Here is a 54893-nt window from a genome sequence, read left to right on the forward strand (position 1 = left end):
ATCCGGCTGGTCGGAACGGTGTAGAACCTGGTCAGGATGTGCGGCAGGCCGGCCGTGCCGAGGACCAGCGCGAGACCCAGCGAGAGCAGGTCCATCTTGCTGTAGAACGTCTTGGCCGCGTCGCCCGCGGTCTCGACGCCGTAGCGCAGGCCGGGTTCCAGGAAGGCGCTGCCCTTGCCGGACCGGGCGGCCGCGTCACCGAGCAGAGCCGACAGGTTGAACTTGTAGTGCGCCAGGACCAGCAGCACCATGATCAGCGCGCCGCTCATCAGCATGAAGGCCTTGACGATCTGGACGTACGTGGTGCCCTTCATGCCGCCGACCGTCACGTAGACGATCATCAGAGCGCCGACCAGGATGATCGTGGCGATCTTCGCGGTGTTCGCGTCCATGCCGAGGAACGTGGCGCCCGGCTTGATGCCGAGCAGCAGCGAGACCAGCGCACCCGCGCCGACCATCTGAGCGATCAGGTAGAAGATCGACACGACGATGGTGGAGACGCTGGCCGCGGTACGGACCGGGCGCTGGCGCATCCGGAACGCCAGCACGTCGGCCATCGTGAACCGGCCGGAGTTGCGCAGGAACTCGGCGACCAGCAGCAGCGCCACCAGCCAGGCGACCAGGAAGCCGATCGAGTAGAGGAAGCCGTCGTAGCCGTAGAGCGCGATCAGGCCGGCGATGCCGAGGAACGACGCCGCCGACATGTAGTCGCCGCCGATCGCCATGCCGTTCTGGAAACCGGAGAACTGGCGGCCGCCGGCGTAGAAGTCGGTGGCCGTCTTGGTCTGCCGGCTGGCCCAGATGGTGATCCCCAGGGTGATCACCACGAAGACCAGGAACAGGGTGATCGTCAGGGAGCGCGAGCCGCTGGCGTTGGCCTCGGCCGCGAACAGTTGTGGAGCCATCAGGCCTTACCCCCGTCAGTGGTGGTGGCCGCGGGTTCGGCGGTGCCGTTCTCCAGCGTGTTGTAGACGTCGTCGGCCAGCGGGTCCAGTTCCTTGGCCGCGTAGCGCGAGTAGAACCAGGCGATCAGGAACGTGGAGATGAACTGGAGCAATCCGAAGATCAGCGCGACATTGATGTTGCCGATCAGCTTGACGGCCATGAAGTCCCGCGCGTACGCGGAGAGCAGGACGTAGAGCGCGTACCAGACGATGAATGCGACCGTCGTGGGGAAGATGAAACGGCGCAGCCTGTGGCGCAGTTGGGCGAACTCCTCGGAGCGCTGGACTTCGAGGTATCTCTCGGCGGATGCCGGCACGGAATTTCACCACCTTCGTGGGGGCGGACCTTTCCGGCACCGTACGAAGGAGTGAGCCGTGTCACGGATAGCTGGTCGGGGTCTGCGCTGAGTGGCCGTCTGACTGCGCTGAGCGGCTATCAGGTCAGCTCGGAGTACCTTCCCCGGTAGTGGATCAGAGGTGCGGCACTTGATCCGGTATGGACCACTTCGATCACCCCGTCGAGTAACTGAGCCCACCCGCACGGGCGGTTCTCGTCCAGCCGGCACCCGGCCCAGGTGCCGGCCGTCGCGGGCACCGGCCCGTACTCGGTCTGCTCCCACTCCCCGCTCGCGAACAGCCCGCCCGGCGCCGGGAAGAGCCCGGCGAAACGATCGGCGAGCTGCCGGTCCGCGGGGCTCAACGGGATGACCGCGAACCGCCCGGCGCTCTGCACGGCGTCGAAGAAGTCGCTCTCCTCGTCGATCAGCCCGAGCACCCGCCCCGGCTCCCCGTCGGCGATCAACGTGGACGAGACGGTCAGGCCGGCGGGTCCGGGGGCGGTCCACAGGGTCACCGGCGACGCGAGACGCCCGCGCAGCCGGCGCACCGGCGACTTGCCGGGTTCCGGTACCGCGAACGGATCGGTGGAGTGGATACGGCCGCCCGGCTCATCGAAGCTCATCCGATCATTCTCCCGATTACAGATTGTGCACGACGCTATCGGCTTTAAGTGATCACCGCCTATTTTCAAGAGATGGCTCAGGTGGTGCTCCGTCCCGGTGACGTCGTCCACGTCGGCCCGGACGCGAGCGTGCAGTTCTCCGGCGACCGGGCATTGACCTTCCGAGTCATCCGGGTCGATCCACGGATCACCTACGACGGCTGGATCTGGCTGGACGGCTACGTGCTCGACGCCACCGGCACCGCGCTGCAGCGACGGCGCATCTTCGTCCGCCAGGAAGGGCTGCGCCCGGCCCAGGTCAACCGGGCCCCGGCGACCCGCAACGAGGGCCTGCGCCGGATCCGTTAGCGGGGCGTCACCGCGGCCAGCACCTCGGGCATCCGGCGGTCCAGCATGCTTGCGGCCAGGTGCGCGCCGAGCAGATAGGCCGCCCCGCCGTAGACCAGGCCCACCGGCAGGCCCAGCCACGGCCACCGCCAGGCGAGCAGCACCACCGGCAGCGCCCCGAACATCGCGCCGGCCAGTGCCGCCAGCCCGGGCAGCGCCTTGCCGATGCCGCCGCCGGAGGAGAGCGCGAACGGCCCGGTGGTGTCCGGCAACGCATAGGCGGCCCGCACCGAGATCGGCAGCACCAGCGCCAGGCCCACCCCGTAGGTCGCCAGCATCGTGCCGAACTGGGCCACGATCGCCTCCGGCCGCCCGGCCACCAGACCGGTCACGATCGCCACGAGCACCAGCAACGGCACCGTGAACAGGGCGTGCGCGGCCGCTCGCGAGTGCACCTCCAGGCGCCCCGGAACCCCGGTGGCCAGGTTGGTGGCGTAGGCGCTCCCCTCGTACCCGAACTGGTTTGCCAATCCGATCGGCGCGATGGCGCCGACCATGAACGCGAAACCCGTCGCCCCCACGCCGCCGCCCGCGAAAGCCGTCGAGAGCGGCAGGAACACCCCGGCCATCGCCAAGGTGACAAGTGCCGCCCGCCGCCGCGTCTCCCGCCACCAGTACCGCACCTCGCGCGCGGTCAGCGCGCCGAACCGGTTCCGCGGCGACCAGCGGAACAGCAGCTGAGTGACCGGGGCGCGGGTGTCCGCCGATCCGGTGCGGCCCGGCCCGGCGCCCGAGGCACCGGCCATCGCCTGCTCCAGCGTGCGGCCCCACCAGAGGAGCAGGCCGGTCACGGTCGCCAGCACGATCAAAAGCTTGATGGGTACGGCCCACGCCCGCCCGGCCGCGACATCCAGGCCCATCGAGTACGGCGCACCGAGCGGAGTCCACCCGGCCACCTCGGCGATCGCCTGGACCGAGGCCCAGTCCGCCTTGTCGAGCAGCCCGAGCAGCGTCAGCTCCAGCGGCCCGATCGACGCGGCCACCACGGCCAGCAGGATGGTGGCCAGGTCACGGGCCCGGCGGGAGCGCAGCGCGGTGGCGAACGCGCTGATCACCGCCCGGCTCAGCACCACGCAGAGGGCCAGTCCGGAGAGCGCGCCGAGCAGCCCGGCGAACGCTGCCGCGGGCCCGCCGAGCCGCGCGGCGGTATGCACCGTGCCGAGAGTGGCGGCGAAGGTGGCCAGCGCGGGGAGCCCGGCCAGAGCGGCCACCGCCAGTCCGGCGATCAGGGTCGGCCGGCGCAGCGGCAGCAGGGCGAACTGTGCCGGATCGAGAGTGTTGTCCACACCGAAGAAGAGCAACGGCAGAAAGAGCCAGCCGAGTACGAGTACCACGCCACCGAACGGAAACAGGACCTCGGCGATCTCGGGCCGGCCCAGCAGCCCCGGAACCGCGAACGTCGAGTAGCCGACGACCACAAAACCGCAGGCGGCGAGTGCTCCTAGTACGAACATCACGACCCGGGCCGGCCGGCCGCGCAGACTGTTGCCGGTGATCCGTGACTTGAGCCGGACGAACGACCAGATCGTTCTCGTCAGAGCCACGTTCCCTAGAGCCACGCGAGTTCCGACCCGGTGGCCACCCGGCCGCCGACGACCTGCACGAACACGTCCTGAAGCGAACGGTCGCCACGCACCTCGGCCAGCGTCCCGATCATCCGCAGCGCACCGTCCGACATGATCGCCACGTGTGAGCAGAGCTGTTCCACCACCTCCAGCACGTGGCTGGAGAAGACGACAGTGCCGCCGCCGGACACGTACCGCTGGAGAATGTCCCTGATCAGCGCCGCCGACACCGGGTCGACCGCCTCGAACGGCTCGTCCAGCACCAGCAGTCTCGGCGCGTGCAGCAGTGCGCAGGCCAGGCCGATCTTCTTCTTCATGCCGGCTGAGTAGTCGACCACCAGAGTGCGGTTGCCGGTGCCCAGTTCCAGCACTTCGAGCAGGTCACCGGCCCGCTGGTCGACGATGTCGGCGGGCATCCCGCGGAGCAGGCCGTGATAGGCGAGCAGTTCCGGGCCGGTCAGCCGATCGAACATGCGCACCCCGTCGGGCAGCACTCCGACCAGGGCTTTCGCTGCGGCGGGGGAGTGCCAGACGTCGTACCCCAGCAGATGGGCCTGGCCCTCGTCAGGCCGCAACAGGCCCACCGCCATGGAGAGGGTCGTGGTCTTGCCGGCCCCGTTGGGGCCCAGCAGCCCGAAGAACGAACCGGCCGGGACCTCCAGGCTCACCCCGGAGACCGCCAGCCGCGTGTCGAACCGCTTGACGAGCCCGCGCAGCGACATCGCCGGCGTGTCCTCGGGCTGTCGCTGTACCGGCACGCTCATGTCATCGACCGTAACCGGCCGGTGGGCGGTCCGAGAACAGCCGGACCGCCCGAACCTGGTCAGCCCACCCGCTCGATCACGGCCCGTCGGATCAGGAACTTCCCGGGCTCGCGGACCTCTTCGAAGGCCGCGTTGTTGAGCAGCACACAGCTTCCCGAGGTGGTCGCCACGGTGACCGTGATGCTCTTGTTGTTGTCGAGGTTCGTGACCTTCAGCCTGGTGCCGAGCGGGAAGGTGCCGCTGGACGCCGCCGCGGTGCCGCCCTCGCCGGAGAGGGTCACGGTCGAGCCCTTGCAGACCACGTCACCGGTGGCCGCGTTACCGCCGCCGTTGTCAGCGGGCGGAGGAGTCGTCGCGGCCGGGGGCTTTGTCGCGGCCGGAGGCGTGGTCGGCTGAGCCTTCGTCGGCTGGGCCACCGGGACCTCGGCGGCGGCGCCACCGCAGCCACCAGCCCTCTTCTGGAGGTTGATCTGGTCGATCACGGCCTGCCGGTTCGCGATGATCGCTTCGGTCTGGGCGTTCGGGTTGGCCCGCTGCTCGGCGATGAACTTCAGGTTGTTCTGGATCGCCTGGTCCTGGCCCGCACAGAAGGGGTTGCTGGTGGAGGCGCTGCTGAGCCCGGTGCCCACCGCCAGGCCGCCGCCGACGACCGCAGCCGCGACGAGGCCGATCACGATCTTCTTGTTACGTCCGCTGATGCCGCTGCCCGGCCGCCGGTAGGTGCGTCTCATGCCCTGGTTTACGAGGCCGGGTTCACCATCGGACGGGAAGTGAACCTTAAACATCCTTAAAAGCTCAACTCCGCAGCGACTCCGGGGCGTGCAACCGCAGCATCGTGGCACCCACGTTCGGTGGCACGCGCTTGCCGGTCGACAGGGAGACACCCACCATGACCAGGAAAGCGAGCGGTACGGTCCACGCCGCCGGCTGCCCCACGAACTCGGCGATCCCGACGTGCAGCGTCGGCCCCAGGACGGTCAGCAGCACCGAACCCACCGCCGCACCGCCACCGACGATCAACCCGGCGATCGCCCCGGCCGCGGTCAACCGCCGCCACCAGATGCCGAGCACCAGCAGCGGGCAGAAACTCGACGCCGCCACCGCGAACGCCAGCCCCACCACCCGCGAAACGTCCATGTCGGACACGAACAGCGCCAGCCCGGTCGGCATCACCGCGGCCAGCAGCGTCGCTATCCGGAAGTCCCGGATCGAGCCGCTGCGCCCGGGCTTCAGTACATCCGTGAAGATCACCCCGGCGACGCTGGTGAGCAGCCCCGACGAGGTGGACAGGAAGGCGGCCAGGGCGCCCGCGGTGACCAGGGCGCCCAGTAGCCGGCCGAGATGTCCGCCGCCGAGTGCCGCCTCGGGCAGCAGCAGCACGACCGCGTCGGTGTTCCCGGTCATCAACAGTTGCGGGGTGTAGATCCGGCCGAGTACCCCGTACAACGTCGGTAGCAGGTAGAACAGGCCGACCATCGCGAGCACCACGAGTGTCGTGCGCCGGGCCGAGGCGCCGTCCGGGTTCGTGTAGAACCGCACGAGCACATGCGGAAGCCCCATGGTCCCCAGGAACGTGGCGAGGATCAGCGAATAGGTGGTGAAGAGTCCTTCAGTACCGGGAAGCAGCCACGCGTCGCCGAACTCGGCGTCCACAGTGCTCACCGTCGGCACGGCGTCCCCGGCCGCGTACCGCAGCGTCTCTCCGGTCTTGACCTGGACTTTCCCGTCGAGAACCGCGTCCTGCTCGATCGTCACCGTGGTCGCCGTGTGGAAGACCGCGCCCTGTGGCGGCGTCACCGCCGGGCGGCCGTCGGACTGCCACTGCAGGATCAGGAAGATCATCGGCACGGCCAGCGCGGTCAGTTTCAGCCAGTACTGGAACGCCTGCACGAACGTGATCGCGCGCATCCCGCCGAAAGCCACGTTCGCGGTCACCACCACCCCGACGACCAGAGCACCCCAGGCGTACGAACCCCCGGTGAGCGTGGCGAACGTCAGCCCCGCCCCCTGCAACTGTGGCAGCAGGTAGAGACAACCGATGAACAGCACGAACGCGGTCGCCAACCGGCGCAGTACGGTCGACTGCAGCCGTACCTGGCAGAAGTCGGGCAGGGTGAACGCCCCGGACCGGCGCAGCGGCGCGGCCACGAACAGCAGCAGGGCCAGATAGCCGGCGGCGAACCCGACCGGGTACCAGAGGACGTCCACGCCGTAGCGGAGCACCAGTCCCGCCACACCCAGGAACGAGGCGGCGGAGAGATATTCACCGCTGATCGCGGCGGCGTTCCAGGACGGGCTGACCGACCGGGAGGCGACCAGGAAGTCCGAGGTGGTGCGGGCGAAGCGGAGACCGTAAGCGCCGATCGCCACGGTCAACAGCAACACCAGGACCAGGCCCGGAGCCAGGTATGGGTTCACTGCTCCGGCCTGCGGATCAGCGCCGCGAAGTCCTGCTCGTTGCGCTCGGCCCAGTGCACGTAGGCCGCACCCACCCCGACCAGGAACGGAAACGACAGCAGCCCGAGCAGCAGCCACGGCAGGTGGATCCCGAAGACCTTGAACCCACCGACGGCCGGCGCCGCGACGAAGAGCAGCGGCAACGTCCCGAGCCCGGCGACCACCACCAGCGACAGCCGCAGCGCGAGTGCCAACTGGGCCCGCATCAGGCCTTTGACCAGGGCTTCCCCGATCGGAGTCTGCTCAGCCAGATCGACCCGGCTCCGGTCGGTGCCGCCCCGCCGCCCGGCGGCGTCGGCCAGCACGACCCGGGTGCGCGGGCGTAGGGGCGGATCGACAGCCATGTCCGGCAGTCTGTCCGTCCCGCAGCGAATGTCAATACCGGTCCGACAGCGGAAGTCGTACCTGGATGTGGCAACCGTGCCGGCCGTCCGGCTCGACCACCGCGATGGTGCCCCGGTGCAGCTGCACCACCCAGCGGGCGATCGCCAGGCCCAGCCCGGTCCCGCCGCCGGTGGCGCGCTCGCCGCGGGTGAAGCGTTCGAAGACCCGGTCCCGTTCCGCGGCCGGGATGCCGTCACCCTGATCCACCACGGCGATCACCACCGACGTGTCCTGGCGTTCGGCGCGAACCGTCACGACACCGCCGCGCGGGCTGTGCCGGGCCGCGTTGTCCAGCAGGTTCGCGAAGACCTGATGCAGGCGCTCCCGGTCGCCGGGCAACACCAGGCGAGGAGCCGACACCTCGAAGGTCACGTCGTAGCCGTCGGCGTTCACCCGGGCCTCCCGGACCACCTCGCCGAGGAATTCCGGTACGTCGATCAGCTCCCGCTCCAACGGCACAACCCCGGCGTCCAACCGGGACAGGTCGAGCAGATCGGTGACCAGCCGGCTGAGCCGTTCAGTCTGCGCCAGGGCGGTCTTCATCGTGTCCGGTTCGGCGGTGGCCACCCCGTCGACGATGTTCTCCAGCATCGCCCGGAGCGCGGTGATCGGCGTGCGCAGCTCGTGCGAGACGTTCGCGATCAACTCCCGTCGTTGCCGGTCCGCGGCCGCCAGATCCGCCGCCATCTGATTGAAAGCGGACGCCAGCTCGCCCACCTCGTCCTGCGAACGGGTCCGGACCCGCCGGCTGTAGTCGCCGCGGGCCATCTCCCGGGCCGCGACCGTCATCTCCCGCAGCGGAACCGTCGCCCCGTGCGCCATCACCTGCAGCGTGACCAGGCCGAGGGCGGCGGCGATCGCGATCCACAGCAGGTCGACCCGGTAGAAGTCGATGCTCCACAGGAACACCAGCAGACCCGTCCCACCGGCGAACCCCAGCGCCAGCGACAACTTCGCCTTGATCGACCGGACCGGATCGAGCGGCCGCGGCAGATAGGCGAAGAGCCGGCGGATCATCGATCGACTTCCAGGGCATAACCGACCCCGTGGACCGTACGAATGAGATCGGCCCCGAGTTTGCGCCGCAGCGCCTTGACGTGACTGTCCACGGTCCGGGTCCCGGAGGCGTCCGCCCAGCCCCACACGTCGGCCAGCAGCCGCTCCCGGGGCAGAACCGTGCGCGGCCGGCCCGCCAGATGCACCAGCAGGTCGAACTCGGTAGGCGTGAGATGCACCTCGGTACCCCCGCGCAGCACTCGCCGCTCCGCCTGGTTGATCTCCAGGTCGCCGACGTGCAGCGCCTCCGGTTTCGCGGCGGCGGTCTGGGACGCCCGCCGCAGCAGGGCATGCACCCGAGCGGTCAGTTCCCGCATCGAGAACGGTTTCGCCATGTAGTCGTCGGCTCCCACCGCCAGCCCCACCAGCAGGTCAGTCTCGTCCCCACGGGCGGTCAGCATCAGCACCGGAACCGGCCGCTCCGCCTGAATCCGCCGGCACACCTCGAGCCCGTCGAACCCCGGCAACATCACATCGAGCACCACGACATCCGGCGGATCCTGCCGGGCAGCGGCCACCGCGCCGGGCCCGTCCCCGACCACCTGAACCCGGAACCCCTCACCCCGAAGCCGAGCCGCCACCGCCTCCGCGATGACCCGCTCATCCTCGACGACAAGAACCCGCCGCTCAACGGTCCCCACACCCACCATCCCCACTCCGGCCGGTGTGCCCCCGTGCCTCACCGCTCAGCGACCAGCAGCCTATTGGCCACTTGCGCCGCCTTGGCGATGGAGTTGTGAACAACCTGTGCAGGAGTCAGGGCGCGAGCTGCCCGATCGTCATGCCGACATCGCCGAGAATGCCCCGGAGACGGAGGGTAGAGGCGGCATCAGGCCGCGACAGTGATGGAAAGCTCCCGAGGGACGCCGAACTCCTGCACGAGTCCCGGTCAGTGCCACCCGAAGATCCTCCAGCGCGGCCTCCTCGGTCTCGCCCTCGCCGTGGGCACCCAGGCCAGGACGAAGTTGTGCATGGGCGCACCACACACCGTCTTCGTCACGCTCCACTACGACCGGCACCGTTACCGTTTGAGAATCGGCCACGAGCTCACCGTAGCGCGTTCGTTGATCGACTGTTAGTGCTGGTCAAACGCATAGTCGGCAGGTCGCCAGATGTCGATGGTCAAGCGGTTGTCAGTCGGTGGTGGGGTTGAGGATTCGCTGGGGGCCGGTGCCGCCGGCGGCCAGGCGGTCGCCCGGGTTGGCCAGTTTGCAACGTTGCAGGGACAGGCAACCGCAGCCGATGCAGCCGCTCAGTTCGTCGCGGAGGCGTTCCAGGACGGCGATTCGTTCCTGGAGACGGAAGCGCCAGCTCGCCGACAGGCGGGACCAGTCGGCTCGGGTGGGGGTGCGGTTCTCCGGGAGGGACGCCAGCGCGTCGCGGATCTCGTCCAACGACACCCCGACCTGCTGGGAGATCTTGATGAACGAGACTCGGCGGAGCTCGGCCCGGTCATACCGCCGCTGGTTGCCGCTCGTCCTGGAAGCGTGGATCAGTCCTTCGCGTTCGTAGAAGCGCAGCGCGGACTGTGCTACGCCGCTGCGGGCGGAGAGTTCGCCGATGGTGAGCGTCTCCACGGCACTCCTTGAGTTGAAGTGAACTTTAAGTTGCAGTCTAGGGGCATGACTGCTGTGACGACACCCCGACACTCGGTGCGGGAGCTGCTCAGCCGGGTGACCGGCGACGCGAAGCACGCACCGAGTGCGCACTCCACACTGGACGTCATCTGGGTTCTCTACGATCGGGTGTTACGCATCACACCGGAGACCGCCGACGAGCCGGACCGGGATCGTTTCCTGCTCTCCAAAGGGCACGGGCCGGCCGCCTACTACGCGGTGCTCGCCGCCAAGGGCTTCATCCCGGTGGCGTGGCTCGACGACGTGGGCGGCTGGGACAGTCCGCTCGGGCACCATCCGGACCGGGTGCTGATCCCGGGTGTCGAGGTCGGCACCGGCTCGCTGGGGCACGGGCTGGGCCTGGCCGTCGGCACGGCGCTCGGGCTGCGCGCCCAGGGCCTGGACAGCCGGACGTTCGTGCTGCTCGGTGACGCGGAACTGGACGAGGGCTCGAATCATGAGGCCATCGCGTACGCCGCCGCCATCGGCCTGCCGATCACCGCGATCGTCATCGACAACCGGTCGGCCACCCACGGCTGGCCCGGTGGCATCCCGGCCCGGTTCCCGAACTGGGACGTGTCCGTGGTGAACGGGCGCGACCACGACGAGATCGAGACGGCACTCCGGCCCGCTCCGGCCGACCGGCCGCGTCTGGTGGTGGCGGAGGTATGAGAGACGCATTCGTCGACACCACGACCGCACTGCTGGCCGAGGACCCGCGTACTGCGCTGGTGCTCGCGGACATCTCGGCGAGCGCGTTCGAGGACGCGTTCCAGCGGCATCCGGACCGGGTGTTCAACGTCGGGATCCGGGAGCAGCTGATGGCCGGAGTGGCCGGCGGGCTGGCGCTGACCGGTCTGCGGCCGTTCCTGCACTCGTACACGCCGTTCCTGATCGACCGGGCGTACGAGCAGATCAAGCTCGATTTCGGGCACCAAGACACCGGAGCGGTGCTGGTCAGCATCGGGGCGTCCTTCGACGCCGCCGAGGAGGGGTACACCCACCAGTCCCCGGGTGACGTGGCCCTGCTCGACACTCTGGACGGCTGGACCGTGCACGTGCCCGGCCACCGCGACGAGGTGCCGTCGCTGCTGCGGGACGCGGCCCGCAACGACGAGCGGGTCTACGTCCGGCTCTCCACGCAGGAGAACGTTCGGTCTCATCCGACGTCGAGTGTGCTGCGGCGCGGCGGCCCGCTGGTGGTGGCGGTCGGGCCGATGCTGGACCCGGTGCTGGAGGCGACCCGGGACATGGACGTGACGGTGTTCTACACCAACACACCACGGCCGTTGGACACCGAGGCTCTGCGGGAGCTGGTGACCGAGGAGATCATCCTGGTGGAGCCGTACGCAGCGGGAACGTCGGCGCATCTGGTCGGTGCGGCGCTGAGCGACCTGCCGCACCGCGCCCTGTATCTGGGTGCCGGCCGGGCCGAGGTCCGGCGCTACGGGAACTGGCGTGATCACGCCCGCGTGCAGGGCTTGGACGCGGGCGGACTGAACCGGTCGATCGCTGACTTCCTCGGGACGAGCTAAGCGTAGGCGGGTACGAAGCTCTCGCGGACGAGGGCTTCGGCCCGCCACACGGTCGCCGGGTCGCCGAGCCGCATCCGGAACCGTTCGCGGACCCCGTCCATCGCGGTGATCGACAGTTCGAGGACTGATTTGGACAGGTCGATCCCCCAGGTCACGTCGCTGAGGTTCCGCAGGTTCGCGTTGAGGTGCAGGCGGAGCCGGTGCAGCGGCCGGCTCTCCCGGGTGACGACCAGGCGGCGCCGGGTCAGCAGCAGGAACCAGTCGCCGGACAGTGGGGCTCCGGGGCGTCCACAGCGGGCCACCAGAACCGCGGAGTCGTCGGGGTCCACACAGCTGCGGAAGATCGGCAGGTGCCGGTTCGCGGCGGGAGTGGCTCCGGCGGCTTCAGCCGCGGGGTGGAACGTACTTGAGAACACGTCCATGCAGTGTTAACGGAAGATGAATGACCGAAGAGGCGGCCCGGCCCACTGAATATCGAATTACAGCAGCGCCGGGCAGGTCATCGGAATCATTCTGGGATACTCGCCGGATGCAGTGGCGTGTCAGACCCGTCCTCCCGTTCGCCAAGCTGATCGTCGCGCTCACCATGCCGGCGCTGGCCCTGATCTTCGCCGAGGGCGAGTGGTCCCGCTGGGCCCTGGCACTGCTCGCGATGGCCGCCATCGTGGTCTGGGCGGCCCGCGACGTCCTGGTTCCGGTCCGCCTGGCGGCGGATCCGGCCGGCATCACGGTGGTCACCGGATTCGCCCGGCGCAAGCAGGTCCCCTGGTCACAAATCGAGCGGGTACGGGTGGAGAGCACCGCCCGCCGAGGCCTCCGCAGTGACTTCCTGGAGATCGACGCCGGTGACGCCCTCTACCTCTTCACCACCAACGACCTGAGCGCCGACCCGGAGTCGGTGGCGTCCTCGCTGGCCGGCCTGCGCGCGGTCAGTTGAGGATGCTGCTGGTCCGGAGCACCGCCGCCACCACGATCAGCACCAGGATCACCGAACAGCCGATCAACTGTTTGACGGCCCGGTTGGGGCGTGTCGCGTAAGCCAGAGCGGCAGCGGTGGCAGCACCCACGGCCAACCCGCCGAGGTGCCCGGCGATCGAGATGTTCGGGATGGTGAACGTGAAGATCAGGTTGATGATCAGCACCGACGTCATCGAGCTGGAGTCCCGCATCAACTTCCGGTTGATCACGATGACCGCGACGATCAGGCCGAAGGTGGCCGTGGACGCGCCGGCCGACGGCTGGTTCGGGAACTGGAAGACGTAGGCCGTCACGTTGCCGCCGATGCCGGCGAGCATGTAGAGCGCGGCGAACCGCAGCGGGCCGAGCTGGCTCTCCAGATAGCGGCCGAGCTGGGCCACCAGCATCATGTTGAGCAGCAGATGCAGGATGCCGTAGTGCAGGAACATCGCGGTGACCAGGCGGTACCACTCGCCGGTGGCGATGCCGTGCAACTCGCCATTGGGGTAGAGCGCGATGCCCAGCACCTCACCGAAGTCGGTGACCGGGGTGCCGCTGCCGAGCAGGCCCCAGCTCCCGCCGCCGAAGATCGCGCTCGGGCCGCCGAGCACCGCTGACCCGACCATCACCAGCGAGTTGACCACGATGATCGCGGTCGTCACGTAGCCGAGCTGGCCGGCGCGGCTCCCCCCGAAGGCGGTGCGCGCCGACCGCTGACCGCGGCGTCCCTCTTTGACACATTCCGGGCACTGGTGCCCGATCGTTGCGTCGTTCATGCAATCGGTGCAGATCGGACGCTCGCATCGACTGCAACTGAGCAGGGTCTCCCGGGACGGATGCCGATAACACACCGGTGTCGTCGAGGGAGCCTCACTCATGGCACCAAAGGTACCCGAGAGGTCAGGAGCGTTCGATCTCCACGCGCTGGATCACGACATCCTCACGGGGGCGGTCGCCCGGGCCGGTCGGCGTGTTCGCGATCGAGTCGACGACCTTGGCGGACTGCTCGTCCGCGACCTGGCCGAAGATCGAGTGGCGACGGTTCAGGTGCGGCGTCGGGCCGACCGTGATGAAGAACTGCGAACCGTTGGTGCCCGGACCGGCGTTCGCCATGGCGAGCAGGTACGGCCGGTCGAAGAAGAGCTCCGGGTGGAACTCGTCGGCGAACGTGAAGCCCGGGCCGCCGCGGCCGGTGCCGGTCGGGTCGCCGGCCTGGACCATGAAGCCCGGGATGACCCGGTGCGAGATGGTGCCGTCGTAGTACGGGCCGCTGCCCGGCTTACCGGTGCGGGGGTCGGTGTACGGCTTCGTGCCCTCGGCCAGCTCCACGAAGTTGCGGACCGTCGCCGGAGCGTGATCCGGGAAGAGCTGCACCCGGATGGCGCCGTGATTGGTGTGAAGGGTGGCGTAAAGATTCTCGGCCACGGGTACTCCCGTCATCGTGATGGGCTGTTCTCGTGCAATTCGGATCCTCCCCCATGTCATGGATCCGGCCGCGCGGGGGTACCCGAGAAGGCAACATGACGTGGGAGAAGACCACAGGAGGTGGGCACCGGTGTTCGAAACGATTCGCCGCCGTAACCGTAAGGCGCGCATGCGCAACGAGCTCGGCCAGAGCGTGGATCACTTCAAGCGTGCGGCCACGATCGCGGCAGCCGAGACCAGCTCGACCGTCGCGCCCCGGATCAACGCGGCCCGGGACCGGGTCCAGCCGGCCGCCACCGCGGCCCGGGCCACCGCTTCGCAGAGCTGGGACAGCGCGCTCGCCGCGCTGACCACCGCTTCGGAGAGCGTCCGGCAGGCCGGCAAGACCACCAAGAAGGTGACTCGCAAGCAGCTCAAGGTCCAGGAGAAGCAGGCCCGCAAGCTGCAGCGGAAGGCGGAGAAGGTCACCGGCCGGAAGAAGAGCCGGGCCGGAAGGCTGGCCGGGTACGCGCTGCTCGGCACCGCGGTCGGCATCGGTGCCGCCTACGTCGCCCGCCGTCGCCGTGAGGCGCAGTGGGAGGAGTACGAGCCCACCACGCGGACCGGGACCGACGACGCCTCCTTCGACCCGATCGAGCCGACCGTCTACACCACGGCCAACGGCACCGCGACCGACCAGAACAAGCCTGACCCCCGGTAACTTCTACTGCCGGGCTGCCCGGACCGGGTCCAACGCGGGCCCGACCGGCAGATACGCGATCAGCTGAGCCGGGATCCGGGTGGGTTTCACACTCGCGTAACCGAGCCGGCTCAGCAGATCGCGGTCGGCCAGTGCGTATTGCACGCCAGTGTCGGTTATCACACTGACCGTGCCACTGCCGGCCGCTGCGTCCGGGGACGCGGCAGCCTCCACCACGGCACCCGCCCCGCGGGTGACCGCGATCAGATCGACCCGGGAGGTCCCGGCCGGTGCCACACCGGCCGGGATCTTCACGTTCACCCGGACGGTGTCGCCCGGTGCCGTCACACACGCTGTCGCCGGTGCCTCGGCCAGTGCCGGAACCGTGGTGGGCAGGCCCTCCGCGGCGGCGTTCAGCCCGGACTTCGAAGCGGGCAGGTCGAGGAACCGGGAACCGACCTGGAGCGGGGTGCCGCCGGCCTCGGTGGACAGCAGCTTGGCCTGCATCTCGGTCAGCGGGGCGATGCCGTCGGCCAGCACCACGGCGAGGTTCGTGCCGTCGTCGGTGAGCACCCGGCCGACCTTGCGCCCGTCGATCACCGAGGTCTGCCCACGGCCCGGGACGGTGGGTGCGGCCAGGTCGGGACCGGCCGGGATCGCGTCGACCCAGGACGCCGAGACCTGCCAGGGGCGGTACCCGAACCAGCCGAGGGCGCGCACGATCGGATCGACCTGGCCGTCCGGCAGCAGGAAACGCTGCGAACCGAGAATCAGATGGGTACGCCCGGCGGTGTCCCGGACCAGGAGCCCGCCGGTGGCCGCCGCGCCTCCGGACGCTGCCGTGCCGACCAGCAGGGTGCTGCGCGGGCGACCGGCGGACGTGTCCGTGCAGACCGACCACGCCCCGCTGAGCAGGCTCTTCGCCGCCGGCAGGGAGTCCGGCGCGCCGGGGATGCCGAGCGGTGCGCCCAGCGGGACCTTCGCCAGCTTCTCGGCGGCCACGGTCTTCAGTTCGGGCGGGTTGCCGGTCGCCAACAGCAGGCCGGACGTGTAGTTGAGGACCGGATGCAGCTTGCCGTCGGACTCCAGGTACACGTACCGGGCACCGGTCTTCTTCTCCACCAGCACCGCGCTCTTGTCGGTCGCCTCGGCCATGGTGTTGCCGGTGAACAGCCCGTAGGCCGCGAAACCACCGACTGCCAGGGCCGCGACCAGCAGACTGACCAGGGCGGTGGCACCGGCCCGGCGCAGCGGCGACCGTTGCGGGTCCGGGTCGTGAGAGACCAGTGCCGCGACTACACGCTGCACTGAGTACTGGTACGAGTGCAGCTCATCTTGACGTGACGGCACCCCGACACCCTAGAGGGCCGGTCCCGATTCGTGGGGGTCAGAGCCAGCCGTTGCGGCGGAAAGCACGGTAGAGCAGCACGGTGACGAATGACAGGAGCGCGATCAGGGCCGGGTAGCCGTACTTCCAATCGGTCTCCGGCATGTAGTCGAAGTTCATGCCGTAGACACCGGCGAACGCGGTCCAGACCGTGGCGATGGCCGCCCAGGACGCGATCTTGCGCATGTCGTTGTTCTGATCCACGGTCACCTGCGCGAGGCGGGCCTGCAGGATCGAGTTGAGCAGGTCGTCGTAGGAGGAGACCTGTTCGACCGTCCGGGTCAGGTGGTCCTGCACGTCCCGGAAGTACCGCCGGATCTCCTTCGGCACCACACCTTGGCTGGACGTGATCGCCGCGAGTGGCCGCTGCAGCGGGACGACCGCCCGGCGGAACTCCACCAGCTCCCGTTTGAGCTGATAGACCTGCTGTATCGGGGCGATCCGATCCCGCGAGAAGACGCCCTCCTCGATGATGTCCAGATCGTCCTCGACCTCGTCGGCGACCTCCAGGTAGTGGTCGACCACCCGGTCGGTCACCGCGTAGGCCACCGCCCACGGGCCCTGCTCCAGCAGCGCCGCCCGCTTCGTCTCCAGGTCGGCCCGGACCGGCGCCATCTCGGACGCGTCACCGTGCCGGACCGTGATGACGAAGTGCTCCCCGACGAAGATCATCATCTGGCCGGTCTCGACCACCTGGGAACTCTCGGTCAGCTCCTTGTGCGGCACGTACCGGGCGGTGCGCAGCACCAGGAAGTGCACCGAGCCGAACTGCTCCAGTTTGGGCCGCTGCTCGGCCTTGACCGCGTCCTCCACCGCCAGCTCGTGCAGGCCGTAGGTCTCCGCGATCCAGGCCATCTCCTCCGCCGACGGCTCGTGCAGGCCGAGCCAGACGAAGGCGCCGTCCCGGCTGCGGGCCTCGGCGAGCGCCTGATCCGGGGAGAAATCCCCCGGGGTGCGCTGTCCGCCCTGGTAGACGCCACAGTCCACCACCGACGACGGGGTGCCGGGGGCGTCCGCACCGGACGGCGCGTCACCGTTGTTGAGCAGGCCCCGCACCCGTGCCGCCCAGGCCACGCCGAGGGGCCGTCCCCGGGACCACGAACGTTCCGTCATGCCAACCTCCCCCGGGACGACAAACCAATCGAGGCTACGCCCTCACCCGTCGGGGGTTCAGTGACAAGGCCCACCCGGCGCGAGGCATCCCCGCGCCGGGTGGTGACGAAACCGGATCAGGCCCGGATCTCCTCGATGGCGTCGGCGATCCGGCGCACACCCTCGTCGATCTGGTCCACGGTGACCGCTGAGAACGCCAGGCGCAGCGAGTTCCGGCCGCCCTCCAGCAGGAAGTCGCTGCCCTTGACGACCGCGACACCCTTCTTCATGGCCGCCGGGAAGAGCTTGTCCACGTCCACGTCCTCGGGCAGGTCGACCCAGAGGAAGTAGCCACCGTCCGGCTCGGTGAAGGTGGCACCGGGGAGGTGCTTGCGGATCGACTCGGCCAGCACCTTGGCCCGTTCGCCCAGGGCGGCGCTGACCGTCCGGACCGACTTGTCGATGTCGCCGGAGACACAGAACTGGTGCACGATCGCCTCGGAGACCATGCCCGGGGAGATGTACAGGTTGGTGGCCTTCTTGGCGATCGCGTCGATCAGCGCGGCCGGGCCGACCAGGTAACCCACCCGGACGCCGGGGCAGACCGTCTTGGTGAAGCTGGAGGCGTGCACGACCAGGTTGTTGGTGTCCAGCGAGAGCATCGACGGCAGCGGCTCACCGCGGAAACGGATGTCGACGTACGGGTCGTCCTCGAAGATCAGGAACTCGTACTGCTCGGCCAGGGCCAGCAGCGCCTGCCGCTTCTCCGCGGAGAGCGTGAGGCCGGCCGGGTTCTGGTAGTTCGGGATGATGTGCGCCAGCTTCGGCCGCACCCCCGACTCGAGGAGCGTGCGCAGCTCGTCGATGTCGATGCCGTCCGGCTGCAGCGTGACCTGGTGCACCTTGGCGCCCAGGTTCTGCAGGTTGAGCAGGGTCCGGTCGTAGGTCGGCTTCTCCACGATCACGTCGTCGCCGGGCTGCACCAGGTGGCCGAAGAGGAACGCGTCCGCCTGGAGCGAGCCGTTGGTCACGATGACCTGGTCGGCGGAGACGCCGTGCTTGTCGGCGATCCACTTCCGCAGCGGGAGGTAACCGACGGAGGTGCCGTAGGCGGTCACTCCGGCCGGATCGGCGTCGAACGCGCGCGCGGCGGCGGCCTTCAAACCCTCGACGTCGACGATGTCCAGCGACGGAGCTCCACGGGCGAACGAGATCAGCTGCTCAGCGGTCATGGTCCCCAGCTTAGAAGCCGGGTCTATATCATTTTCGGTGCGCCCCTCGCGAGTCCTACGGATGGGACTGCTGCCGTTATCCTCGCTGGGCACCCCTCTAACGCGCTTGGAAGGAACCACCCCCATGATCGGATTGGTACTCGCCGCCGGGGCAGGGCGCCGACTGCGCCCATACACGGACACCCTGCCGAAGGCCCTGGTCCCGGTGGACGGTGAGACCACGATCATGGACATCTCGCTCCGGAACCTCGCGGCAGCCGGGCTGTCCGAGGTCACCATCGTCGTCGGCTACTGCGCCGGGGCGGTGGAGGAGCGCGTCGAAGGCTTCGAGCAGAAGTACGGCGTGAAGATCTCCCTGGTTCACAACGACAAGGCCGAGGAGTGGAACAACGCCTACTCCCTGTGGCTCGCCCGGGACCACTTCGCCCAGGGCGCGCTGATGGTGAACGGCGACACCGTGCACCCGGTCAGCGTCGAGCACACTCTGCTGGCCAAGCGTGGCCCGAGCATCCTCCTCGCCATCGACAGCGTGAAGAAGCTCGCTGACGAGGAGATGAAGACCGTCTTCAATGAAGATGGACAGCTGACCAAAATCACGAAGCTGATGGAGCCCTCCGAGGCCTTCGGCGAGTACATCGGCGCCAACATCATCGAGGCGTCCGCGGCCGGCAAACTGGCCGACGCGCTCAAGGCGACCTTCGAGAAGGACCCGAACCAGTTCTACGAGGACGGGTTCCAGCTCTACGCCGACCGGGGCAACGAGGTGCGGGCCGCGGAGATCGGCACGGTCTCCTGGGTCGAGGTCGACAACCACGAGGACCTGGCGAAGGCCCGGGACATCGCATGCCACTACTAGCCCGTAGCGTCCAGACCCCGCTGCACATCGAAGTGCGGCGGGGCGCGGTCGCCGACCTCGGCAAGATCCTCCAGGACGGGCGCATCTCGTCCGGCGGAGACGTCGCCGTGGTGGTCGGGCCCGGTCTCGGCGAGCAGATCGTCGACCTGCTGCGCCCCTCGCTGAACTCGGCCGAGGTCTTCGTCACCGGCGGCGGCACCCTGGACGCCGCTCTCGACCTGTCGGCCAAGCTGCGTCACGGTCACTACGACGCGGTGGTCGGCATCGGCGGGGGCAAGACCGTGGACACCGCAAAGTACGCGGCCAGCCGCTGGGGCCTGCCGATGGTCTCGGTCGCGACCAGCCTGGCCAACGACGGCATCGCCTCCCCGGTCGCCAGCCTCGTCAACGACGGGATCAAAGGCTCGTACGGCGTGCACATCCCGTTCGGTGTGATCGTCGACCTGGACTTCGTCGAGAGCGGCCCGGACCGGGTCAACCGGGCCGGCATCGGTGACGTGGTCAGCAACATCAGCGCCCTCGCCGACTGGGAACTGGCTCGTGAGATCCGCGGCGAATCCGTCGACGGTCTCGCCGCGTCGCTGTCCCGGATGGGTGCCGAGGCGATCCTGTCGATGCCCGGCGACATGTCCGACGATGCGTTCGTCACGACCCTCGCCGAGGCGCTGATCTCCAGTGGCCTGGCGATGGCGGTGGCCGGCACCAGCATCCCGTGCAGCGGCGGCTGCCACGAGATCATGCACGCCATCGACTCGCTCTTCCCGGAGACCGCGTCGCACGGCGAGCTGGCCGGGATGGGCGCGCTGTTCTGCACGTTCCTGCGCGGCGACGAGCGGCGGCTCAAGCAGATGTCCGACACCCTGGCACGGCACCAGCTGCCGCGGACCCCGTCCGACGTGGGCCTCGACGCCGAGCAGTTCGTCCAGGTCATCCACTTCGCGCCGCGAACCCGCCCGGATCGTTACACCATCATCGAGCACCTCGCCCTGACGCCGGAGCAGATTCGGCAGAAGCTGGCCGAATACAACGATGTCCTCGCGACCCTCTGACCACGGACGCGGCCCCGGCCACCCGGACGGCCAGCCGCTGACCAGCACCCGAATCGACGGCCCACCCGGGTCATCGTCGCCCGCACCTGGCTCCGGCGGCTCCGGCTCACCAGGCTCCGGGGCGCCCGGTTTCGGGTCACCGGCCGCCGGTTCGGCCACGCCCGGCGGTGCGGCCGGTTCCGGTTCGCCCGCGCCAGGCGGCCCGGCGTCCGGCAGACCCCACGGCGGCGGTACGCCCACCGCAGCCGACTACTACGCGGTCAACCGTGGTGGTGGCCTGTTCAGCGAGGCGATCAGCCAGCGCCTCGCCTCCCGGATCGCGGTCTTCGCCCACAAACACCGCCTCACCCCGACCGTGCTCAGCGTTTTCAACCTGGGCATCGGCGTCCTGACGTCGTTCATCGTCATCGCCGCCGCCGGCCCGGTCGCTGAAGGCTGGGTCTGGGGCCCGCTGATCGGCCTGATCGCTCTGGTCGGCTGGCAGGCGGCGTACGCCTTCGACTGCTCCGACGGCCAGCTGGCGCGGGTCACCGGCCAGTCCAGCCCGGCCGGCGGCCGTCTGGACGTGCTCTGTGACGTCGCGGTCCAGATATCGCTGGTGGCCGCCCTGGCCGCCACCGCCGCAGCTCAGGAGCCGGCTACCCCTGCCTGGTTGCTCGCGGCTTTCGCCGCCACCTGGATGGTCAACCTGGTCACGTCGGTGATGCAGTCCGGCGCCCAGGCGTCGAGCATGGTCACCAGCACGTCGCTGCCGGTCCGGGTGGTCAAGCTGGTCCGCGACTACGGAGCGGTGATCGCCCTGGCCGGCGTGGTCCTGCTGGTCGCCCCGCAGCTGGCGGTCTGGTTCGTCGGCCTCTTCACACTGGTCAATGGCGGCTTCCTGGCGGCGTCGATCGCGTTCACCGGCCGAGCGGCTCTGAACCCGTAAACCTCGCCTCACCCACGCGTGCCGAGTTGGGGTGCAGCCCGCACCCCAACTCACCACACGTCAGCGGTCCCCGCCGTGCGTGCCGACTTGGGGTTCGGATCGAACCCCAAGTCGGCACGCACCGCACTGGTCCTGGCCTTGCGGCGATTCCGCCTCGGCGCGCGGACCGCTTCCGCCCGGCGGTCGCGGGGGGACCTCGCTCTTCGCCTGCCTCGCGTCGTAGCTACGGGAGGTGTCTAAATGGCAGGATTTGTAGGCGTACCAGCGCGAATTGGTTTTATCGGTTGACGTGTTGGGACATTTCCGCATAAATGGAGATCAAGCGGGGGGTCAGGACGTCGGGGTGGAAGTGTTGCCGGTAGCGGGCTCGGGCCGCGGTGGCCGCCAGGGGGGCGCCGGCGCGGGCTGACGGGAGTGCTGCCGCCAAGGACTCCGGGTCGGGTGCTGAGAGCCAGCCGGCGGCTTCCGGGCCGGTGCCGATCATGTAGGGGATGCCGCCGACGGCGGTGCCCAGGACCGCGCGGCCGGAGGACATCGCCTCCAGGATCACCGTGGGGAGTACGTCCTCCCAGGTGGGGACCGCGATCACCACAGCTGAGGCGCGGCGGGCGGCGATCATGCCGGCCCGGTCCAGAGGGCCCAGATAGGTGACGTCGGAGCGTTCGGCGGCTGCCTGCTCGGCCAGCGGGCGCAGCTCGCCGTCACCGGCGATGCGCAGTGGGCCGAGGCTGCCGTCAGGGTGCCGGCGCCAGGCGTCGAGCAGCAGGCTCAGGCCCTTCTCGGGGGAGAGCCGGGCGCCGTAGAGGAATCCGTCACCGAGGGGTTCGGGGGCGCCGGGGTCGGGCAGACCGTTCGGCTTGATCACGATCCGGTCGGCGGGGATGCCGTAGTCGGTCAGGTGCGCGGCGATCTTGTCGGTGAGCGCGATGTACCGATCCACCGAACGCCACGTCGGCCGGTGCACGGCCAGGGTGGTCGCCATGATCGCGCTCTGCGCGGCGGAACCCCGGTAGCAGCGGTTGCGGATCGCCGGCCAGCCCAGCAGTTTGCCCTGGCAGTCGTGGCAGTTGTGGCCGTCCCGGAAGTAGAGCCCGGACGAACAGACCTGCCGGTAGTTGTGCACGGTCTGCACCACCGGGACACCGTGCGCGTGCGCGGTGCGAATGACCCAGGGCGAGAGCAGCGGGTACGGGTTGTGCAGGTGCAACGCGTCCGGCCGTTCCTCCTTCAGCAACGCCGACAGGTCCCGTTGCGCGTCGACTCCGTAGACCGGCGAGATCGGCAGCAGCACCTTGCGGGCCGCCGACATCTCCGCGATCGAGTCGGAACTGCGCTGAAACGGCACGACTTCGACGCCGGACTCCCGGAGCTGACCGATCTCGGTGTCGACGATGACGTTCTCGCCGGACGGGATCGCCTCGCGGTACCGGTTGTGCGCTACCACCACCTTCATGGCGCGAAACGCTACCGTGAACGGGTGCCCGAACTCCCTGAGGTCGAGGCGCTCGCCGCTTACCTGCGCGAGCGTGCGGTCGGCCACACCGTGGAACGTTTCGAAGTGTCCTCGTTCAGTGCCTTGAAGACCTACGATCCGCAGCCGTCCGTCCTGACCGGGCTGCTGCTGGGAAGCGCCGGCCGGCACGGCAAGTTCCTGGACATCGGCGTCGGAGACTTTCATCTGGTCGTGCACCTGGCTCGCGCCGGCTGGTTGCACTATCGGGACTCGTTCAAGTCGCCGGCCCCGCTCAAGCCGGGCAGCGGACCGATCGCGGTGCGGATGCGGCTCGACGACGGGTCCGGGTTCGACCTGACCGAGGCCGGTACGCAGAAGTCACTCGCCGCCTACCTGGTCCGGGACCCGTCCGAGGTGCCCGGGGTGGCCCGGCTCGGCCCGGACGCGCTGGCCGTCTCGCTCGACGAGTTCACCGAGCGGATCCGAAGCAAAAAAGGGCAGATCAAGGGCGTTCTGGTGGACCAGGAGGTGCTCGCCGGAATCGGCAACGCCTATTCCGATGAGATCCTGCACGCGGCCCGTCTCTCACCGTTCGCGCTGTCTGGGAAATTGACCGACGAGCAGATCGCTGTCCTGTACACGGCGATGCGGGAGATCGAGAACGATGCGGTGGGCCGGTCCGTCGGGCAGCGAGCAGCCGAACTCAAAGGGGAGAAACGCGCCGGAATGCGGGTGCACGCCCGCACGGGATTACCGTGCCCGGCCTGTGGCGACACGGTGCGTGAGGTCTCCTTCGCGGACAAGAGCCTGCAGTACTGTCCGACCTGCCAGACCGGAGGAAAGCCGCTCGCCGACCGCCGGTTGTCCAAGCTGGTCCGATGAATTGCTACTGAACGATAACGGTCCGTATACGTCAGGATCGTCTCCTTCTTTATGGCCGATCCATCGGTATAGTGGCCCGGTCCCTGGCATCCGTTGTGACGCGTACGGGTATCAGCGGGCCCACCGACGATCCCGAGGTCGTGGCGTTGCGTAATCTTTTTCCGGATGCGGGAGGACGTAGGCGGAGTGACTACTAGCCTGCATCGCCCAACTACCGACAGCAGCCGGAGCGGACCCGTGCGGTACGACAGCTTCGAGTGGCAGGAACAACCGCCACCGAGCAACGGGGTGCCCCGAAACGCCTGGGGCAGGCAGAGCCGTCGGAAATCGCGCTGGCATCGGCCGTACACGCTGGTGCTCGTGGTGTTCGACCTGATCTCGGTGCTCGGCGCCAGCTACATCGCCAGTTCGCTGGAGAAGTCGCGCGCCGGCCTCAACCGGTCCTGGGGTTTCCTCGAAGGCCCGGACCTGTTCTTCTTCTTCGCCTACATCGCACTGCCGCTCGGCTGGCTGATCCTGCTCTGGACCAGCGGCACCTACGACCGGCGCTATCTCGGTCTGGGCAGCGAGGAGTACAAACGGGTCATCCGGACCTCGGTCACGGTCGTCGCCGCCGTCTCCCTGCTCGCGTTCGCCACCAAGACCGACCTGTCCCGTGGCACGGTCGCGACGGTGTCGTTGTGTGCGGTGATCCTCATCCTGCTCGGCCGGGTCTTCGCCCGTCAGGTGCTGCACCTGGCCCGGCGGCACACCGGCCACGGCGCGCACCGGATGGTCCTGGTCGGCACGCTGCCGGAGGCCCTCGAGGTCTACACCGCGGTCACCCGCAGCCCGGCCGCCGGTCTCATCCCGGTCGCCATCCACCTCACCGACGGTTTCGCGGCCGCCCGGGGGATCGAGACGCCGGTTCCGGTCTACGCCGGGCGGGACGTGCTCTCCCTGGTCCGTGAGGTCGGCGCCGACACCATCGCGGTCTGCGGCTCGGCCAGCGCCGAACCCGGCGAACTGCGCCGCCTCGCCTGGCAGCTCGAAGGCACCGGCGTGGACCTGGTGGTCGCCCCGCAGCTCACCGACATTGCCGGCCCCCGTGTGCACATCCGCCCGATCGAGGGCCTGCCACTTCTGCACGTCGAGGAGCCGACCCTCTCCGGCCCCGGCTGGCTGATCAAGAACCTGATGGACCGGGCCGCGGCCGCGTTCGGCCTGCTGCTGATCAGCCCGATCCTGGCGGTCATCGCGCTCGGTATCCGGCTCTCCGACCCCGGGCCGGTCTTCTTCCGGCAGACCCGGGTGGGCCACGACGGGCGTACTTTCAAAGTCTGGAAGTTCCGGACGATGTACCAGGACGCCGAAGAGCGCAAGGCCACGCTTGAGGAACTCAACGAGTCCGACGGCATGCTCTTCAAGATGAAGCACGACCCGCGGATCTTCGCCTTCGGGCAGAAACTGCGGGCCACCTCCCTCGATGAGCTGCCCCAGCTGATCAACGTGCTCAAGGGCGAGATGTCGCTGGTCGGTCCCCGCCCGCTGCCCGCGGACGACGGCGACTACCTCGGTGACGTCCGCCGGCGGCTCCTGGTGCGGCCCGGCATCACCGGACTGTGGCAGGTCAGCGGACGATCCGACCTGTCCTGGGACGAGGCGGTCCGGCTGGATCTCTACTACGTGGACAACTGGTCCCTGACGTACGACCTGAGCATCCTGTGGCGCACCATCTTCGTGGTCTTGAAGCGCAAGGGTGCCTACTGAAGTATCTGTCCCGTGACCGGGCAGATCGGAAGTGTGCTGGCGGTGCTGGCCGTGTTGGCTGCCCTCGCCGCCGCGGTGGTGGCCGTGCTGCGCCTGCGGGCCCGGCGCGGCATCGCCACCGCCATGCAGCGGGCCACCTACGACGTGCTGCACACCGCCTCGCTGGCCGCTGAGCCGCTGCGAGCCGGTCTCAGCCCGGCGGCGGCGTCCAAGGCGGTCCGGCATCTGCGGGTGCTGGTCGGGGCGGTCGGGCTGGCGATCGTCGACGGCGAGCGCTGCCTGGCCTACGACGGTCGCGGCGCCCACCACGAGGACCAGCTGATCGCCGCTGCCCGGCGGGCCGTGGCGACGCAGCGTTCGGTCGTGCTCAACAGTTCCGAGCTGCCCTGCGATCGGGTCGACTGCGTGGTGCGCGGCGCGGTGGTCGCGCCGATGACCGGGCCGGGCGGGGCCGCGCGGGCCGCCCTGGTGGCCGTCGGTGACGACCAGCCGGCTCCCGGCCTGGTGCAGGCAACCCTGGAGACGGCTCGCTGGGCCGGTTCGCAGATCGCGCTGGCCGAGCTGGACTCCTCCCGGGAACGGCTGGCCCGAGCCGAAGTACGGGCGTTACGAGCCCAGATCAGCCCGCACTTCATCTACAACGCGCTGACCGCGATCGCTTCGTTCGTGCGCACCGACCCGGAACGGGCCCGGGAGCTGATCCTGGAGTTCGCCGAGTTCACCCGCTACTCGTTCCGGGCGCACGGCGAGTTCACCACGCTCGCCGAGGAACTCCGGTCGATCGACCGCTACCTCACCATCGAACGGGCCCGGTTCGGCGACCGTCTGCAGGTGCGGCTCCAGATCGCCCCCGAGGTGCTGCCCGTCGGCCTGCCGTTCCTGTGCCTGCAGCCGCTGGTGGAGAACGCGGTGCGGCACGGCCTGTCCCGCAAGCCCGGCGTCGGTATGGTGAGCATCGAAGCCCGTGATGCCGGAGCGGAGTGCCACATCACGGTGGAGGACGACGGGGTCGGCATGGATCCCGCGCTGTTCGGAGCCCCCTTGGAGACTGAGGACGGCGAACATGTCGGCCTGGTCAATGTGGACGAGCGATTGCGGGCGGTGTTCGGCGATCATCACGGGCTGGTGGTGGAGACCGCGCCCGGCGCGGGGACGAAAGTGAGCATGCGGGTGCCGAAGTTCCATCCCCAGGTGCGGGCATGAGCCTTGTCGTGCTCGCTGTCGACGACGAGCCCCCGGCTTTGGACGAGCTGGCCTATCTGCTGAACGCGGACGGCCGGGTCGCCCACGTGCACCGGGCCGGCGACGCCACCGAGGCGCTGCGGGTGCTGCGGGACACCGAGGTCGACGCGGTGTTCCTGGACATCCGGATGCCCGGCCTGGACGGGATGGAACTGGCCCGGATACTGCGCCGGTTCGCCCAGCCGCCCGCGATCGTGTTCGTGACCGCCTACGACGACGGTGCGGTCGACGCCTTCGACCTGGGCGTCACCGACTACGTGCGCAAGCCGGTCCGCGCCGAACGCCTCGGCGAGTCGCTGCGCCGGGTGGCCGGGCTGCGGGCGGTGCCGTCCCCACCGCAGGACGAGCCGGCCATCCCGGTCGAGCTGGCCGGCACCACCCGGATGCTGCCCCGTTCGTCGGTGCGGTGGGTCGAGGCGCAGGGCGACTACGCACGGTTACACATCGGAGAGACTTCCCATCTGGTACGGGTATCGCTGGCCACCCTGGCCGAACGCTGGGCCAACGCCGGTTTCGTTCGCATCCACCGCTCCTACCTGGTCCAGTTGCGCCTGGTGACCGAGCTGCGCCTGACCGGCTCCGGTTACGTGGTGGCAGTGGACGGTGTGGAACTCCCGGTAAGCCGCCGCCACACCCGAGAGCTGAAGGACCGCCTGATCCGAGCCGCCAAACACGACTGGACCCGCTGAATCCACATACTTATCCACAGCCCCACAGGCTTCTCCACAGGGTTATCCACAGGCTGACCGGTCCGTTGTGCACAGCCCGCCGAGTTGGATCACTGATCGTGTCGCCATGAACTCGCTGGGTGAACACGGGGGTCCCCGGTCTTCCGACCGGGGACCCCCGTGTTCGCGCTGCTGGATGGTGCGGAGGACGTGGGATTCGAACCCACGATGAGTTTCCCCATACCGGTTTTCAAGACCGGCGCCATCGGCCACTAGGCGAGTCCTCCCGTGGTGCCGCTCTAGTCTGCCACCCGCGTCTGGAACTTGTCGTACCGGTGGGGCAGAGTCGGCCGTATGCGCGCGATCGTTATCGAGAACAAGCAGCTCGCCTGGGTTGAGGTGGCCGATCCGGAGGTTCGGGGCGGTGAGGTGATCGTCGACGTCACGGCGTCGGCGGTGAACCGGGCCGATGTCCTGCAGCGGCAGGGGTTCTATCCGCCGCCGGTGGGGGCGCCGGCCTATCCGGGGCTGGAGTGTTCCGGGGTGATCAGCGCGGTCGGGCCCGGCGTGACCGGGTTCCACCTGGGTGAGCGGGTCTGTGCGCTGCTGGCCGGTGGTGGTTATGCCGAGCGGGTTTCGGTGCCGGTGGGGCAGCTGCTGCCGATTCCGGCGGGGTTGTCGCTGGTCGAGGCGGCGACGTTACCGGAGGTGGCCTGCACCGTGTGGTCCAACGTGGTGGACCGGGACCGGCTGCGGCCGGGGGAGACGTTGCTGGTGCACGGTGGCGGCAGTGGGATCGGCACGTTCGCGGTCCAGTTGGGGGCGGCGATGGGTGCGAAGGTCCTGGTGACCGCGCGGGCGGAGAAGCATGAGCGGTTACGTGCGCTGGGTGCCGAGCTGACGATCGACTACCAGAGCGACGATTTTGTACGGGCGGTGCTCGCCCACACCGGCGATCGGGGCGCCGATGTGATCCTGGACATCATCGGTGCGAAGTACCTGGCCCGGAACGTGGCGGCGCTGGCACTCGACGGCCGGATCACGGTCATCGGCATGCAGGGCGGCGTGTCGGCCGAGTTGGATCTGAGCCGGTTGATGGCCAAGCGGGGCCGGGTGTCGGCGACGTCGTTGCGGGCGCGGCCGGCGGCGGACAAGGCGCGGATCGTGGCGGGTGTCCGTGATCAGGTGTGGCCGCTGGTGGCCGCGGGACTGGTGCGGCCGGTCATCCATCGCACGTTCCCGTTGGCTCAGGCGGCGGCCGCGCAGGCCCTGATGGAGTCGGGTGATCACTTCGGAAAGATCGTCCTTCAGCGCTGATCACACCTTCGAGTGAACCGTTACCAAGTGTTATGACCGATAAAGTCGAATATGCGGCGAGTCGCGGCCCTGTTCGGTCGTGTCGAACTCAGCATGGACGGACACCGCGTCCGCCTCGGGCGTGGTTGCCGATCGCTGGGGGACTCCGTGACGTACGCACCGCACCGCTCCGACACCGCCCGGGACGAGTCCTCCCGGGCGGGACGCTCGCGGCGGGAGCCCGCCCGGCACGCACCTCCGCGGCGAACACGCCCCGACCGGTACGACGAGGGGCGGACGCGCCCAGACTGGTACGACGACGAGGAGTCGAACGCCCTGCGGCGGCGAGCGCGGAGCTGGGTCGCCGGCGGTGTGCTCGCCTCGGCCGGGCTGGTCGCCTTCGGCGCGTGGGCGGTGGTGACCACACCGCCGCCGGCGTCGATGATCGCGGTGGCGCCGGACGATTCCCCGGGCGGTGGATTCGACGTGGACGTGACCGGTGTGCGTTGTGGGGTGCCTTCGGTCGGCCCGAGTGGTATGGAGCAAGAAGCCGCCGGGCAATTCTGTCTGCTCGATGTGAAAGTGACCAACAACGGCCGGGAACCGGTGTTGTTCGACAGCGCCGCACAACGTGTCCGGGACGACGACGGCGTAGCCTACGCCGTCGCGGAACAGGCTGCGGTATTTCTGAACGATCGCGGTTCCACGCTGCTCAACGAGATTCAGCCGGGCGAGACGGTGGCTGGCGTGCTGCCCTTCGACATGCCCTTCGGTGCACGTCCGAGCGACGCCGAACTGGGTGACGGAGCTACCACTACCGGAGTACGGGTGAATCTGCCGGATCCGTGCTGAACGCGGTGTTTACCGGTTCGTGATCGGGGATCAATTATGTGAATCGCACCCCGGCGGATTCGATGTTGTGTTGGCATGGTCCACGGAATAAGCACGGTTGTCCGGGTTCTCATTGCCGCCTTCAACGGCGGCCTAAACGTGACCAGCTCCACCGGTGACGTGAGGATGAGATTCGCGCGAGTGCCCCGGGCCTATTTCGGAGGCAAACACTGCACGGTTCGTCCACCCGCCGGGTGCTGACCGTCGGCGCGCTCGCGCTGGCCGTCATCACGCCGGCGCTAGACCCGGTCGAGCACGACGCTGTCATGACGCCGATGGCCCTGCCGGTGACACCGGAACTCGCGGATCAACCGTTGGCTGCGGAGATCGAGAAGCCGCCGCCCCTGGGGGCGCGGTCCTTGCGGCAGCGGCTCCAGGAGTTCCAGTTCGACGCCGGTATCGACCCGGCCACGCTGGTCGCCGGCTTGCGGAGCCGCCAGAGCACGGTGGAGCGCGCCTCACGAGCGATGCCCCGCCGGTCCCTGGTCCTGCGGCCGGTGCCGCCCACATTGCGGCACATACGGAGCGACCCGGGCGAAGCGGATCGCCCTCTGCCGGGCACCGCTGAGCCCCCGGCGAGCCGGACGGCTGACCGCCCGGAGACTCGGGCGGCTGGAAGTCCGGATACCTGGGCGGCTGGAAGTCCGAATAGCCGGGCGGCTGGACGTTCCGGGGTTCGGGCAGCTGAACGTCGCTCGGCGCGGAGGGCCGAGCGGCAGGAGAGGCGTGCGGCCGAGCGTGTGATAGCGCGGAGTGCCGAGCGGTTCGCTGAGCGTCCGGACATCCGGGGACAGCGGCCCGAACGTGCCGCACGGGTGGCCCGGTCGGCCCGGAAGAGCGTCGCGGTACGCCGCGAGTGGACGTCCTTCGCGGGGCGCGGGCAGTCGCGGAAGGTGACTCGGGGTTCGGAGACCCGGATCCGGGAGATGCGCGGCCGGGACATGCGGGCGGTCATCGCGTACGCCAGGTCGCAGGTAGGCAAGCGGTATGTCCGTGGCGGTGCCGGGCCGGGCGGCTTCGACTGCTCGGGTCTGACCAAGCGTGCGTTCGCCAAGGCCGGTCTCCGCCTGCCGCACTCGTCCGGGGGTCAGGCCCGCCGGGCGCGGGCGGTGTCGCGTTCCTCGGCCCTGCCCGGTGACCTGGTGGTGGGCCGCGGTCACGTGGGCATCTACATGGGCAAGGGGATGATGATCGACGCGGGCAACAGTCGCACCGGTGTGGTCTACCGCAAGGTCTACGACGGGCTGTCGGTGTCGCGGCTGGGTTGATCTTCACCAAGCGGCCGGGCCTACCAAGCGGCCGGGCCTCACCACGGGGAGCGGAAACAGGTCCGGACAGCAGTCAGCACCCGCCGAATCCGACGGGTGCCGACTAGCTGACCACCGTGCCATACGGCAGCCGATCACGACCAGGCGCAGGGATCTGTGCCGCGCACACCCGGTCGGATGTCTGACAGAAGCATTACCGATGCGGGCCGATCTCATGCGCACCGCCTGTGCGTTTACCCGATCGTGTGACGGCGTGTGGCAATCCGGACGAAGGGTGCTCGACATGTTGAACGGTTAGTCTCTGCTCACCGTGGGAAAACGTGATCAGTTGAAAACCACGTCGGAGGCCCCACCATGAGTCTTGACCGCGCCCTGGCGCCCGATCCGTACGATCTCCTGCCGCAGGTCCCGGCTTTCACCGTGACCAGCGCGGACGTCACGGACGGGCAGCCCCTGGACGATCTCTTCGTGCACACCAGCGTGGGCGGGAAGAACCTGTCGCCGCAGCTGTCCTGGTCGGGCTTCCCGGCCGGGACGCGCGGCTTCGTGGTCACCTGCTTCGACCCGGACGCGCCGACCGGCAGTGGTTTCTGGCACTGGGTGCTGGTCAATCTGCCGGCTTCGGTCACCGACCTGGCCCGCGGGATCGCCCCGCTGCCGGACGGCGCGTTCTGCGTCCGCAACGACTACGGCGACCGGGACTACGGTGGTTCGGCCCCGCCGCCCGGCGACCGGGCGCACCGCTACGTCTTCGCGGTCCACGCGATCGACGTCGACGGGCTCGAGGTGACTCCGGACGCCTCCCCGGCGTATGTCGGGTTCAACCTCGCGTTCCACACCCTGGCCCGGGCCACGATCCGCCCGACCTACCAGGTTCGCGGCTGACCTTCGGATACAAAGTGGCTGACTTTCGGACATGAAAGAGGCCGCCGACACCGGTCGGCGGCCTTCATCCGGGAGAACGTCAGTCGGGAACGCGGGCCACGCAGAAGACCGACTGGCCGAACGGCGGCCGGAAGACCTTCTCGGCGGTCTTGGTCACCGGCAGCACCACGCTGTCGTAGATCTTGACCATCGGCCCCTCTTTCGGAGCCAGCTTGAAGATGCTGGTGGCGGTGTAGTAGCCGAGAAGGCCCAGCGCGTTCGCGTAGTGCAGCTTCTCGATCTCCAGCCCGGCCTCGGTGAAGGCGGCGCCAAGCGTCTTCTTGGTGTAGCGGCGGATGTGCCCGGTCGCGATGTCGACCTGGCTCATCGCGAACATGAACGCCGGCACGATGATGATCACCTTGCCGCCCGGGCGGACCAGTTCCTTCATACTGCGGAGCGCGCCCACGTGGTCCTCGATGTGTTCGAGCACGTTGTAGGAGACGGCGGCGCTGTACTCGGAGTTCGCGTCATCGGCCGGCAGCAGCATCTGCCGCACGGTGATGTTCGAGTACTCGTCCATCCGCTCCTTGAGCAGGACGAGCCGGTCCGGGTCGGCCTCGGTCGCGGTGAACTTCGGCAGATGCTCCGCCCACTCGATCGCGTAGTCCCCGAGACCGCTACCGATCTCGATGGGGTTGTCTCCGAGGTACGGGAGAGCGAGCTCGACGAACCACCTGCGGTGATTGACCGCGGTAGCTAGGCCTTCGAGCACTTCAGACTGGATCCGCTGGTCTCCAGTGATGTCTGCCATAGGTGAGGTTCCCTCATCTTGCCGATCTGAGCTGACAGCGGGACCGCTGAAGTTAACCATCTGAAGCGCCTATCCGAAAGTTGAGTGCTCGGCGCCACTGATTTTTTGGCCTGATTGAGACATAGGTGATGCGGCACTCGGATGGGTTACCCCATCCGATGTCCACAGAGTGGACCCCGCGTTGGACACGCGGAAAACACGCGTACATATCGGCTCTATCACGTGTGGGCCGCACACCGGTGGCTTCTTGGAATCCTCGGTTAGGCTCGCCGATGCTATGACGATTACGGGTTTTGACTCGACAGGCCAGTCGACCGGCGAGAACGTTCTGCCGCCGAGCCAAGTGACCGCCGACGTCGACCTGGACGCGGAGCTGATAGCCCTCGGGTCAAACGGCACGGTGACCGCTCCAACGGTTCCGGCCTCCCCAGCGGAGGCCGAGAAACCGCAGGTCAGGCGGCTTGCGGTCACCTGGCGGGACGTTGCCGCGATCACGACATTCGTGATCGCGGCGTTCATGCTGACCGCTCCGTTGTGGCTCAATCTTGATCATGAACTTCGAGATGATCCGCAGGATCAGGCTTTCTTCGAGTGGATGCTGGCGCACGGTGCGCGGGTGCTCACGGATGGCGCTTATCCGTTCTTCTCGGACCGCTTGAATTACCCCGACGGGGTGAACATGATGGCCAACACCTCTGTGTTGGCCGTTTCGTTGCCACTGACGCCTGTCACTCTTCTGTTCGGCCCGCATGTGGCCTTCAACGTATTTCTCACCGGCGCATTGGCAATTACCGGTGCTTCGTGGTATCTGGTGCTCTCGCGCCGCTTCGTCGCCTCTCGGGCCGCGGCCTGGGTGGGTGCACTCTTCGCCACCTTCGCGCCGAGCATGGTCTCGCACGCCGGCGGCCACCCGAACATCGTCTCCCAGTTCCTGGTCCCGCTGATCATCTGGCGCACTCTGGAGCTGCGGGTCCGTGGCCGGGCCCTGCGTAACGGCCTGATCCTGGCCGGCCTGCTGATCTGGCAGGCCTTCATCAACCTCGAGATCCTCTTCATGACCGCGGTCGGCCTCGGCATCTTCTGCGCGGTCATGGCGGTCACCCGCCGCCGGGATCACCGGGGCGAGATGTGGCCGTTCCTGCGCGCCCTCGGGGTGACCGCGGCCGCCACTCTGGCCGTGCTGGCCTACCCGCTCAGCGTTCAGTTCTTCGGACCGCAGAGCTACCAGGGCCTGGCCGAGTTCGTCCGTAACTTCGGTGCCGACCTGGGCTCGTTCGCCGCCTACTCGCGGCACTCGATGGCCGGCGACTCGGCGACCGCGGCCCGGCTCACCCAGAACCCGGCGGAGGAGAACGCCTTCTTCGGCTGGGGCCTGATCGTCCTCTTCCTCGGCCTGCTCGTCTGGCTGCGCCGGTCGGTGGCGGTGCGCGCCCTCGGCGGGATCGCGATCCTCTTCGGTGCCATGTCGCTCGGCCCGCGCATCGTTCTCAACGGTGTCGACACCGGTATCCCCGGCGTCTGGGCCGCGCTGCACCACCTGCCGGTGCTCAACTCGGCGGTGCCGACCCGGTGGGCGATGGCGATCGCCCCGGTCGTCGGGATCGTGCTGGCGCTGGGCTGCCAGCGCGCCGCCGACCTGATGCGATCCCAGCCGACCGCCCGTGGGCCGGTCGGGGTGGCGATGGTCACCGCGGTCGCGATGGCCCTGGTGCCGTTGATCCCGCGGCCGCTGGCCACCACACCGATGGACCCGGTGCCGGAGTTCGTCACCTCGGGGGTCTGGCGGGACTTCATCGACGATGCGCACACGATGGTCACCCTGCCGCTGCCGGACAGCAACTACCCGGACCCGCTGCGCTGGAGTGCCGTCACCGGCCAGGACATGCGCATCGCCGGGGCGTACGCCCTTCTGCCCAACCAGAACCCGCAGAACCCCGGTGACCGGACCGCGATGTTCGCGCCGCCGTGGCGGCCGACCAGCGGTCTGATCTCCTCGATCCGGGGTGGCAACCCGGTGCCGGTGATCACCGACGCCCGGCGCGAGATGGCCCTGGCCGACCTCCGGTTCTGGAAGGCCGGCGTGGTCGTGCTGACCCCGCAGACCCGGGACATCGAGATGCTTCGCACGATGTCCGACCTGGTGGGTTTCCGCCCGGTCTGGACCGGCGGGGTGTGGATGTGGGACGTCCGGCACCTGGTCGACGACCCCGACGCTGTTCTGAGCGCCGACAAGACCTTCTGACCGTCTCCGACCGGCCTGGCTGAGCGCCCTTCGCGGGTGTTCAACCAGGCCGGTGGCGTATCCAGTGGGAGAAATCTCCCGAACCGGGCTTGCCCGACCTCGCGGCTCGCACGTTAGGATGACGGGACGGAACCGTAGCGACGCTATGTGTCCGACACGACGTGCTTAATATGCCGTCCATTAATGCTGCGCACCTTTCGCTCGCTGGCTGGAATTCGCCGTGAAAAAAGAGCTGAAAATTATTTTCCAATTCGTGCGTACGCCGATTCGGCTTACGTGATCCACGTCTAAGCGGACCTCTGTGACCAGGTATTTCGCCGTCTGCAGCCGAGGCTTTCGACCTAATAGTCCATCAAAGGTGGCAATACTTCGATGGCATGTGCATAATCCTCTGTGTCGCCTTCCCGTCCACATTGTTGCGATCCCGGGAAAAGGCGACGCTCGCCCATCCCGCGCGTCTGTGCGGGTCGTTCCCCGGGGAAGAGGAAGACACTCCTGATGTTCGGAAAACGAGGACACCGTCTGGCGCAGGCCGCGCTGGCCGCCGTCGCCGGCAGCGCACTGCTGCTCGGTTCCGCAATGCCCGCCGCCGCCGACGAGAAGACCACCGGTGTCGCCATCTCGCAGCGAGACGGCGTCCGTCTGGTGTTGAACGGCGAGGGCAAGTCGGTGGGCAGCCTCGCCTTCTCGATCCAGGGCGGCCAGGGTGTTCCGGTCTACTGCATCGACTTCCACACCCCGGTCGCCATCAACGAGGCGTACGACGAGGGCACCTGGAGCGAGTCCGAGGTCAAGAACCTCAACAAGGTCCAGTGGGTGCTGAGCAAGGGCTACCCGAACGGTGACGCGGCCCAGCTGCTGGCGGCCGCCGGCGCCTCGGCGAGCGGTCTGTCCGACGCCACCCGGGACAAGCTGCTCTACTTCGGGACCCAGACCGCGGTCTGGCACTTCAGCGACGGCATCACCCTGGGCGAGTGGAACCGCCGGGACCGGCTGACCGAGGAACCGCAGTACGACGTCATCAAGAAGGTCTACGACTACCTCACCACCAAGGCGGTCGGCGAGCCGGAGCCGAAGGGCGAGCTGAGCGTCGACCCGGCCAGTGCTACCGCGGCAGCGGGCGAGAAGGCCGGTCCGTTCACGGTCAAGGGCCCGGCCGGCGAGATCAAGGTGACCACCACCGGCGGCAGTGCCGTGGACGCGAACGGTACCCCGGTCAGTGTGACCGGCAACGGCGGCCAGTTCTGGCTGACCGGCACCGAGGCCGGTAAGGCCTCCGTCTCGCTCACCGCCGAGGGTGCGGTCTCGTTCGGGCGCGTCTTCCTGTTCCGTGGTGACAAGGACAAGCACCAGAAGCTGATCCTCGGCACCACCGTCGGCGACAAGCTGACCGCGGGCGCCGAGGCCAGCTTCACCGTCGTCCCGCCGGCGAGCGAGTCGCCCTCGCCGTCCCCGTCGGTGACCAGCCCGACCCCGTCGGCAAGCGTTTCCACGCCGGCCTCGGAGGAGCCCACCCCGTCGCAGAGCGTCTCCACCCCGGCCTCGGAGTCGCCCGCGCCGAGCACCACCCCGGTCGCCGGCGACGGTAACCTGCCGCTGACCGGCTCCTCGACGGCCGCTGTGCTCGGCGGGGGCTTCCTGCTCCTCGTCGCCGGTGCGGTTGCCCTGATCATGGTTCGTCGTCGCCGGGTGACCTTCACCAGCTGACGTTCGCGCCGACGAGTGAGGCCCCCGCCCTGTCTCGGGCGGGGGCCTCACTCGTCGATGCGCGGGTCTTACGTACGCGTACGGCTAAGGGGTCTTGATGCAGCAACCCGGGCAGACCTTGGGGCGCGGCAGGGTGAAGGCCAGGCAGCAGGTCTTGCGTTTCAGTTCGAGGTTGCCGGTGGGGCCGGGGTGCAGTTCGATCAGGTCGCGGACGCCGAGCGAGCCGAGCAGCAGGTCGATCGTCTCGGCGGAGGAGCCGGGGATCGCGTCGGCGGAGCGCAGGACGCCGTAGGCGACGCCGGACGCCAGCGAGCCGAGCAGGGTGCGTTTGCCCAGGCGGACCCGGCCGTGGATGGCGTCGAGCAGTGGGGTGAGGTGCTCGTCGAGCAGGCTGCGGCGGAATTCACCGAGCAGTGCCTCCTCGTCGGGGACGACTTTGACCTCGGGGCGGCCGGAGAACGCGATCGGATCGCTGGGGAGGACCGCGACCGGGATGTCGGGGCGGAGACCGAGAGTGACAAGCGGTCGCGGGTCGTCGAAGTGCATGACGACATCGGTCGCGGTGAGTAGCGGCACCCGGCGGGCCGAGGCGAAACCCAGAACGGCGGGCAGGGCCAGCCAGTACGTGTAGGCCTTCCAGGCGAGCGCGGCGGCGGCGTGTGGCTGGGCGTTCCAGCGGCGGCGCGCGGTGTCCAGCAGGGTGTCCAGGTGCACGTCGGCCAGGCGGGCCGCGGGGGTCCAGCCGGCCAGATCGCGGACGACCAGGTCAGGGGCCAGGCCGGGGATCTCGGTGCTGGTGCCGAACATGCCACGCAGGGTCGAGGTGACCGGGGCCAGCAGCCGCGGGCGGATCTGCGTGAGTTCGAGGGTGATGCTGGTCACGGGCGCACTCGTCGCTGAGTCACCGCGGTACTCCTTGCGCATGAACGAGCTGAAGCAGTGGCGGCGAGCCGGCTCTTGTGGAGCGCCGGAAGGCTCGCGGTGACCCACGGTACCCGGTTAAGGGTAGCCTAACCACAGTGGGCAAGGGGATCTTTCGGACGAATACCCTTGGCAATTGTTACTTTACGTAGCGTGGTGGCGCGGACGGATTCGTCAAGGTATCTGTCGGCAAAACGCTACAAGGTCCTTGTGAGCACGGAGAGCCAGCGACACTTGACCTGCCGTCGCGAAGGGGACATCCGTGATGACCACCTCGCCCATCGACCGGGCAGCAGACCAGTTCGTGACGGTGCTTGCGCAATGGCGGGTCGAGCGAGGCATGACCAAGAAGCAACTCGCCGCGCGCATGGGCTTCGATCCCTCCTACGTCAGCCACGTCGAGGGCCGGCGCCACAAACCCACCGAGGACTTCGCCCGCCGGGCCGAAGCGGTCCTCGGCGCGGGCGGCGTCATCTGGCAACGATTCCAGGAGTACGACGAACTCCGCCACGCCCGCGGCTCCGCCCTGCACCGTGACCCACCGGTCCCGGTCCAGTGGCTACCACCCGGCACCGGCCTGATCGTCGAACGGGAGATCGCCGAACTCTCCTACACCGAGGGCGCCTACCGCTGCCGCGTCCAGCGGTCCCTCTACAACGCCGGCATCGAAGCGATCACCCGCTACCTGGCGAAGATCTCCGTCGACCGTTACCCGCACGACCCGGCCGGCTCCAACCGGCACCACCGGGAGAACCCGCTCACCTTCGAGGAGATGGACGTGCGGGCGTTCGCCGGCGAGGGCGTGGCCGCCGAGTCCATGCAGTGGCGGGTCAAGCTCGACCGGGACGCGTCCAAGGAGATCTGGCTGATGTTCGCCAACGAGCGCGGCCAGTTCCCGCTCTACCCCGGCGAACGAACCACCATCGAGTACGCGTACACGGTCGGCGAGGAGAAATGGGGCCAGTGGTTCCAGCGCGCCGTCCGCCTGCCGACCCGGTCACTGACCGTCCGGCTGGATCTACCCGAGAGCTTCGAACCCCAGGTCTGGGGAGTGGAGGCATCACTCAGCGCCGAGGTGCCGGTCCGTACCCCGTTGGAACGCCGCATCGAGGGAGGTCGAGCCATCTTCGAATGGTCAACCGACGCGCCCCTGCTCAACGCGCGGTACCGGCTGGAATGGCGGTACCGCGGCGCCGAAGCACCGGTCTACGACGAGACCGGGCCCCCGGAACCGGCCCTGCCCAGGGCCTCACACCGGATGCGCGGCATCGGCATCATCCAGCGCGGATCCGACCTGCTCCGGCAGCGGGCCCGCCACTTCCAGCTGCCGCGCGAGGGCCCGGCCGCCCGGAACGCGATGACCCGGCTGCTCACCTCCCTCGGCCGCCTGGAGGACCTGCACGAGTTCAGCAAGGGTGTCGGTCTCGCCGCGCCGCAGATCGGCGTGCCGGTGGCGGCGGCGGTGGTCCGCCCGCCGGAACGCGACGTGGACCCGGTCGTGCTGCTCAACCCGCGGGTCGTCGGCGAGTCGGTGGAGTACGACGAGCAGTACGAGGGCTGTCTGTCGTTCTTCGACTACCGGGGGCTCGTGCTGCGGCCGATGCGGATCGACGTGGAACACGCACGTTTCGACGGGACCCGGGTGGTCACCACGTTCGAACGGGCGCTGGCCCGGCTGATCAGCCACGAGATCGACCATCTGGAAGGGCGGCTCTACGTGGACCGGATGAAGCCGGACGCCAAGCTGGTTCCGGTCGCGCAGTATCAGCACACCGGCCGGCCGTGGGACTACTAGTCGTTGAAGCTGTCGTACTTTATCCGGACAGACGGTACCTGTAGCTCGGAGAGGCGCTTCAGAGTGCTGCGCACCATCCGGCCCGACCCGGAGACGAAGAAATCGTGCTCCTTCCACGGGCCGTACTTCGCCACCACGTCCGAGATGTCGCCCTGCTCCCCCGGGAACGTCGGGTCGTCGCTGCACGCGGTCACCACCGACAACCAGGGATAACGGGCCGCCAACCGGTTCAGGTCGGCCAGGTCGTACAGGTCCTCGCGGTTGCGCGCCCCGAAGAAGACATGCACCCAGCGGGTCCGGTTGTATCGGGTCAACTCCTCCAGCAGCGACTTGATCGGGGCGAGCCCGGTGCCACCGGCCACGAACACGGCGTCCCGGGTCGACCGCCGATCCAGGGTCATCGTGCCCATCGGCGCCGCCACTTTGATCATGTCGCCGACCTGCAGCCGCCGGACCAGCGCACTCGACACCCAGCCCGCACCCACCGCCCGCACATGGAACTCCAGCGTGTTGTCCCGCCGGGGGGCGTTCGCCGGTGAGTAGGTGCGCCACAACCGGGGCTGGTATCGCGGCGCCTCCACGTTCAGGTACTGCCCGGCCCGGAAATCCAGCGGCTGCAACGGCAGCACCGTGAACACCGCGATGTCCTGCGACCGGCGCTCGTGTGCGATGACCTCGGCGTACCAGTACGGCGGATTCGGATCCGCCTCCGCGCCCGCCAGCATCTTCGCGGCGATCACCGCGTACGCGTCGGCCCACGCCTGGTCGTACTCGACGCCCCACTCCTCGCCCGCGAACGCACGCATTGCCTCGATCAAGGCCCCGCCCACCACCTCGTAGTGCTCCGGTTCCACGTGAAACTTGCGGTGATCCCGGCCGAGCGACCGCAGGTACTCGTCGAATCGCTCCGGATCCTCCAACGTCTGCACGGCCTGCACGATCGCCCCGAGCAGACGGGCCCGCTGCACGTCCATCTGCACCGGGAACAGATCCCGCAGATCTGGGTACGACAGGAAGATCCGCGCATAGAAATAGCCGGCAACCTTGTCCTGATGCTCCTCGACGAGGCTCCAGCTCTCCTTGAGCAAGCGTGCCAGGTCTCCCATGCCATTCAGGGTGGTCAGCACAGTCGGGAAGACGACGCACGAATAGTGCGACTCCCCACGTGGGCGCGGCGCGTCGCTTGCCTTCCTTGTCGAATTGTGCCGTTTTGTTCCTCGCCTAAAGTTGCCTGGTGATCGTCGACTCACCCCGCTCGCGTTATGGCCCGGAAATCGCCATCGTGCTGCTGCTGTCCCTAGGGCAGTCGGCCGTCTACTCCGTCGTGTCGCTGACCGCGAAACTCACCGCGGACAAGCCACTGGCCCAGCAGACGGCCACCCTCAACCCGACGGTGTCGCCACGGCCCTACCTTGATCTCACGTACCAGACGCTCGGGATCTTCTTCGCCCTGATCCCGGTGGCCCTGGCCCTCTACCTGCTGGCCCAGGACCGGATCCTGCCGCGCACGCTGGGCATCGACTTCCGGCGCCCGGTCCGCGACGTTGGCTGGGGCGCCGGCCTGGCAGCCGCCATCGGCATTCCCGGACTGCTTTTCGTGTACGCGGCACTACAGCTCGGCATCAACGCGCAGATCCGGCCGTCCGGACTCGACGCGCACTGGTGGACCGTGCCCGTGCTGATCCTCTCCGCCGTCCAGAACTCGGTGCTGGAAGAGGTGATCGTCGTCGGCTACCTGATCACCCGGCTCCGGACCTTCTCCTTGTCGCCGGTGTGGATCATCGCGGCGTCCGCTGTATTGCGCGGCTCCTACCACCTGTACCAGGGCTTCGGCGGCTTCATCGGCAACGTGGTGATGGGGGTGGTGTTCGCACTGTTCTACCTGCGAACCAAGCGCGTCATGCCGCTGATCGTCGCGCACAGTCTGCTCGACATCGTTGCGTTTGTCGGTTACGCACTGCTGCCGGCGGCCTGGCTCAGCTGGTTGACCCTGTAGAAGCCGTTGTTGTCTGGCCGGGCGGTTCAGCCGGTGATTTTTGGCCGCTTCTCCCGGTAGAGCCTGGTCGCGCGCACCGCCAGCGTCTCGGTTGCCGACCGCGCGCCCAGCATCGTCGAGATCAGGCTCACGCCCGGCAGCGCGCGATCGGCAGCCTTGAGAACCAGCCAAGCCACGATCGCCCCCTGCCCCGGACTGGCCAGCCGCAACAGATCCTCAGCACGACGCGGATCCTCCGGATCCACTTCAAAGGCCGCCGCCAGGTGCAACACCATCTCAGCGTGCGTCACCAGGATTCCTGCGCCCAAAGCAACCGGCGAGTACGGTCCGGCGAGCGCCCCCACCGCACCCCGCAGCCCCGCCGCGCGCGTGAACCGCTGCACCGCCAGCCGCGCCACCGCCTCCCGAGTCGCCGAGGGATAAACGGAGCGCGTGCGATCAGCCCAGTCCTTGGCCCGAGGCCCAAAAACCCGAACAGCCGCAAGAGCCAAGATCTCCGGCGTACGGCTGGGCTCAGCCAACAGTTCCTCAGCCAGAGACTCGAAGCGCTGCGCCGCTCCCGCCCTCGGCGCCAGCCGCAGCATAGGACGCGCAACCGGAACCGGACGTAGGTCGAGGCGCTCGTCCTGCTCGTTCTCCACAGGAACCACCACGAGCGGCGCTGCCACCGCGATGGCCTTCGCCGGTTCCGTAGCGGCGGATGTCTCGGCAGGCGCCGCTTCTTCAGCGACCTTCGGTGCTCGCTTGGCGGGAGCGGTCTTCTTTGCCGGGACAGCCTTCTGCGCCTTCTTGGCCGGGGTAGCTCGTTTCGCGGGCGCCCGTTTCGCAGGTGTTTTCGTCACCGCGGGGCCAGTCGGCTTCTCAGCTTCGGTCTGGCTCTCGAGTTCTGCCCGATTCCCGGATCCAGTCGGCTCGCTCGGTCCGTTCGGCTTGTTCGGCTCGTTCGGCTCGTGGAGGTGATCGGGTCCGCGAGTCGGCTGAGGCGGAATCGTGGCGCCGGTCGAGGCAGCCGCTTTACGAGGGCTGCGACGGGGAGGGACAGGCGGATCCGTACCAGCGGAAGGCTCTGAAGGGTGACCTTCGGCACCACCACCCGGCCGGGGCGGCTGAAAAGTGACCACCGGAGGCGCCCCACGCCGAGCGGGCTTGTCCTCCGCCGGCACCTGGTCAGGCGTGACGAACGGGCTACGCGGATCCCGAGCCCGCGGAGCTTCCCCGCGCGTGTTCTCCTCCATCACCGGAACCCTAGCCCCTTCCACTACGTTTCGCCTGTTCGCGCCCACTCGCGAAGTTCTCCGGTGCGCCGGATGCCTACCTCTTTGTGCAGCCGTCGGGGGGTCCGGTATTGTCAACGCTCGGTGGCCCTCGGGACACCGGGGAGACTTCGCCTAGTCTGGTCTATGGCGCCGCACTGCTAATGCGGTTGGGGTTTTAAAGCCCCTCCCGGGTTCGAATCCCGGAGTCTCCGCGCAAAAGTCGGTGATGTAAGCTGACCAAGCAACAAGGCAAGCGCCCGTAGCTCAATGGATAGAGCATCTGACTACGGATCAGAAGGTTAGGGGTTCGAGTCCCTTCGGGCGCACCAGCAACGACAAAGGGCCTCCCACCAGCGGTGGGAGGCCCTTTGCAATCCCCTAATTAACTGATTTTCGCCTTCCTGAAAAGGGATATAACGGGCGCGATTCCGTTCCTGGTAGTCCCGCTGGTAGCTGAGGCGATCGACAAAGTATCCACCGTTGCCAATTTTTCCTGCTTGCGGCGTTTCTTCTCAGCGGCCTTCTTCTTTTTCGCCTTCTTGGGCTGCTGCACCTCCGCGCCGTAGAGCAACTCGGTGACCCTGCGTGTCGCCTCCTGCCGGAGCTGGGCGATGACGTGCTGGTAGCGGGCCAGCATCCGCCGGTCGGACCAGCCCATCACGGCCATCACGGTGGCGTCGTCGACGCCTTGCAGCAGCAGCATGGTGGCGGCGGTGTGCCGGCCGTCGTGCACCCGGGCGTCGCGGACCTCGGCGAGCCGCAGGATCTGCTTCCACTCCTCCCAGTCGGCGCGGGCGTCGATCGGCCGCCCGTTGGGCTGGCACCAGACGAGATCGTGCTCGGCCCACATGTCCCCGGCGGCCCGCCGCTCGCGATCCTGCGCCGCCTTGTGCACGGTGACGTCGTCCACCATCCGCGCGGCGAGCGCGACCGGCCGGTTGCCCGAGCGGGTCTTGGGATCCTCGAAGACGATCCCGCCACCGCGCTTGCGGGGGCAGGACCGGGCATGGCCGGTGCAGTCCGGCGCGCAGACCCTGGCGCAGGTCTGCGGGTTGCGGTGATTGCTGATCGCGCACCCGGGCCGCGGCTTTCGCTGCGGGCAGCGGTCCACGCGGTGTTTCGTGCACTGCTCGGCCGGCTTGCCGCAGCCGTGCTGCCAGCGTGTGGGGCAGGGCTTCGTCTTGCAATGCGCCTTGGCACAGGCGGCGGGGTCGGTGCAGCCGTGCTGCCACCGGTGCCGCTGGGCCTTACGGCCGACGTGCATCCAGCCACCGGCGAGATCGACGCCCATGTCCCGGTCGCGGGTACTGGTCGGCGCCGTCCACCACGGCATGCCCAGCGCCTCGCCCTGGCGCAGCCCGAGCGGCAGGCCGATCGTCCAGCGGGTGCCGTTGCGCCGGTCGCGGCACACGTCGATGATCCGCTGGACCTCCGCGACCTCCAGTGGCGTGAACTCGACCTGCACGTTCTTGGGCACCCAGGTCATCAGCTCGATCGGGTTGCGCGGGATGAGCCCCCGGCGGACCGCGTCGTTGAGCGCGGACCGCAGCACGCGGAAGATCCCGTGCACGCTGGCATCGGCGAGGCCCTGCGGCCGGATGCCCAGCACCCGGGCTTCCTGCTCCTGCTCCGCGGTGCGGCGCAGGCCCTTGAAGAAGTCTTCGAGCGTCTTCGCCGGGATCTGGTCGAGGCGCCATTCACCGAGGCCGGGCACCAGGTACTTGAGAACCGCCCATTCGTAGGAGCTGTGCTCGGTGCTATAGCGCCATTCGTGATCCGGGTGATTCAGCCATTCCTTCAGGTATTCGGCGGTCTTCGGGACGACGCCCGGCCTGGTTACCTTGCCGGCCTTGGCCTGGGCGTAGAGGTCGGCGATCTTGGTTCGGACGATCGCTTCGGACTGGCCGCGGCGTTTGCGGCGATCGGGCTCGCCGTTTGGCTTGAGCCCGACGGTGATCTCGCCCTGCCAGCCCTCGACGCCTTTGTAGATGGTCCACGGCACGTCGGGGTCGTCGGGCAGCAGGATGGCCGATTTCGGGGTACGAGGCATCGATGAATCCCAAGGGTGAGAGGTGACGCGTCGTCGAGAGCGACGCGGGCAAGAGCTATTGGGCGCGTTGAAGGAACCGCGGTCGGTGCACGCGGATCAGGGCGTTACGGAGTGCAGCCCGCCAGGGCTCGGCTGGGAAGTGGGCGTCGGGCGCGGTCAGCGGATGTTGCGGCGGCGGGGCATCAGATCGGCGCCGCGTGGTTCCTTCGGTTCCGGGAGGTCCGCGGCCGCGCGCCACATGTCCAGCGCCGCTTGCAGCGCCTTGCGGAGTGCGGCGCGGGCGCGAGCGGGTTGATTCTCGTCGGCGAGAATCGTGCCGGCCTTCACCACGACGGGATCGAACGGCTCGGGCGACAAACCGAGGTCCTCGCGGGACATCAGGCCCAGAGCGATCCCGGCATGCCCCGGATGGATGCCCAGGAACCTGCACACGTCACGGACCTGCTTGAGGTTCGGGCTGTCGACCCCACCGGCCTCCCAGCGCAGATAGGTCGAGCGACTCACGCCCGTGGCGAGGATCACATCGTCTTGGGTCTCTCCCCGGTTTCGGCGTGCGTCACGCAAAAGGGTAGCGAAAGCGGAACCCTCAGCCGAGACCTCATTGCGCATGCCGTCACCATAAGCGCTGGTCATCTCCCCTCCCGGTCTCACTCCTGAAACGTCTTGGTCCTGATACATGCGGGAGGTTTGCCTCACTCCCCGTATAAGCACATGCCAAACCGGGTTTCACATGTGAGACCCTACCCCAGGCATTGATCGACAAGAAGAGCGTTTCAGGGTTGAGGTTCCACATTCGAGACCCTACGGTCTGTCGACATGACTGACACGGGGAGAACGTTTCAAGGTCCCGGAGATGACACCTCGCGGAAGCTCGTGCTCAACGAGGAACTCTTCCGCAGGCGGACCCAAGCCTTGGGCGCGCGAACCGACCGGGAGCGCTGCACCATCGCGGGCATCTCCAAAGCAAGCCTGCATCGCTGGCGTCATGGCAGCGTGACGCCGTCCTACACGCTCCTGCGCCAGATGGCCCGCCGTCTCAACGTTCCCGTCGTCGAGCTGACGGTGGAGGTGAAGCGGTGAGCAGCCATGAGTTGCCGGAGCTGATGCTCACGATCCCGGAAACCGCCGCGGTCATGAAGATCAGCAAGAGCTTCGCGAAGAAGCTGATCGCCGCCGGCACGGTGCCGAGCGTGCTCGTCGGCCGGTGCCGCCGCGTGCGGCTCAGCGATCTAGAGGCGCACATCGCCGCGCTGCCTGCGGCTAGGAACGACGCGCCTGCCGCGTAGATCAGGTTGTCATCGTGAGGAACGGGGGAGAGCAACTCATGGGGTCAACTCGAGTCACCCCACAAACAACCAGGCAGGCCACCTTCCAGACTCAGGTGCTCGGCTGGATCGCCAGCGGCGACGTCCTGCGTGACGACAGGTTCGTCTACCGGGCGGTCGGTCGCCCTGCCGCGGTTGACGACATCGTCTACGAACTTGACGCCGCTGGCTTGGTGGAGTTGCTCGTCGACGGTCGAGTCCGGCTGACTCCTGAGGGCCGGAGCCGGTGGGCCCGTACCCAGTCACAACGGCACGCAGCAAGCACCTGGCACCAGCTGCAATTCATTCCCGCATCGGTACCACCCTCCTAGATCGACACACCGCAGTCGTCGGCCGTGCGCAGCACCATATGCACGGCCAGATTCCGCACGCGCCCATGCACCCAGCCCATGCCCCGCCGGTCGAGTCCTCACATCAGACCCCGTGCTGGCAGGCATGTCGCCAACTGGACGGGAGCCTCATGCCCATCTCCGACCATGACGTAGAACTCGACCGGCCACCGGCGCTGACCAGGCAGGAGCGATACCTGATCGCCGCGATCCTGCGCCGCGCACGCACCCGTGGCTGGCGGGCCGGCCACCGGCTGGGATGGGTGAACCAGCAGCGCGGCGTCGCCGTCTCCGTCTCCGTCGAGCCGGGCCTGCTGAGCCTGTGGTGGCGCGGTGCCACGGGACGGTGGCCCACCTCGCCGGTGTCGTATCCGATCGCCTCGCTGGACGAGGCGATCCACATCCTGCTCGGCCTGCGCCTGATGCCCGGCAACTTCTGCTCCCACGGGCGGGAGGCACTCGCCGACATCGCGGTGATCTGCGACATGGCTGCCGACGAGAACCCGCAACATCCCGACGCCGTCCGGCAGTGGCGAGAACTCGCTCGGCAGGCCCGCCGCGTCGGTGGCCTGATCGACTCGCTATGAGCAGGCGCACCGCCGCGAGCAGAATCCCGGGCGCACGTGCCCCACGCGCCGCGCCGCCCACCCCTGGGCCCGACGAGGAACTGGAAGCGCCCCTGCAGAAGTACGTCCGCGCCGAGTGCCGGGAGCGCGATCTGCTGCACTATCACACCGCACGCTCGGATCGGTCCGAGCCAGGTTTCCCCGACTCCGTCATCGTGGGCCCTCGCGGCGTGCTGTTTCGCGAGCTCAAGTCCGGGACGGGACGTCCGAATGCCGACCAGGTCGTCTGGCTCCAGCGCCTCCAGGATGCCGGCGCCGACGCCGACATCTGGACGCCGCAGGACAGAAGGTCCGGCCGCATCCTCAACGAGCTGAACTGGGTGGCCCGCCGGGCACCTGCGCCGGCGGACACGGTCGGCGACGACCTGGCGAAGCTGCTCTACCTGTTCGAGAACACCCACCCCGCCGCAGACCTTCACTGGGACGCGGGCTCCCGCCATGTCGACCGCCACCGCTGGCAGCTCCGGGCCGACACCGTCCTGCGGATGGTGCGCGCCGCCCTGCCGAGCACCCCGGAGCAGGCCGGGGCGTGGATGCGCCGGCACGGGCTGATCAGGCCCTCGCCGGCCCAGATCTTCCGCGCCCTCGACGAGGCGCTGACCCGAACCTCGCCGGGTGGACGGTGAACCACACGTCCACACCCAGCACAGATGATCCACGCCAACAGCGCAGCGAAGGAACCCGTCTCATGGCGCACTACCGACTCGCTCACGTTCACGCCAGGCCACGCCCAGTGGGCGTCCGCGACGCTGATCAAACAGGCAGAGCCGCTGTCAACTCGCTTCGAGGAACCGCTCACCGACCGGCAGCAGGCCGTCCTGTCGTTCATCCGCCAGCACCTGATCCGGCATGGCTATCCGCCCACCCAGCGCCAGATCGCCGAGGGCGTCGGCCTGAGCTCGGTGTCCTCGGTCCATTATCAGCTGGCCCGCCTCGAGGGCCACGGCGTGTTGAACCGTCACGTGCGCGCGGTACGCGGTCTCCGGATGATCCAAGAGGCTCCCGCCGACACCTGGCTCCGGTCACCCGTGATCCCTGACGATGTCGCATGAGTGGTGCGGTCATGCGCGTCAGAAGTCGACCGGCTCATTCATCGCTTTCGACGCACGCAGGTACCAGTCCCAGGGGACGAGCACCGCCTGAGGTGTGGCGCGCCGGACGACGAGAGCCGAGGTTCCCACGTAGGAGCCGAGATTGTCGCGGAAGTCGGTCACCCCCACCGTCGGGACCTTGCTCAGGTCGATCGGCTCGTTGAGCGCTTCCGCGGCCCGGCGCCGCCAGTCCACGGAGACCAGGACACCCCGAGGCTTGCTGTCGACGAGGACGACGGTGTGCACGGTGCCGGCATCGTCGTTGGCCTTCTGCAGGCGCTCAGCCATTGCCATTCGCACAGCCTTGATGCCCAGCAGCTCCTGCGTCGCCATGACGGGAGAGTACCGACCGCTGGTGCGGATCCCCGCCGCTGCCACCGCAGTCATCCCTGGCTCTCCTCCTCCCATTGAAGTGTGTACGGTTCGAGTTACGTTTCAGATTACGTTTAGGGTTACGTTACAGGTTACGTCTCGGATGGCCGCGTGTCTCGTCGAGGACCGGCCTCTGTGATCGGCTGGTCAATGAGGGGGATTGGTGGCGTTCGTCTCGGAGCTGCAACGTGCGGTCGCCAACTCCTCCATGGCCTCCACGGGCAAGCTCATCATGCTCACCCTCGCCATCAAGGCCGACTGGGAGACCGGCGTCATCCCGCCCGCCTATACCCCAGCCCTGTCGACGCTCGCCACCATGACCGGCTACTCGCGATCCACTGTGGCCGAATGGCTCAACGTCCTCGAAACCTTCGGCTGGGTCAAGCGAGAACAGATCAAGGGCGGACGGACCAACTACACCCTCTTGATCGGCGCGCCACAGGTGCCACCTCCCGAACGGGCATCACGGCGCCCGACGAAGGCAGACAGTCCGCCAGGCGGACACCCCGCGAACTCTGCAACCGTGGGCAATTCACCCGAGTTTGGTAGTCCGCCCAGCGGACCAGTCCGCGAGGCGGACCCATCAAGTAGTCCGCCAGGCGGTACAGAACCAGTCCGCCTGGCGGACCCCAGCAGTCCGCCAGGCGGACACGCTTCTAAAGAGATCTCTCCTACGGAGAGATCTACCTCCAGAGACATCCCACACGCGAGCCCACCGCCATCACGCCGGCCATCATCCGGCGCACCCCGGTCTCGCTCACGAAGCCCCGCCGTCGACGGGATCCCACTGCCGCCGGACTTCCACGCCACCGAGGAGATGATCGGTTGGAGCCGAACGGAGACACCGAACGTCGGACACCGGGAAACAGCCGCTTTCGTCGACTACTGGTCAGCCCGAAGCGGGCCGGAGGCGCTCCGCCGCGACCTCAATGCCTGGGTCATGACCTGGCGAAACTGGATGCGCATGGAGCAGAAGAAGGTCGAGCGGTCGCCCGGGTTCCGGGGGACCGCCGTGCAGACAGCCGTCGACCCGATCCCTGCCCCGCGACTCAGCGCAGACGACGCCTGTCCCCGGCATATCGGGCACCGTGCCGCCACGTGCGGGCTGTGCCGGTCCGAACGCATCGGGACGAGGACCTGACCACGCCTCGACCGCAGCGCACCGAAGGTCGCCGCTAGCCTCTACAGCAGCCGCAGCGACAGCCAGTCGAAAGCTACTGACCTGCACAGATGATCGACAGAGGTGGGATTCGATGAGCGCGGAGAACGTCGGCAAGCACATGCCGGCCCGGGTCGGGTTGCACGATCTGGCACTCATGGCGGAGGCCGACGAGCATCACCGCTACGAACTCAGTGCGGAAGGCGTGTTGACGGTGTCCCCACTCCCGCCCCCGAGCCACGCAATGCTGGTCTCGCGGCTCTTCGCCTGGCTGACGGCCAACGGCCACACCGCCGATCAGGTCGTCGCCCACTGCGGCATCGATGTCGCCGGCGCCGGCCGGGTCCCGGACCTGACGGTCTGGGCGACAGGCCACCCACCGCGCGCTTCGCGGTCGCCGTACGCGGACGTCGAAGGGCTGCTGCTCGTCGTCGAAGTGGTTGCCGACGACTCCGTAACAACGGACTGGGTCGTCAAGCACCACGAATACGCCACCGCCGGGATCCCCCGGTACTGGCTCGTCGAACGCGACCGGGAAACCACCGTTCACCAGCACCGGCTCCACCGCGACCGGTACGCCGTCGACGTGGCAGGCGGCCAGCCACTGACCCGGCTGCTGACCAGCAACCTCACCTTCTGATCCGCCATCGGAAGGTGTGCCCGCAACCCACCGTGGCAACTTGATCCTGCGGGTGATGGGCCGCACGCCTGCCCCAGGCGAGTGAGTTGACGTCGGTGTCTTCTGCTGGCCGCGCCCCACCTCCCGCAGGCGTGGCCGGCGCCGCTTGGAGTGACCTCGCCGACGTCGCTTCCCAGGATGACCGACCCGGAACGCCTCGCGCCAGCCCTGTGCATCAACCTGTGGATAACTCGCGTTCGGCCAGCTCAGGCACGTTCAGATGATCTCTGCTCTGGACCCTATCGGCGCGGAGCGTTGAGCCCGCCGATGAGCATCAGGCCCAGAAAGACACCGACGCCGCCGGCCACGACGATCCCAGCGGCGAAGAGAAGGAAGCGAAGGATCTCCCTGAACGTCGGCACCAGGGCGATCAGCCCGAAGAAACCGATCAGGTAGACCACGAACTTGATGGCCAGGGCCTGCGTCCACCGGGTCTGGGGGCGGGTCTTCACGGGTGGGGCCAACCTGCTTGGAGGTCTTGCCTTCACAGAGTTCCTCGTTCCTCGAGGTCTTGGTACAGGTGGTAGTGATTCACGCCCTCGGCCTCCGCGACTGGAGCTGAGAGCTGACGCGGCGGGGCGAACCGGAGCCCCACAGCAGCCCACGACGCGTGGGGCTCCGGAATACAGCCAGATTGCGGAGCCCATCGCTGTCGGGCTTCACTCCGGCGCTTGTTCATCAACAGTGGTCATCGCCCTCTCGGCGAGCCCGGAAGTCCCTGCGGGCCTGGTCGATGACGCCGTGGTTGCCCCAGGTGAAGCGTCAGCCCGGGGACTCTTGAACGAGACGCATTCGTGCACGCAATGCTCCGATCATGGAAGAGCCCTGGACGCGTTGGCGTCCAGGGCTCGAGGGTTTCGGTTGGCGTCGTGAGGCTGGTCGGGTGCCCCGTCATGCAAGGAGCCCTGGACGTATGTCCAGGGCTCGAAGGGTTTCGATCGCGACATCCGCGGCCATGGATCTTTTGTGGAGCGTCAGCACTGTGGTCGCGGATGGATTAGGGGTTGATTCGCTGTGCAGGCAGGTAGGCGCTGGCCGTGGTATCACCGCAGCTCAATCACCCAGGCGTTCTTCAGGATCATGGGTGAGCCGCTCTTGCAGAGCTGCGTATTCAGCATGCTCCGTGAGCATTTCGGGGGTGAGGTCGATGTAAGTGGTTTGGGATCCCTCGACCTGCGCGACGATTACCTGGAGACCGACCTGCCCGCCTCCGTGGTCAACGGGTCGGACATAGATGTTCGAGCCCTTCACCGCGTCCTTGAGTTCCAGGTGAGCGACGTGGTGACCATCTACATGTTCGACGCACCACTCCGGGCAGGGAGTAGGCGGTGGGGTGCCTTCGGGATCAGTCAACTCGGGTTCCTCCATGGCGGCGGGAGCGGAGGTGCAGGGGGTGGATCACTCGGTCGAGGCATCACGGAGCGCCTCCTTCCAATCGTGTTCGCGTTGTTTGAGCCGTTCATCGTTGTGCGGCGCGTTGGCACGCCGGTCGTGCCACCAGGCGCGTAGGTCGTCTTCCTGTTCGGTGCCCCAGGCCGGTTGCCGTCCGCCTCCGGCGGTGTGCCAGGTACGCCGGGGATACGGCATCGGGTGGTCCTCGTAGCGGTGCCGGCGCCGGTTACCGGTCGGCGTGGGGTGCGACCAGAGCAGGAAGCTGTGCACCGTTGCGACCGCAACCTCGGGGGCGTCAGGCCCTTCCTCGGCGCGGCGTTCCTCGGTCCAGATCGTGGTGACGTCCTCGGGAAACAGCATCTCCTTCGGAGTGCTCGTGTGGTTGGCCGTGCCGGTGCGGGCTTCCTCCCATTCGCGTTTGCGGTCGGCCACGACCTCCGGGTCGCGGGGTGCGTTGGCGTGCCGGTCGTGCCACCAGGCCCGAAGGTCGGGTGCCTGATCGCCGTGCCAAACGGGCCGGCGCGGGCCACGGATGCCGCGCGGGTACGGCATCGGGTGGCCCTCGTAGCGGTGCCGTCGTTTGACGCCTACCGGGGTGGCATTGGACCAGCGCAGAAAGTCGTGCACCATGCTCACCTTCACCGCGGCGGCATCAGAGCCTTCCTCCTTGCGGCGCTCCTCGGTCCAGATAGCGGCGACGTCCTCGGGGAACAGCAGCGCCGGGGCGGTGGAGCGGTCGGGTGCCGGTGAGGGCGTCTGAGGTTCCAGGAAGTTCACGGATGGGACGCTACGGCTGGTGGGCATGGTGGGCCTCGCTTACGACCTATCAACACATCTGTCCAGATGTTCCGGACAACGATATCGAGTGGGTCGCTCATCCGCAACCCGCCCTCACGCTGCAAGCAGCACACCCGTCTCGATCAGCACCGGAACCCAAGGATCGACGTGCTCGGCCAGGTCATTGACCTCGTGGCCGGTGGCCGCCGCTTCGTCGACGGTCTGCTCCATGCCGGATCCGGCATCGCCGTCGGTGCTGGCCGTTCTCCATCCCGCGAGCGGAGCCTGCGGGTCGTCGTCCACGATCCGTGTGGTCACGGCGGCGAGGGCCTGCTGCCGGGCCCGTTCGCGCTTGCCCGGATGGCTGGCGTTCCACTGCTCCACCAACGCCGCCTCGGTGCCGTCCGGCATCGCGTTCGCTTCCGGTCCCACCGGTGCTGCCGCCTCTTCGGTGACCGGCACGTCGCCAGGCTCCTCCTCCCAGGTGCCTGCCGGGTGAACGGCGAGCCAGACCGGCAGGCCGAACGTGCGCTCCTGCCCGCTGGTCAGCGTGATCGTCGCGAACTCGCCGCGCTCGCGCCGGTTTTGCACCTCCGATACCGCGGCGACCGGGCCGCAGAACCCGCGCATCAGCCGGGTGTTCGGGCCCCACTCGTACCAGCCGGCGACTAGGTCGCCCGGCGCGACGGCGGGGATGTCGTGGGTGAGACGCCCGGTCCGGGCAGCAGGGCGGCGTTCCGGCTCGCGGTCGGGCATCCGCCATTGTGCCTTCAACTGGATGGGGATGAAGGAGGCCTGCACGTCGCGCGGCAGTTCTCCGGCGGTCAGCCGGTCGTAGACGTCGACGAACGCGGCCTGGACCTGTCGTTCGGTCGCCAGATCGGGCACGTTGGCCAGGAAGGCGTCGACCTCCGCTGCCGTTGCCTGCAGGTCTAGGCCGAGCACAAGGCAGCGGGCCATCGCGATTCGGATCCGCTGGCGCATCGCCTCGTCGCCGTAGTCGTGGCGGTCCAGTTCGCGCGCCAGTCCGGGCCAGCGGGCCACCTTGCGGGCCAAGTCGACCGGCCAGGGTTCACCGTTGGGGGTGTCCCACTGCATGCCGTCGCGGCGGCGGCCGGCCACCTTGTCCCACGGGATCGTGCGGGGCCAGCCGTCGCTCTTGACGCTGACCGATTTCGCGTTGACCCGGGTCACCTCGTACCAGTCTCGGAACCCCGCGTGGCGTACCCGGTCGCCGACGACGAAGTGCTCTCGGACCCACGCGACAAACGTGCCTGCGGTCGCGTGTTCGTCGAGCTGGCCACGCCAGTAGGTGATCTTCTCCGTCTCCTCGGCGATCCACCGACGAAGGTCCTCACGACGTGAGCCGGTGGCCGCGGGGTGCTTCTCCACCTGGACGATCTCGCCGCGCCCGTTAGTGAAGTTGCGCTCGTACCCGTCAAGCTCGCGTTGGTAGCGCCGGATATCGGCTTCCAGTTTCTCGATGCGGCGCATGATCGTGCGCGGGCTGTCCCGGTGCGTCTGGTTAGCGGCCGCGCCCGCTGCACGCTCGGCGAGGTGCTCGCCCTTCTTCCACTGCTGGACGGCCTTGTCGCGGTGGTTCTGCACGCGGTCGAGGGCGTTGAGGTGCGCTTTGCGTGAGTGGTGGCCGGGCGGTTGGACGGGCTGCCCGAACGGGATCCCGTCGGTTATGCGGCGGCTGGCGTCGCGGCGAGCGTCGCCGGCGGCGTGGGCCTTCCCGGCTCGCTCGGTGAGCCGGTCGACGCGGTCGTCGGCTCGTTCTCGGCGCTCGGCTTCAACAACGGCGGTGGGCCGGGCGGTGTTGTCGATCTCGATGATGACCTCGTGGCTGGCGGCCCGTAGCGCATCGGCTGCCGCGTTGATGTACCAGGTCTTGGCGTCGCGGTCGCGGCTGACATTGATGCAGATGCCACGGTTGCGGCGCCACTCGAAGCCGTGCTTGCGGACGATCTCGTAGACGCCGTCGCCCTTCTTCGAGCCGGTGAGCAGGGTGCCGTCTTCGTGGGTGTGGGTGATGGTGATGGTGGCCATGTGTCGGGTGCCTCCGAATGGCAGGGCTTGCGGGCCTCGTGCTGCGGGCCGAGCCGGAAGGTGGTCGAGGTCGGGAACGCGATCGCCCGCCGCGGTTGGGATCCGGGGCGGGCGATCGCGGTGGTACGGGAGCAGATGGGGGTCAGCGGCGGAGAAGGTCGCGGGCGGCCTCGATGTGCACGCGCAGCAGAGACGCGGCCTCGTCGCCCTCCAGCAGGTATTCGGTGCCGTCGGGGAGCCGTTCGCCGTCGTGGTGAAGCTCGGCGAGGCCTTGGGCGAGGGTGAGCAGGCCGGCGAAGGTCGGCTGGGCCTTCGGTTGGTCGAGCGCTTCGCTGATGTCGAGGACGATCAGGTTCAGATGGCGGTCGAGGTGCGGGTCGGAGGTGGTGTCGAGCGCGCCGTTGACGCCTTGGAACGCGGTGTAGGCGAGTTCGAGGTGGTCTTCGACCGCGGTGGCGGCATCGCCGCTCAGGCCGGTGGGCGGGTTGCCGATGTCGTCGCCGATGTGGGCGGCGCCGGGGTAGTTGCGGGCCAGGTCGTAGCGGAATTCCGGGTTGAACCACAGCAGGGTGCCGTAGGCGTCGAACAGCAACAGGAGGGTGATGTTGGGCTGGCCGTCGTAGCCGGTGTCCTTGGTGGCGACCAGGCGGGCGGCCTGGTCACCCATCGTCGCTCGCAGGATGCGGGCGGCGGCGGCGAGTTCCTGGGTACCGCAGTGGTGGG

At 68.4% G+C, this 54893-nt stretch carries 55 protein-coding genes, 3 tRNA genes and 1 pseudogene (2 of these 59 only partly in view); 28 read left to right on the plus strand and 31 right to left on the minus strand.

The window, feature by feature from the left end:
* From BLU81_RS33750 to BLU81_RS33760, 3 genes are all read right to left on the minus strand, one after another.
* Positions 1 to 905, minus strand: partial view of a solute symporter family protein gene (locus tag BLU81_RS33750; RefSeq protein WP_092550525.1) — the 5' portion only. 772 nt of this gene lie to the left of the window's left edge; 905 of the gene's 1677 nt are visible here — the first part of the coding sequence; the start codon lies at positions 903 to 905; its stop codon lies off the left edge, out of view.
* The gene (locus tag BLU81_RS33755) at positions 905 to 1261 is read right to left on the minus strand and encodes a DUF485 domain-containing protein (protein WP_092550528.1); all 357 of its coding nucleotides are present in this window, start codon (positions 1259 to 1261) and stop codon (positions 905 to 907) included. The genes BLU81_RS33750 and BLU81_RS33755 overlap by 1 nt, the downstream gene beginning before the upstream one ends.
* Positions 1262 to 1380: 119 nt before the next feature.
* Positions 1381 to 1905 (minus strand): flavin reductase family protein, encoded by a 525-nt coding sequence (locus BLU81_RS33760; protein WP_092550530.1) that lies wholly within the window; start codon positions 1903 to 1905, stop codon positions 1381 to 1383.
* A gap of 72 nt (positions 1906 to 1977) precedes the next feature.
* Here BLU81_RS33760 and BLU81_RS33765 point away from each other — a divergent pair, with 72 nt between their 5' ends.
* Complete coding sequence (locus tag BLU81_RS33765; RefSeq protein ID WP_172890670.1) at positions 1978 to 2253, plus strand: hypothetical protein; 276 nt, start codon at positions 1978 to 1980, stop codon at positions 2251 to 2253.
* Here BLU81_RS33765 and BLU81_RS33770 read toward each other — a convergent pair.
* From BLU81_RS33770 to soxR, 8 genes are all read right to left on the minus strand, one after another.
* Positions 2250 to 3836, minus strand: a complete 1587-nt coding sequence (locus BLU81_RS33770; RefSeq protein WP_231953631.1) for an ABC transporter permease — start codon at positions 3834 to 3836, stop codon at positions 2250 to 2252. The two genes, BLU81_RS33765 and BLU81_RS33770, sit on opposite strands and share 4 nt — an antisense overlap.
* Before the next feature lie 5 nt (positions 3837 to 3841).
* A complete protein-coding gene (locus BLU81_RS33775; RefSeq protein WP_092550536.1) occupies positions 3842 to 4621 on the minus strand; it encodes an ABC transporter ATP-binding protein in 780 nt (259 codons plus the stop codon).
* A 59-nt stretch (positions 4622 to 4680) separates the two neighbouring features.
* Positions 4681 to 5352: an RlpA-like double-psi beta-barrel domain-containing protein gene (locus tag BLU81_RS33780; RefSeq protein WP_092550539.1), complete on the minus strand. Its 672-nt coding sequence runs from the start codon at positions 5350 to 5352 to the stop codon at positions 4681 to 4683.
* Positions 5353 to 5416: 64 nt separating this feature from the next.
* Positions 5417 to 7039, minus strand: a complete 1623-nt coding sequence (locus BLU81_RS33785; protein WP_092550542.1) for a sodium/solute symporter — start codon at positions 7037 to 7039, stop codon at positions 5417 to 5419.
* The gene (locus BLU81_RS33790) at positions 7036 to 7422 is read right to left on the minus strand and encodes a hypothetical protein (RefSeq protein ID WP_092550544.1); all 387 of its coding nucleotides are present in this window, start codon (positions 7420 to 7422) and stop codon (positions 7036 to 7038) included. The genes BLU81_RS33785 and BLU81_RS33790 overlap by 4 nt, the downstream gene beginning before the upstream one ends.
* A 31-nt stretch (positions 7423 to 7453) precedes the next feature.
* Positions 7454 to 8479, minus strand: coding sequence for a HAMP domain-containing sensor histidine kinase (locus BLU81_RS33795; protein ID WP_092550547.1), 1026 nt, complete (start codon positions 8477 to 8479; stop codon positions 7454 to 7456).
* Positions 8476 to 9168 carry a response regulator transcription factor gene (locus BLU81_RS33800; protein WP_092550550.1) on the minus strand — a complete coding sequence of 231 codons (693 nt, stop codon included), beginning with the start codon at positions 9166 to 9168 and terminating at the stop codon, positions 8476 to 8478. The genes BLU81_RS33795 and BLU81_RS33800 overlap by 4 nt, the downstream gene beginning before the upstream one ends.
* A 483-nt stretch (positions 9169 to 9651) precedes the next feature.
* Positions 9652 to 10095: a redox-sensitive transcriptional activator SoxR gene (gene soxR, locus BLU81_RS33810; RefSeq protein WP_092550553.1), complete on the minus strand. Its 444-nt coding sequence runs from the start codon at positions 10093 to 10095 to the stop codon at positions 9652 to 9654.
* Positions 10096 to 10140: 45 nt separating this feature from the next.
* Here soxR and BLU81_RS33815 point away from each other — a divergent pair, with 45 nt between their 5' ends.
* Together BLU81_RS33815 and BLU81_RS33820 are read left to right on the plus strand one after the other, a co-directional pair.
* Positions 10141 to 10806 carry a thiamine pyrophosphate-dependent enzyme gene (locus BLU81_RS33815; RefSeq protein ID WP_092550556.1) on the plus strand — a complete coding sequence of 222 codons (666 nt, stop codon included), beginning with the start codon at positions 10141 to 10143 and terminating at the stop codon, positions 10804 to 10806.
* Positions 10803 to 11669: a transketolase family protein gene (locus BLU81_RS33820; RefSeq protein WP_092550559.1), complete on the plus strand. Its 867-nt coding sequence runs from the start codon at positions 10803 to 10805 to the stop codon at positions 11667 to 11669. The genes BLU81_RS33815 and BLU81_RS33820 overlap by 4 nt, the downstream gene beginning before the upstream one ends.
* Here the strand turns inward: BLU81_RS33820 and BLU81_RS33825 are convergent.
* Positions 11666 to 12091 carry a hypothetical protein gene (locus BLU81_RS33825; protein WP_092550562.1) on the minus strand — a complete coding sequence of 142 codons (426 nt, stop codon included), beginning with the start codon at positions 12089 to 12091 and terminating at the stop codon, positions 11666 to 11668. The two genes, BLU81_RS33820 and BLU81_RS33825, sit on opposite strands and share 4 nt — an antisense overlap.
* Positions 12092 to 12198: 107 nt before the next feature.
* On the opposite strand from BLU81_RS33825, the gene BLU81_RS33830 reads away from it, so the two are divergent.
* Positions 12199 to 12606: a PH domain-containing protein gene (locus tag BLU81_RS33830; protein WP_092550565.1), complete on the plus strand. Its 408-nt coding sequence runs from the start codon at positions 12199 to 12201 to the stop codon at positions 12604 to 12606.
* Here BLU81_RS33830 and BLU81_RS33835 read toward each other — a convergent pair.
* Both BLU81_RS33835 and BLU81_RS33840 read right to left on the minus strand, forming a co-directional pair.
* A complete protein-coding gene (locus BLU81_RS33835) occupies positions 12599 to 13504 on the minus strand; it encodes a rhomboid family intramembrane serine protease (RefSeq protein WP_092550568.1) in 906 nt (301 codons plus the stop codon). The two genes, BLU81_RS33830 and BLU81_RS33835, sit on opposite strands and share 8 nt — an antisense overlap.
* A 22-nt stretch (positions 13505 to 13526) precedes the next feature.
* The gene (locus tag BLU81_RS33840; protein ID WP_092550571.1) at positions 13527 to 14051 is read right to left on the minus strand and encodes a peptidylprolyl isomerase; all 525 of its coding nucleotides are present in this window, start codon (positions 14049 to 14051) and stop codon (positions 13527 to 13529) included.
* Positions 14052 to 14181: 130 nt separating this feature from the next.
* Between BLU81_RS33840 and BLU81_RS33845 the strand changes: the two genes are divergently transcribed.
* Positions 14182 to 14751 carry a hypothetical protein gene (locus BLU81_RS33845; protein WP_231954914.1) on the plus strand — a complete coding sequence of 190 codons (570 nt, stop codon included), beginning with the start codon at positions 14182 to 14184 and terminating at the stop codon, positions 14749 to 14751.
* A 3-nt stretch (positions 14752 to 14754) separates the two neighbouring features.
* On the opposite strand, the gene eccB is transcribed toward BLU81_RS33845, so the two are convergent.
* The 3 genes from eccB to BLU81_RS33860 form a co-directional block, all read right to left on the minus strand.
* Positions 14755 to 16080 carry a type VII secretion protein EccB gene (gene eccB, locus BLU81_RS33850; protein WP_092550577.1) on the minus strand — a complete coding sequence of 442 codons (1326 nt, stop codon included), beginning with the start codon at positions 16078 to 16080 and terminating at the stop codon, positions 14755 to 14757.
* 37 nt (positions 16081 to 16117) lie between these two features.
* Positions 16118 to 17230 (minus strand): magnesium and cobalt transport protein CorA, encoded by a 1113-nt coding sequence (locus BLU81_RS33855; protein WP_092550580.1) that lies wholly within the window; start codon positions 17228 to 17230, stop codon positions 16118 to 16120.
* A 116-nt stretch (positions 17231 to 17346) separates the two neighbouring features.
* Complete coding sequence (locus tag BLU81_RS33860) at positions 17347 to 18441, minus strand: aminotransferase-like domain-containing protein (RefSeq protein WP_092550583.1); 1095 nt, start codon at positions 18439 to 18441, stop codon at positions 17347 to 17349.
* A 124-nt stretch (positions 18442 to 18565) separates the two neighbouring features.
* Here BLU81_RS33860 and BLU81_RS33865 point away from each other — a divergent pair, with 124 nt between their 5' ends.
* From BLU81_RS33865 to BLU81_RS33875, 3 genes and pseudogenes are all read left to right on the plus strand, one after another.
* A complete protein-coding gene (locus tag BLU81_RS33865) occupies positions 18566 to 19297 on the plus strand; it encodes a phosphocholine cytidylyltransferase family protein (RefSeq protein WP_092550586.1) in 732 nt (243 codons plus the stop codon).
* On the plus strand, positions 19285 to 20346 hold the full coding sequence (locus BLU81_RS33870) for an iron-containing alcohol dehydrogenase family protein (RefSeq protein ID WP_092550589.1): 1062 nt from the start codon (positions 19285 to 19287) through the stop codon (positions 20344 to 20346). Before BLU81_RS33865 ends, BLU81_RS33870 begins: the two co-directional genes overlap by 13 nt.
* Before the next feature lie 235 nt (positions 20347 to 20581).
* A pseudogene (locus BLU81_RS33875) lies at positions 20582 to 21274 on the plus strand (CDP-alcohol phosphatidyltransferase family protein); the annotation flags it as partial.
* Between the two features lie 277 nt (positions 21275 to 21551).
* Here the strand turns inward: BLU81_RS33875 and BLU81_RS33880 are convergent.
* Positions 21552 to 22727 carry a glycosyltransferase family 4 protein gene (locus BLU81_RS33880; RefSeq protein WP_092550592.1) on the minus strand — a complete coding sequence of 392 codons (1176 nt, stop codon included), beginning with the start codon at positions 22725 to 22727 and terminating at the stop codon, positions 21552 to 21554.
* A 24-nt stretch (positions 22728 to 22751) separates the two neighbouring features.
* On the opposite strand from BLU81_RS33880, the gene BLU81_RS33885 reads away from it, so the two are divergent.
* The 4 genes from BLU81_RS33885 to BLU81_RS33900 all read left to right on the plus strand — a co-directional run bounded on the left by BLU81_RS33885 (position 22752) and on the right by BLU81_RS33900 (position 27289).
* Positions 22752 to 23609 (plus strand): Fpg/Nei family DNA glycosylase, encoded by an 858-nt coding sequence (locus BLU81_RS33885; protein WP_092558023.1) that lies wholly within the window; start codon positions 22752 to 22754, stop codon positions 23607 to 23609.
* A 165-nt stretch (positions 23610 to 23774) separates the two neighbouring features.
* Complete coding sequence (locus BLU81_RS33890) at positions 23775 to 25358, plus strand: sugar transferase (protein WP_092550595.1); 1584 nt, start codon at positions 23775 to 23777, stop codon at positions 25356 to 25358.
* Positions 25359 to 25370: 12 nt separating this feature from the next.
* On the plus strand, positions 25371 to 26561 hold the full coding sequence (locus BLU81_RS33895; protein ID WP_092550598.1) for a sensor histidine kinase: 1191 nt from the start codon (positions 25371 to 25373) through the stop codon (positions 26559 to 26561).
* Entirely contained in the window at positions 26558 to 27289 is a 732-nt protein-coding gene (locus BLU81_RS33900; RefSeq protein WP_092550601.1) for a LytR/AlgR family response regulator transcription factor, read from the plus strand. The genes BLU81_RS33895 and BLU81_RS33900 overlap by 4 nt, the downstream gene beginning before the upstream one ends.
* Positions 27290 to 27470: 181 nt before the next feature.
* Here the strand turns inward: BLU81_RS33900 and BLU81_RS33905 are convergent.
* Positions 27471 to 27555: transfer RNA gene (locus tag BLU81_RS33905), tRNA-Ser, on the minus strand.
* A gap of 67 nt (positions 27556 to 27622) precedes the next feature.
* Here BLU81_RS33905 and BLU81_RS33910 point away from each other — a divergent pair.
* From BLU81_RS33910 to BLU81_RS33925, 4 genes are all read left to right on the plus strand, one after another.
* Entirely contained in the window at positions 27623 to 28585 is a 963-nt protein-coding gene (locus tag BLU81_RS33910) for an NAD(P)H-quinone oxidoreductase (protein ID WP_092550604.1), read from the plus strand.
* Positions 28586 to 28936: 351 nt separating this feature from the next.
* Positions 28937 to 29416, plus strand: a complete 480-nt coding sequence (locus BLU81_RS33915; RefSeq protein ID WP_231953632.1) for a DUF4352 domain-containing protein — start codon at positions 28937 to 28939, stop codon at positions 29414 to 29416.
* 779 nt (positions 29417 to 30195) lie between these two features.
* Positions 30196 to 30723 (plus strand): C40 family peptidase, encoded by a 528-nt coding sequence (locus BLU81_RS51005; protein WP_231953633.1) that lies wholly within the window; start codon positions 30196 to 30198, stop codon positions 30721 to 30723.
* Positions 30724 to 31077: 354 nt separating this feature from the next.
* Positions 31078 to 31608 (plus strand): YbhB/YbcL family Raf kinase inhibitor-like protein, encoded by a 531-nt coding sequence (locus BLU81_RS33925; protein ID WP_092550606.1) that lies wholly within the window; start codon positions 31078 to 31080, stop codon positions 31606 to 31608.
* Between the two features lie 79 nt (positions 31609 to 31687).
* Here BLU81_RS33925 and BLU81_RS33930 read toward each other — a convergent pair whose 3' ends face one another.
* On the minus strand, positions 31688 to 32401 hold the full coding sequence (locus BLU81_RS33930) for a class I SAM-dependent methyltransferase (RefSeq protein ID WP_092550608.1): 714 nt from the start codon (positions 32399 to 32401) through the stop codon (positions 31688 to 31690).
* Between the two features lie 277 nt (positions 32402 to 32678).
* Between BLU81_RS33930 and BLU81_RS33935 the strand changes: the two genes are divergently transcribed.
* Together BLU81_RS33935 and BLU81_RS33940 are read left to right on the plus strand one after the other, a co-directional pair.
* The gene (locus tag BLU81_RS33935) at positions 32679 to 34643 is read left to right on the plus strand and encodes a glycosyltransferase family protein (protein WP_092550611.1); all 1965 of its coding nucleotides are present in this window, start codon (positions 32679 to 32681) and stop codon (positions 34641 to 34643) included.
* Positions 34644 to 35141: 498 nt separating this feature from the next.
* The gene (locus BLU81_RS33940; RefSeq protein WP_092550614.1) at positions 35142 to 36350 is read left to right on the plus strand and encodes a thioester domain-containing protein; all 1209 of its coding nucleotides are present in this window, start codon (positions 35142 to 35144) and stop codon (positions 36348 to 36350) included.
* A gap of 84 nt (positions 36351 to 36434) precedes the next feature.
* On the opposite strand, the gene BLU81_RS33945 is transcribed toward BLU81_RS33940, so the two are convergent.
* Positions 36435 to 37157 carry a hypothetical protein gene (locus tag BLU81_RS33945; RefSeq protein WP_092558029.1) on the minus strand — a complete coding sequence of 241 codons (723 nt, stop codon included), beginning with the start codon at positions 37155 to 37157 and terminating at the stop codon, positions 36435 to 36437.
* 379 nt (positions 37158 to 37536) lie between these two features.
* Here BLU81_RS33945 and BLU81_RS33950 point away from each other — a divergent pair, with 379 nt between their 5' ends.
* Positions 37537 to 39066, plus strand: a complete 1530-nt coding sequence (locus BLU81_RS33950) for a peptide deformylase (protein WP_092550618.1) — start codon at positions 37537 to 37539, stop codon at positions 39064 to 39066.
* Here BLU81_RS33950 and BLU81_RS33955 read toward each other — a convergent pair.
* Positions 39063 to 40172 carry a globin domain-containing protein gene (locus tag BLU81_RS33955; protein WP_092558031.1) on the minus strand — a complete coding sequence of 370 codons (1110 nt, stop codon included), beginning with the start codon at positions 40170 to 40172 and terminating at the stop codon, positions 39063 to 39065. The two genes, BLU81_RS33950 and BLU81_RS33955, sit on opposite strands and share 4 nt — an antisense overlap.
* A gap of 128 nt (positions 40173 to 40300) precedes the next feature.
* On the opposite strand from BLU81_RS33955, the gene BLU81_RS33960 reads away from it, so the two are divergent.
* The gene (locus BLU81_RS33960; RefSeq protein ID WP_231953635.1) at positions 40301 to 41062 is read left to right on the plus strand and encodes a CPBP family intramembrane glutamic endopeptidase; all 762 of its coding nucleotides are present in this window, start codon (positions 40301 to 40303) and stop codon (positions 41060 to 41062) included.
* A 26-nt stretch (positions 41063 to 41088) separates the two neighbouring features.
* Here BLU81_RS33960 and BLU81_RS33965 read toward each other — a convergent pair whose 3' ends face one another.
* Positions 41089 to 41904, minus strand: coding sequence for a hypothetical protein (locus tag BLU81_RS33965; protein ID WP_157751887.1), 816 nt, complete (start codon positions 41902 to 41904; stop codon positions 41089 to 41091).
* A 535-nt stretch (positions 41905 to 42439) separates the two neighbouring features.
* Here BLU81_RS33965 and BLU81_RS33970 point away from each other — a divergent pair.
* Positions 42440 to 42530 (plus strand) — tRNA-Ser (locus tag BLU81_RS33970).
* Positions 42531 to 42571: 41 nt separating this feature from the next.
* Positions 42572 to 42647: transfer RNA gene (locus tag BLU81_RS33975), tRNA-Arg, on the plus strand.
* A gap of 53 nt (positions 42648 to 42700) precedes the next feature.
* On the opposite strand, the gene BLU81_RS33980 is transcribed toward BLU81_RS33975, so the two are convergent.
* Positions 42701 to 44368, minus strand: coding sequence for a tyrosine-type recombinase/integrase (locus BLU81_RS33980; protein WP_092550627.1), 1668 nt, complete (start codon positions 44366 to 44368; stop codon positions 42701 to 42703).
* 156 nt (positions 44369 to 44524) lie between these two features.
* The gene (locus tag BLU81_RS33985) at positions 44525 to 44977 is read right to left on the minus strand and encodes a helix-turn-helix transcriptional regulator (RefSeq protein WP_231953636.1); all 453 of its coding nucleotides are present in this window, start codon (positions 44975 to 44977) and stop codon (positions 44525 to 44527) included.
* Positions 44978 to 45184: 207 nt separating this feature from the next.
* On the opposite strand from BLU81_RS33985, the gene BLU81_RS33990 reads away from it, so the two are divergent.
* The 5 genes from BLU81_RS33990 (at position 45185) to BLU81_RS34015 (ending at position 47700) form a co-directional block, all read left to right on the plus strand.
* Positions 45185 to 45448: a helix-turn-helix domain-containing protein gene (locus BLU81_RS33990; RefSeq protein WP_092550633.1), complete on the plus strand. Its 264-nt coding sequence runs from the start codon at positions 45185 to 45187 to the stop codon at positions 45446 to 45448.
* Positions 45445 to 45654: a helix-turn-helix domain-containing protein gene (locus tag BLU81_RS33995; RefSeq protein WP_092550636.1), complete on the plus strand. Its 210-nt coding sequence runs from the start codon at positions 45445 to 45447 to the stop codon at positions 45652 to 45654. The genes BLU81_RS33990 and BLU81_RS33995 overlap by 4 nt, the downstream gene beginning before the upstream one ends.
* Positions 45655 to 46153: 499 nt before the next feature.
* Positions 46154 to 46609 (plus strand): hypothetical protein, encoded by a 456-nt coding sequence (locus BLU81_RS34005; RefSeq protein WP_092550642.1) that lies wholly within the window; start codon positions 46154 to 46156, stop codon positions 46607 to 46609.
* A complete protein-coding gene (locus BLU81_RS34010; RefSeq protein ID WP_092550645.1) occupies positions 46606 to 47274 on the plus strand; it encodes a hypothetical protein in 669 nt (222 codons plus the stop codon). The genes BLU81_RS34005 and BLU81_RS34010 overlap by 4 nt, the downstream gene beginning before the upstream one ends.
* 24 nt (positions 47275 to 47298) lie before the next feature.
* Positions 47299 to 47700 (plus strand): LexA family protein, encoded by a 402-nt coding sequence (locus BLU81_RS34015; RefSeq protein ID WP_092550648.1) that lies wholly within the window; start codon positions 47299 to 47301, stop codon positions 47698 to 47700.
* An 18-nt stretch (positions 47701 to 47718) separates the two neighbouring features.
* On the opposite strand, the gene BLU81_RS34020 is transcribed toward BLU81_RS34015, so the two are convergent.
* Positions 47719 to 48072, minus strand: coding sequence for a hypothetical protein (locus BLU81_RS34020; RefSeq protein ID WP_092550651.1), 354 nt, complete (start codon positions 48070 to 48072; stop codon positions 47719 to 47721).
* A 1292-nt stretch (positions 48073 to 49364) separates the two neighbouring features.
* On the opposite strand from BLU81_RS34020, the gene BLU81_RS34030 reads away from it, so the two are divergent.
* Positions 49365 to 49910: a Uma2 family endonuclease gene (locus BLU81_RS34030; RefSeq protein WP_092550657.1), complete on the plus strand. Its 546-nt coding sequence runs from the start codon at positions 49365 to 49367 to the stop codon at positions 49908 to 49910.
* A 278-nt stretch (positions 49911 to 50188) separates the two neighbouring features.
* On the opposite strand, the gene BLU81_RS34035 is transcribed toward BLU81_RS34030, so the two are convergent.
* The 5 genes from BLU81_RS34035 to BLU81_RS34050 form a co-directional block, all read right to left on the minus strand.
* Positions 50189 to 50401: a hypothetical protein gene (locus BLU81_RS34035; RefSeq protein WP_092550660.1), complete on the minus strand. Its 213-nt coding sequence runs from the start codon at positions 50399 to 50401 to the stop codon at positions 50189 to 50191.
* A 601-nt stretch (positions 50402 to 51002) separates the two neighbouring features.
* The gene (locus BLU81_RS48740) at positions 51003 to 51302 is read right to left on the minus strand and encodes a hypothetical protein (protein ID WP_157751888.1); all 300 of its coding nucleotides are present in this window, start codon (positions 51300 to 51302) and stop codon (positions 51003 to 51005) included.
* A 45-nt stretch (positions 51303 to 51347) separates the two neighbouring features.
* Positions 51348 to 52118, minus strand: coding sequence for a hypothetical protein (locus tag BLU81_RS34040; RefSeq protein WP_092550663.1), 771 nt, complete (start codon positions 52116 to 52118; stop codon positions 51348 to 51350).
* Between the two features lie 114 nt (positions 52119 to 52232).
* Positions 52233 to 54170: a DUF3560 domain-containing protein gene (locus BLU81_RS34045; RefSeq protein WP_092550666.1), complete on the minus strand. Its 1938-nt coding sequence runs from the start codon at positions 54168 to 54170 to the stop codon at positions 52233 to 52235.
* A gap of 142 nt (positions 54171 to 54312) precedes the next feature.
* On the minus strand, positions 54313 to 54893 hold the 3' portion of the coding sequence (locus BLU81_RS34050; protein WP_092550669.1) for a hypothetical protein. The gene runs 79 nt beyond the window's last position; the window shows 581 of its 660 coding nt (coding positions 80-660); the start codon falls outside the window, past its right edge; the stop codon is at positions 54313 to 54315.

The sequence above is a fragment of the Actinoplanes derwentensis genome (genome assembly GCF_900104725.1).
GTDB classification, from domain to species: domain Bacteria; phylum Actinomycetota; class Actinomycetes; order Mycobacteriales; family Micromonosporaceae; genus Actinoplanes; species Actinoplanes derwentensis.

Excerpts from the sequence above, each read along its gene's own strand:
- BLU81_RS33760 (WP_092550530.1), bottom strand. The coding sequence starts at position 1,905 with ATGAGCTTCGATGAGCCGGGCGGCCGTATCCACTCCACCGATCCGTTC.
- BLU81_RS33765 (WP_172890670.1), top strand. The coding sequence starts at position 1,978 with ATGGCTCAGGTGGTGCTCCGTCCCGGTGACGTCGTCCACGTCGGCCCG.
- BLU81_RS33775 (WP_092550536.1), bottom strand. The coding sequence starts at position 4,621 with ATGAGCGTGCCGGTACAGCGACAGCCCGAGGACACGCCGGCGATGTCG.
- BLU81_RS33780 (WP_092550539.1), bottom strand. The coding sequence starts at position 5,352 with ATGAGACGCACCTACCGGCGGCCGGGCAGCGGCATCAGCGGACGTAAC.
- BLU81_RS33790 (WP_092550544.1), bottom strand. The coding sequence starts at position 7,422 with ATGGCTGTCGATCCGCCCCTACGCCCGCGCACCCGGGTCGTGCTGGCC.
- BLU81_RS33795 (WP_092550547.1), bottom strand. The coding sequence starts at position 8,479 with ATGATCCGCCGGCTCTTCGCCTATCTGCCGCGGCCGCTCGATCCGGTC.
- BLU81_RS33800 (WP_092550550.1), bottom strand. The coding sequence starts at position 9,168 with ATGGTGGGTGTGGGGACCGTTGAGCGGCGGGTTCTTGTCGTCGAGGAT.
- BLU81_RS33815 (WP_092550556.1), top strand. The coding sequence starts at position 10,141 with ATGACTGCTGTGACGACACCCCGACACTCGGTGCGGGAGCTGCTCAGC.
- BLU81_RS33820 (WP_092550559.1), top strand. The coding sequence starts at position 10,803 with ATGAGAGACGCATTCGTCGACACCACGACCGCACTGCTGGCCGAGGAC.
- BLU81_RS33825 (WP_092550562.1), bottom strand. The coding sequence starts at position 12,091 with ATGGACGTGTTCTCAAGTACGTTCCACCCCGCGGCTGAAGCCGCCGGA.
- BLU81_RS33830 (WP_092550565.1), top strand. The coding sequence starts at position 12,199 with ATGCAGTGGCGTGTCAGACCCGTCCTCCCGTTCGCCAAGCTGATCGTC.
- BLU81_RS33835 (WP_092550568.1), bottom strand. The coding sequence starts at position 13,504 with ATGAGTGAGGCTCCCTCGACGACACCGGTGTGTTATCGGCATCCGTCC.
- BLU81_RS33855 (WP_092550580.1), bottom strand. The coding sequence starts at position 17,230 with ATGACGGAACGTTCGTGGTCCCGGGGACGGCCCCTCGGCGTGGCCTGG.
- BLU81_RS33860 (WP_092550583.1), bottom strand. The coding sequence starts at position 18,441 with ATGACCGCTGAGCAGCTGATCTCGTTCGCCCGTGGAGCTCCGTCGCTG.
- BLU81_RS33865 (WP_092550586.1), top strand. The coding sequence starts at position 18,566 with ATGATCGGATTGGTACTCGCCGCCGGGGCAGGGCGCCGACTGCGCCCA.
- BLU81_RS33870 (WP_092550589.1), top strand. The coding sequence starts at position 19,285 with ATGCCACTACTAGCCCGTAGCGTCCAGACCCCGCTGCACATCGAAGTG.
- BLU81_RS33880 (WP_092550592.1), bottom strand. The coding sequence starts at position 22,727 with ATGAAGGTGGTGGTAGCGCACAACCGGTACCGCGAGGCGATCCCGTCC.
- BLU81_RS33890 (WP_092550595.1), top strand. The coding sequence starts at position 23,775 with ATGCGGGAGGACGTAGGCGGAGTGACTACTAGCCTGCATCGCCCAACT.
- BLU81_RS33900 (WP_092550601.1), top strand. The coding sequence starts at position 26,558 with ATGAGCCTTGTCGTGCTCGCTGTCGACGACGAGCCCCCGGCTTTGGAC.
- BLU81_RS33910 (WP_092550604.1), top strand. The coding sequence starts at position 27,623 with ATGCGCGCGATCGTTATCGAGAACAAGCAGCTCGCCTGGGTTGAGGTG.
- BLU81_RS33925 (WP_092550606.1), top strand. The coding sequence starts at position 31,078 with ATGAGTCTTGACCGCGCCCTGGCGCCCGATCCGTACGATCTCCTGCCG.
- BLU81_RS33930 (WP_092550608.1), bottom strand. The coding sequence starts at position 32,401 with ATGGCAGACATCACTGGAGACCAGCGGATCCAGTCTGAAGTGCTCGAA.
- BLU81_RS33935 (WP_092550611.1), top strand. The coding sequence starts at position 32,679 with ATGACGATTACGGGTTTTGACTCGACAGGCCAGTCGACCGGCGAGAAC.
- BLU81_RS33940 (WP_092550614.1), top strand. The coding sequence starts at position 35,142 with ATGTTCGGAAAACGAGGACACCGTCTGGCGCAGGCCGCGCTGGCCGCC.
- BLU81_RS33945 (WP_092558029.1), bottom strand. The coding sequence starts at position 37,157 with ATGTTCGGCACCAGCACCGAGATCCCCGGCCTGGCCCCTGACCTGGTC.
- BLU81_RS33950 (WP_092550618.1), top strand. The coding sequence starts at position 37,537 with ATGACCACCTCGCCCATCGACCGGGCAGCAGACCAGTTCGTGACGGTG.
- BLU81_RS33955 (WP_092558031.1), bottom strand. The coding sequence starts at position 40,172 with ATGGGAGACCTGGCACGCTTGCTCAAGGAGAGCTGGAGCCTCGTCGAG.
- BLU81_RS33980 (WP_092550627.1), bottom strand. The coding sequence starts at position 44,368 with ATGCCTCGTACCCCGAAATCGGCCATCCTGCTGCCCGACGACCCCGAC.
- BLU81_RS33985 (WP_231953636.1), bottom strand. The coding sequence starts at position 44,977 with ATGCGCAATGAGGTCTCGGCTGAGGGTTCCGCTTTCGCTACCCTTTTG.
- BLU81_RS33990 (WP_092550633.1), top strand. The coding sequence starts at position 45,185 with ATGACTGACACGGGGAGAACGTTTCAAGGTCCCGGAGATGACACCTCG.
- BLU81_RS34005 (WP_092550642.1), top strand. The coding sequence starts at position 46,154 with ATGCCCATCTCCGACCATGACGTAGAACTCGACCGGCCACCGGCGCTG.
- BLU81_RS34010 (WP_092550645.1), top strand. The coding sequence starts at position 46,606 with ATGAGCAGGCGCACCGCCGCGAGCAGAATCCCGGGCGCACGTGCCCCA.
- BLU81_RS34015 (WP_092550648.1), top strand. The coding sequence starts at position 47,299 with ATGATCCACGCCAACAGCGCAGCGAAGGAACCCGTCTCATGGCGCACT.
- BLU81_RS34020 (WP_092550651.1), bottom strand. The coding sequence starts at position 48,072 with ATGGCGACGCAGGAGCTGCTGGGCATCAAGGCTGTGCGAATGGCAATG.
- BLU81_RS34030 (WP_092550657.1), top strand. The coding sequence starts at position 49,365 with ATGAGCGCGGAGAACGTCGGCAAGCACATGCCGGCCCGGGTCGGGTTG.
- BLU81_RS34045 (WP_092550666.1), bottom strand. The coding sequence starts at position 54,170 with ATGGCCACCATCACCATCACCCACACCCACGAAGACGGCACCCTGCTC.